Annotated in this window: 48 protein-coding genes and 1 pseudogene; 24 read left to right on the forward strand and 25 right to left on the reverse strand. The window is 46.0% G+C overall.

The genetic code is table 11. The features are described 5' to 3' along the window. Both QUA45_RS08785 and QUA45_RS08790 read left to right on the forward strand, forming a co-directional pair. Positions 1-194: pseudogene (locus tag QUA45_RS08785) on the forward strand (hypothetical protein); the annotation flags it as partial. 52 nt (positions 195-246) lie between these two features. Then, positions 247-987 carry a response regulator transcription factor gene (locus tag QUA45_RS08790; RefSeq protein ID WP_333220312.1) on the forward strand — a complete coding sequence of 247 codons (741 nt, stop codon included), beginning with the start codon at positions 247-249 and terminating at the stop codon, positions 985-987. A gap of 20 nt (positions 988-1,007) precedes the next feature. On the opposite strand, the gene QUA45_RS08795 is transcribed toward QUA45_RS08790, so the two are convergent. Further along, positions 1,008-1,412: a gamma-glutamylcyclotransferase gene (locus tag QUA45_RS08795; RefSeq protein WP_333220314.1), complete on the reverse strand. Its 405-nt coding sequence runs from the start codon at positions 1,410-1,412 to the stop codon at positions 1,008-1,010. Between the two features lie 120 nt (positions 1,413-1,532). Between QUA45_RS08795 and QUA45_RS08800 the strand changes: the two genes are divergently transcribed. Next, complete coding sequence (locus QUA45_RS08800; RefSeq protein WP_333078463.1) at positions 1,533-2,132, forward strand: glyoxalase-like domain protein; 600 nt, start codon at positions 1,533-1,535, stop codon at positions 2,130-2,132. A gap of 131 nt (positions 2,133-2,263) precedes the next feature. Continuing rightward, on the forward strand, positions 2,264-3,130 hold the full coding sequence (locus QUA45_RS08805) for a phytanoyl-CoA dioxygenase family protein (protein WP_333220316.1): 867 nt from the start codon (positions 2,264-2,266) through the stop codon (positions 3,128-3,130). A gap of 110 nt (positions 3,131-3,240) precedes the next feature. Here QUA45_RS08805 and QUA45_RS08810 read toward each other — a convergent pair whose 3' ends face one another. The 4 genes from QUA45_RS08810 to QUA45_RS08825 all read right to left on the reverse strand — a co-directional run bounded on the left by QUA45_RS08810 (position 3,241) and on the right by QUA45_RS08825 (position 6,339). Continuing rightward, complete coding sequence (locus QUA45_RS08810) at positions 3,241-4,512, reverse strand: bifunctional sterol desaturase/short chain dehydrogenase (protein ID WP_333220318.1); 1,272 nt, start codon at positions 4,510-4,512, stop codon at positions 3,241-3,243. A gap of 73 nt (positions 4,513-4,585) precedes the next feature. Further along, positions 4,586-5,152, reverse strand: coding sequence for a restriction endonuclease subunit R (locus QUA45_RS08815; protein ID WP_333220320.1), 567 nt, complete (start codon positions 5,150-5,152; stop codon positions 4,586-4,588). Positions 5,153-5,336: 184 nt separating this feature from the next. Further along, complete coding sequence (locus QUA45_RS08820; protein WP_333099148.1) at positions 5,337-5,654, reverse strand: hypothetical protein; 318 nt, start codon at positions 5,652-5,654, stop codon at positions 5,337-5,339. A 79-nt stretch (positions 5,655-5,733) separates the two neighbouring features. After that, on the reverse strand, positions 5,734-6,339 hold the full coding sequence (locus QUA45_RS08825; RefSeq protein WP_333099149.1) for a polysaccharide deacetylase family protein: 606 nt from the start codon (positions 6,337-6,339) through the stop codon (positions 5,734-5,736). Positions 6,340-6,440: 101 nt separating this feature from the next. Here QUA45_RS08825 and QUA45_RS08830 point away from each other — a divergent pair, with 101 nt between their 5' ends. After that, a complete protein-coding gene (locus QUA45_RS08830) occupies positions 6,441-7,145 on the forward strand; it encodes a Uma2 family endonuclease (RefSeq protein WP_333220321.1) in 705 nt (234 codons plus the stop codon). A 38-nt stretch (positions 7,146-7,183) separates the two neighbouring features. Here the strand turns inward: QUA45_RS08830 and QUA45_RS08835 are convergent, their stop codons facing one another. From QUA45_RS08835 to QUA45_RS08850, 4 genes are all read right to left on the reverse strand, one after another. Next, a complete protein-coding gene (locus QUA45_RS08835; RefSeq protein WP_333220322.1) occupies positions 7,184-8,827 on the reverse strand; it encodes a family 10 glycosylhydrolase in 1,644 nt (547 codons plus the stop codon). A 474-nt stretch (positions 8,828-9,301) separates the two neighbouring features. Then, entirely contained in the window at positions 9,302-9,700 is a 399-nt protein-coding gene (gene psb27, locus QUA45_RS08840; protein WP_333066245.1) for a photosystem II protein Psb27, read from the reverse strand. Between the two features lie 147 nt (positions 9,701-9,847). After that, positions 9,848-11,101, reverse strand: coding sequence for a DNA replication/repair protein RecF (locus QUA45_RS08845; protein WP_333220324.1), 1,254 nt, complete (start codon positions 11,099-11,101; stop codon positions 9,848-9,850). A 314-nt stretch (positions 11,102-11,415) separates the two neighbouring features. Beyond that, complete coding sequence (locus QUA45_RS08850; protein ID WP_333220326.1) at positions 11,416-14,238, reverse strand: cation-transporting P-type ATPase; 2,823 nt, start codon at positions 14,236-14,238, stop codon at positions 11,416-11,418. Between the two features lie 283 nt (positions 14,239-14,521). On the opposite strand from QUA45_RS08850, the gene QUA45_RS08855 reads away from it, so the two are divergent. The 8 genes from QUA45_RS08855 to QUA45_RS08890 all read left to right on the forward strand — a co-directional run bounded on the left by QUA45_RS08855 (position 14,522) and on the right by QUA45_RS08890 (position 20,185). Further along, positions 14,522-14,776, forward strand: a complete 255-nt coding sequence (locus QUA45_RS08855) for a hypothetical protein (protein WP_333099155.1) — start codon at positions 14,522-14,524, stop codon at positions 14,774-14,776. A gap of 150 nt (positions 14,777-14,926) precedes the next feature. After that, positions 14,927-15,283: a hypothetical protein gene (locus tag QUA45_RS08860; protein ID WP_333099156.1), complete on the forward strand. Its 357-nt coding sequence runs from the start codon at positions 14,927-14,929 to the stop codon at positions 15,281-15,283. Between the two features lie 327 nt (positions 15,284-15,610). After that, positions 15,611-16,129 (forward strand): phycocyanin subunit beta, encoded by a 519-nt coding sequence (locus QUA45_RS08865; RefSeq protein WP_332948147.1) that lies wholly within the window; start codon positions 15,611-15,613, stop codon positions 16,127-16,129. Positions 16,130-16,233: 104 nt separating this feature from the next. Then, entirely contained in the window at positions 16,234-16,722 is a 489-nt protein-coding gene (gene cpcA, locus QUA45_RS08870; protein WP_015175793.1) for a phycocyanin subunit alpha, read from the forward strand. Positions 16,723-16,870: 148 nt separating this feature from the next. Beyond that, on the forward strand, positions 16,871-17,686 hold the full coding sequence (locus QUA45_RS08875) for a phycobilisome linker polypeptide (protein ID WP_333099157.1): 816 nt from the start codon (positions 16,871-16,873) through the stop codon (positions 17,684-17,686). A gap of 193 nt (positions 17,687-17,879) precedes the next feature. After that, a complete protein-coding gene (locus QUA45_RS08880; RefSeq protein ID WP_333099158.1) occupies positions 17,880-18,749 on the forward strand; it encodes a phycobilisome linker polypeptide in 870 nt (289 codons plus the stop codon). Positions 18,750-18,850: 101 nt separating this feature from the next. Beyond that, positions 18,851-19,123: a phycobilisome linker polypeptide gene (locus tag QUA45_RS08885; protein WP_333099159.1), complete on the forward strand. Its 273-nt coding sequence runs from the start codon at positions 18,851-18,853 to the stop codon at positions 19,121-19,123. A 222-nt stretch (positions 19,124-19,345) separates the two neighbouring features. After that, positions 19,346-20,185 (forward strand): HEAT repeat domain-containing protein, encoded by an 840-nt coding sequence (locus tag QUA45_RS08890; protein ID WP_333220328.1) that lies wholly within the window; start codon positions 19,346-19,348, stop codon positions 20,183-20,185. Between the two features lie 61 nt (positions 20,186-20,246). On the opposite strand, the gene QUA45_RS08895 is transcribed toward QUA45_RS08890, so the two are convergent. Next, entirely contained in the window at positions 20,247-20,372 is a 126-nt protein-coding gene (locus QUA45_RS08895) for a hypothetical protein (protein WP_333099161.1), read from the reverse strand. A gap of 18 nt (positions 20,373-20,390) precedes the next feature. Here QUA45_RS08895 and QUA45_RS08900 point away from each other — a divergent pair, with 18 nt between their 5' ends. Next, positions 20,391-21,017 (forward strand): HEAT repeat domain-containing protein, encoded by a 627-nt coding sequence (locus QUA45_RS08900; protein ID WP_333099162.1) that lies wholly within the window; start codon positions 20,391-20,393, stop codon positions 21,015-21,017. On the opposite strand, the gene QUA45_RS08905 is transcribed toward QUA45_RS08900, so the two are convergent. Both QUA45_RS08905 and QUA45_RS08910 read right to left on the reverse strand, forming a co-directional pair. After that, on the reverse strand, positions 21,006-21,299 hold the full coding sequence (locus tag QUA45_RS08905) for a DUF2103 domain-containing protein (protein ID WP_190732612.1): 294 nt from the start codon (positions 21,297-21,299) through the stop codon (positions 21,006-21,008). The genes QUA45_RS08900 and QUA45_RS08905 overlap by 12 nt on opposite strands. 100 nt (positions 21,300-21,399) lie before the next feature. After that, positions 21,400-21,867, reverse strand: a complete 468-nt coding sequence (locus tag QUA45_RS08910) for a response regulator transcription factor (RefSeq protein WP_333099163.1) — start codon at positions 21,865-21,867, stop codon at positions 21,400-21,402. A gap of 379 nt (positions 21,868-22,246) precedes the next feature. Between QUA45_RS08910 and QUA45_RS08915 the strand changes: the two genes are divergently transcribed. Both QUA45_RS08915 and QUA45_RS08920 read left to right on the forward strand, forming a co-directional pair. Beyond that, positions 22,247-22,387 (forward strand): hypothetical protein, encoded by a 141-nt coding sequence (locus QUA45_RS08915; protein ID WP_333220330.1) that lies wholly within the window; start codon positions 22,247-22,249, stop codon positions 22,385-22,387. A 33-nt stretch (positions 22,388-22,420) separates the two neighbouring features. Then, positions 22,421-22,747 (forward strand): antibiotic biosynthesis monooxygenase, encoded by a 327-nt coding sequence (locus tag QUA45_RS08920; RefSeq protein ID WP_333099166.1) that lies wholly within the window; start codon positions 22,421-22,423, stop codon positions 22,745-22,747. On the opposite strand, the gene cas6 is transcribed toward QUA45_RS08920, so the two are convergent. Both cas6 and QUA45_RS08930 read right to left on the reverse strand, forming a co-directional pair. Beyond that, positions 22,748-23,629 carry a CRISPR-associated endoribonuclease Cas6 gene (gene cas6, locus QUA45_RS08925; protein ID WP_333220332.1) on the reverse strand — a complete coding sequence of 294 codons (882 nt, stop codon included), beginning with the start codon at positions 23,627-23,629 and terminating at the stop codon, positions 22,748-22,750. It abuts the gene before it with no gap. 191 nt (positions 23,630-23,820) lie between these two features. Beyond that, entirely contained in the window at positions 23,821-24,903 is a 1,083-nt protein-coding gene (locus QUA45_RS08930) for a class I fructose-bisphosphate aldolase (protein WP_333099168.1), read from the reverse strand. A 224-nt stretch (positions 24,904-25,127) separates the two neighbouring features. Here QUA45_RS08930 and QUA45_RS08935 point away from each other — a divergent pair, with 224 nt between their 5' ends. Continuing rightward, positions 25,128-27,764, forward strand: coding sequence for a M1 family metallopeptidase (locus QUA45_RS08935; protein WP_333099169.1), 2,637 nt, complete (start codon positions 25,128-25,130; stop codon positions 27,762-27,764). A 282-nt stretch (positions 27,765-28,046) separates the two neighbouring features. Beyond that, a complete protein-coding gene (locus tag QUA45_RS08940; protein WP_333099170.1) occupies positions 28,047-28,463 on the forward strand; it encodes an NUDIX hydrolase in 417 nt (138 codons plus the stop codon). A 195-nt stretch (positions 28,464-28,658) separates the two neighbouring features. On the opposite strand, the gene QUA45_RS08945 is transcribed toward QUA45_RS08940, so the two are convergent. The 6 genes from QUA45_RS08945 to petC all read right to left on the reverse strand — a co-directional run bounded on the left by QUA45_RS08945 (position 28,659) and on the right by petC (position 33,769). After that, a complete protein-coding gene (locus QUA45_RS08945; protein ID WP_333099171.1) occupies positions 28,659-29,141 on the reverse strand; it encodes a hypothetical protein in 483 nt (160 codons plus the stop codon). 51 nt (positions 29,142-29,192) lie between these two features. Next, positions 29,193-30,245 (reverse strand): FAD-dependent oxidoreductase, encoded by a 1,053-nt coding sequence (locus QUA45_RS08950; protein WP_333220334.1) that lies wholly within the window; start codon positions 30,243-30,245, stop codon positions 29,193-29,195. Positions 30,246-30,566: 321 nt separating this feature from the next. Then, the gene (gene psbQ, locus QUA45_RS08955; RefSeq protein WP_333220335.1) at positions 30,567-31,010 is read right to left on the reverse strand and encodes a photosystem II protein PsbQ; all 444 of its coding nucleotides are present in this window, start codon (positions 31,008-31,010) and stop codon (positions 30,567-30,569) included. 111 nt (positions 31,011-31,121) lie between these two features. Beyond that, entirely contained in the window at positions 31,122-31,973 is an 852-nt protein-coding gene (locus QUA45_RS08960) for an alpha/beta fold hydrolase (protein WP_333220337.1), read from the reverse strand. Between the two features lie 105 nt (positions 31,974-32,078). Next, entirely contained in the window at positions 32,079-33,068 is a 990-nt protein-coding gene (gene petA, locus QUA45_RS08965; RefSeq protein ID WP_333099177.1) for a cytochrome f, read from the reverse strand. A 158-nt stretch (positions 33,069-33,226) separates the two neighbouring features. Beyond that, the gene (gene petC / locus QUA45_RS08970) at positions 33,227-33,769 is read right to left on the reverse strand and encodes a cytochrome b6-f complex iron-sulfur subunit (protein WP_333099179.1); all 543 of its coding nucleotides are present in this window, start codon (positions 33,767-33,769) and stop codon (positions 33,227-33,229) included. 220 nt (positions 33,770-33,989) lie between these two features. On the opposite strand from petC, the gene QUA45_RS08975 reads away from it, so the two are divergent. Both QUA45_RS08975 and QUA45_RS08980 read left to right on the forward strand, forming a co-directional pair. Then, positions 33,990-34,307 (forward strand): DUF3067 family protein, encoded by a 318-nt coding sequence (locus tag QUA45_RS08975; protein ID WP_190661639.1) that lies wholly within the window; start codon positions 33,990-33,992, stop codon positions 34,305-34,307. Between the two features lie 411 nt (positions 34,308-34,718). Continuing rightward, positions 34,719-35,027, forward strand: coding sequence for a carbon dioxide-concentrating mechanism protein CcmK (locus QUA45_RS08980; protein WP_006631236.1), 309 nt, complete (start codon positions 34,719-34,721; stop codon positions 35,025-35,027). Between the two features lie 193 nt (positions 35,028-35,220). Here the strand turns inward: QUA45_RS08980 and QUA45_RS08985 are convergent, their stop codons facing one another. The 4 genes from QUA45_RS08985 to QUA45_RS09000 all read right to left on the reverse strand — a co-directional run bounded on the left by QUA45_RS08985 (position 35,221) and on the right by QUA45_RS09000 (position 41,629). Next, positions 35,221-36,615 carry a calcium-binding protein gene (locus QUA45_RS08985; RefSeq protein WP_333220339.1) on the reverse strand — a complete coding sequence of 465 codons (1,395 nt, stop codon included), beginning with the start codon at positions 36,613-36,615 and terminating at the stop codon, positions 35,221-35,223. Positions 36,616-37,288: 673 nt separating this feature from the next. Beyond that, on the reverse strand, positions 37,289-38,134 hold the full coding sequence (tatC, locus tag QUA45_RS08990) for a twin-arginine translocase subunit TatC (RefSeq protein ID WP_333220341.1): 846 nt from the start codon (positions 38,132-38,134) through the stop codon (positions 37,289-37,291). 199 nt (positions 38,135-38,333) lie between these two features. Beyond that, complete coding sequence (locus QUA45_RS08995; RefSeq protein ID WP_333220343.1) at positions 38,334-39,278, reverse strand: NAD(P)-dependent alcohol dehydrogenase; 945 nt, start codon at positions 39,276-39,278, stop codon at positions 38,334-38,336. A 176-nt stretch (positions 39,279-39,454) separates the two neighbouring features. Continuing rightward, on the reverse strand, positions 39,455-41,629 hold the full coding sequence (locus QUA45_RS09000) for an EAL domain-containing protein (RefSeq protein WP_333220345.1): 2,175 nt from the start codon (positions 41,627-41,629) through the stop codon (positions 39,455-39,457). Between the two features lie 244 nt (positions 41,630-41,873). On the opposite strand from QUA45_RS09000, the gene QUA45_RS09005 reads away from it, so the two are divergent. The 4 genes from QUA45_RS09005 to QUA45_RS09020 all read left to right on the forward strand — a co-directional run bounded on the left by QUA45_RS09005 (position 41,874) and on the right by QUA45_RS09020 (position 49,670). Next, the gene (locus QUA45_RS09005; RefSeq protein WP_333220347.1) at positions 41,874-46,121 is read left to right on the forward strand and encodes a PAS domain S-box protein; all 4,248 of its coding nucleotides are present in this window, start codon (positions 41,874-41,876) and stop codon (positions 46,119-46,121) included. Positions 46,122-46,380: 259 nt separating this feature from the next. After that, entirely contained in the window at positions 46,381-47,139 is a 759-nt protein-coding gene (locus QUA45_RS09010; protein ID WP_333220349.1) for an SDR family oxidoreductase, read from the forward strand. Between the two features lie 136 nt (positions 47,140-47,275). Next, positions 47,276-48,373 carry a DJ-1/PfpI/YhbO family deglycase/protease gene (locus tag QUA45_RS09015; RefSeq protein WP_333220351.1) on the forward strand — a complete coding sequence of 366 codons (1,098 nt, stop codon included), beginning with the start codon at positions 47,276-47,278 and terminating at the stop codon, positions 48,371-48,373. Positions 48,374-48,965: 592 nt separating this feature from the next. Further along, on the forward strand, positions 48,966-49,670 hold the full coding sequence (locus QUA45_RS09020) for a rhomboid family intramembrane serine protease (protein WP_333099188.1): 705 nt from the start codon (positions 48,966-48,968) through the stop codon (positions 49,668-49,670). A 255-nt stretch (positions 49,671-49,925) separates the two neighbouring features. Here QUA45_RS09020 and QUA45_RS09025 read toward each other — a convergent pair. Then, a partial coding sequence (locus QUA45_RS09025; protein ID WP_333220353.1) for an Ig-like domain-containing protein occupies positions 49,926-52,715 on the reverse strand: 2,790 nt, incomplete at its 5' end.

A 52,715-nucleotide genomic window follows, 5' to 3' on the forward strand; every position in this document is an offset into this window, starting at 1 on the left:
TATCTTGCACTTTATTCTCGATCGTGCGAGCGAAACCCAGGCCACGCAATATGCGCTCGATTATTCAGCAAGCCCTATTTAACGAACGTCTAGAAGTCAAAATTTGGGATATGGGAGAGCCTTTTGACCTCCAAGCTAAGTTAATTGAAGAATTGCCAGTTATTTGGAGCGAGCTGGGATTTATGCTTGACTAAAGCTGTACTGTAATTGCCAAGTTTCAACTGACAATAAAAATATTTTTTTGTGATGACTACTGATACTGATCCCAAGATTCTAGTTGTGGATGATGACCCATCCATTCGCACTTTAGTTCATCGTTTTTTAACTCAGAAATATCAAGTAGATTCGGCAGCAGATGGCGAGACGGCTTTAGAATTTTTTGAGAAACTAAAGCCACTGCTAGTAGTCCTCGATTGGAATTTGCCGGATACTACAGGCTATCACCTCTGCCAGGAAATGCAGCGCCGTACTAATGTTTTTGTGATCATGCTAAGCAGCCGCACAGACGAAGCTGATAAACTTAAAGTCCTGTCTGCAGGTGCTGATGATTATATCTGTAAACCCTTTGGTTTGGCAGAGTTGGCAATTCGTATAGAAGTTGTGTTGAGACGGATGAGACCTGTGACTCCATCACGTATTGTATTCGATCAATTCGCGATCGATTCAGCGCGCCGGGAAGCAACCCTCAACGATCGCATTATCAAGTTAACAGCCTTGGAATTTAATATCTTGTATTTTTTGGCAAGTCATTCCGGTCAATCTTGGAGTCGCCAACAGCTAATCGAAAAAATCTGGGGGTGGAACTGCGACGACACAGGAGAAAAGCAAGTTGTTAGCGTACATATCGGTCAGATTCGCAAGAAAATGATTCAAGTTGATGCTACGGGGTCGCAGTTTATTAAAACTATTCGGGGTTACGGTTACAGGTTCGATCCGCCCGTTAGCGAAGCCCTCGAAGAGGATCGCACTGCAATGGCAATTTCCTAAGCTCATCGGCATTAACCACCTTATTTGGTGAAAAACCTATTTTCCCATCTGCCGTGGGGCAGCCAGATGCCTCCTAGGGAACGAACGCGATCGGGTAACATGAAGTATGCCCAAGCCGTCCCTAGAGGTTTGAGGTGTCGATCGAAGATTTCGATTTCCTGTCGCTGATATTCGTTTTGTGTCGGTTCCCGCAGCGGATGATAGTCTTCCAATCGGTCTAAATCGTCCAAAATAGCAGAGCTTGCGAAACAGAGGAGAAAACCGCAGACTGTGCCATCTCCGGCCATCATCGCAGGATAGCCGATCGGCAGGGCAAAAAGTTGACCGCGGGCGATCGCGGGGCAAGCATCCACAACTTTTCCTTCGCAGTAGCGGAGGTAGTTGCACTCCCCCGGTTTGAGTGTGCCGTATACAAAGACTTTCATCGGGTAGGGCTTAACCGCTAGTTTTTGCTAACATAGATGGCTAAGCTAATAGTTTAAGTCTCGCGGGCGATCGCGACTGCAATCTTGATAAATTTCGTTGTTTACCCTTTCTTATAATTCATGACTCTAGCAGTTAGTTTTATTGCTTTTGGACTTCGGCCTTTGTACTTGAGCTCTTTTTTGCCGTCCCTGCCCCTGGACAGCTTGTTTTCGACTCAAGGGATTATGGTGATGCTGCTGGCCGCCTATGCGGGGGCGATGTGGATGTTTCTCACCAGTGCTCCGAAGGTACATACGGTGATGGTATCGGATCTCGGACAAGCGAGGGAGTTCTATGAAGGTATGCTAAACCTGCCAGTAGCAGAAGTGCCGCTGCACTACTACTACAATTACGAGCAAACTTTGGGGACAACTGGTATCGATCCGCTGTATTTGTCGCCGAATGTCGGGAGGGCAACGAGCTCTCAAACCATGGGGAGTCCCGAGGGTTTGTGGTATCAGTTGATGAAAAATACCCAACTGCACATTATTAGCGGCGCTGGTGTAGGAGAAAAAAATCGCCCGCGTCACGTTTGTTTCGATCGCGAATGTTTGGATCAGCTATTGATGAGGGTACAAACTCGCGGAATTAGTTATAAAATTCGCCGCGAAAAGCCCCTGAATTTTTTGGTCAAGGATTACGACGGTCGCGTGATTGAAATGGCTGAGGTTAGTAATTAAGCTGACAGGCAAAAAAAATTAGATATAAAAATCCGGTTTCTCCAAAAAACCGGATTTCTAAAGTTACAAGTTTGCCAATTATTTTTGCTATGACTGCTTCGTCTCTGTTGCAAATTAACTAAATTTTTAATTTGTACCAAACATTGTTTAAAACCGAGAAATTGATTCAAGATGTAAAGCAGATGGGACAGACAAAATTAATCGATCAGTTTAATCAAGATGGATATGTTAAGTTCCGGGGTTTTTTTTCAGAAGCCGAGATGAGAACACTGATCGAGGATATTAAAGAAGCCGATCCGAAGCACATTGACAATAATCTGAATAAAGGAAGCTTAACTTTTCACAGTCAGCTATTCCAATACAGTGAAAAAATCCAAAACTTCATCTCTCAACCCCGACTGGTGGAACTGCTTGCACAATTCATTGGTCCAAATTTCTGGGTGCGGTGGGATCAGGCAGTAGCCAAAGGACCGGGAGCAGAAACCTTTCCTTGGCATCAGGACAATGGCTACAGCAACCTTAAGGATAATCACTACCAACTGTGGATTGCACTTACCAGAATGACCCCCGAAAATGGTGGGCTGTGGTTACAACCGGGCAGTAACAAAAAACGGCTGCCGCACAAATTTGAAGGTAACTATGCTGTGTATGATGGAACTCCTGACAGTCCACTCTTTATTGAAGCAGAAGCGGGGGATCTTGTTTTGTTTTCCTCGCTGACACTTCACAGTACAACACCTAATGTTTCGCAGGAAACCCGCTGGGCTTATGTGATTGAATATATGTCCCTCAATCACGTCGATCCTTCTCTCAAACCACCCTATTTTGTGGTTGCCCGTAACGGTAAGTCCCAGCCAGAGTTTGTTAATCTTCATACAGGTTTCCTGAACCCCTGGAATCATTTGAAATACCTTGGTTATCGCTGGGATCTCAATCAACTGTTGCCAAGCAGGCTGAAACTACTTCTAAAGAAAGCAGAGTTGCTAGGAAAGAAGTAATACCAATTCTCACTGTAAGTTCACTAGGTGAAGCCCGAATGTACTGCGTAAGTCATGCGTACTTCACCTAGAACCCTAGAAGCATTAGGTTGATTTAACGGGATTTGATATTACTTAGTTCTTACTTCAACGTCCGATCGCTCTAATTCTATATCTGCCAAAGAGACTGCTTTCCGGCTGAAAATTTGGAAGTAGAGAGAAACAAAAAACTCTTTGACTGGAAAAACGATAAAAGTCAAAGGATTAATTGTCACGATGATATTGCGCGAATCGGCTTTAGCTTGTTTGACAACTTGCTGTGCTACCCAGTCGGGAGACATGATGCCGATCGGGTTTAAGTTGCTTTTAAACGGCCCTAAAATCAGTTTGCGAACGATGCAGGGTGCGTCTAGCCGGCGCAGGGTGACTAAATCTCCGAGGGCGCGTTTGCTGAGTTCGTACAGGGGACTGACAGCGGGAATTACTTCTGCTTCGGAAGTGTTGATCCAGACTTCTTTGCAAGCAATGTTTTCGTTAGTGCGGACTGTTAAGAAAAAGAGTTCCATCAGCCGCCACGCGGAAAAAGTGTTAATTTCGTAGGAGTTTGCGATCGCCTCTCCTGTTCTTTCTCCGTGTACATTAATCCCGTGATTGATGACGAGAATATCGATTTTTTCTAAAAATAGGGCTAAGTCTGCCTCTTGGCCAGCTTGCCAAGTTATGGTTTTTACAGGTAAACTTTCGCCGTCTACATTCAAAGTAATTTCCTCATTTCCAGAGGTGAGGGCGATCGCTTTTGCACCAGCTTTGTGAAGGTGTTTGAGAAGCGAACGACCTAAAGTTCCCGATGCACCGGTGACGGCTACAGTTTTGCCTTTGAGAGAAAGTGCTGTACCCATAAGTTTATCTATTAAGGTGAAAGTACCGCAATAGTAAGCATTTTGATTGTCGAAGTGGTGCCGCCAGTGATAAGGTTTATTAACTAACCACTTGCCAGGGGGAGTAAGGAAGTGTCCCGGTTGGTGAGTTATGTCGGTTAATTCGTCTGCACCTTTGATGCCGCACCCGCGGGCGATCGCGCTCAACAAAAAGCCTAAAGTATAAATACAACCTGCTGCTGCACCCCAGTGATATTCCGGCAGCCCAAAATAAGCTACAACCCACAGCAACAAGCCTAAAACCATCATCGCTGCAGCTTCGGGTACGTCGTGACGCCAGTGTGCTTGCTTGTAAATTGTCTCGCTAACGGGGGTCAAATTTGGGCGGAAAACGCGGTGATGCCAGGTGTGCAGCTTTTGCAGGGGGGCCCAATAATGGGACACGACGTGATAAAAGTCTCGTATTATTTCTGCCCAGCAGACAGAAGCTATTGCCACACCGCCGACTATCCAGTAATTTACCATGCTCGCACCAGTTTGAAATTTGAGATATTAGATATTGTCTGCTTTGAAAGATAACTCAAAATGCCTTTTATTGCTAGTGGGGAAGTTGACTCAGGCGTTTTAAAATCTGCAAAACCCGGTACAATTCATTGCCGGGATTGCGGATTACAAATTCTGGAGATAAGGCATACTGGGGAGTTTCCCCTCTGACTAACTTCACAAAAGAGAAGTTAGCACCTGTGGAAATCATTCCGAAAGTAGGAGTTTCCGCATTGGGACCTGCGAGCATATATGTCAGGAGTTGGGCTAGTGCTTCGTCAGTTGAAAACGAAAGTTGTTTGGATTCAATTACTGTCACCCACAAGTTTGCTTTCATAATTAGGATATCTATTCTGCCTTCGATGATTCTGCCTTCGTCTTCCTCTTGAATGGCGATAGACTTTTCGGCTTTGACTTGAAAAGGAGACTCATACAGACCGGCAATAAACAAAATGGGGCTGATAATTGTTAGCTTGACTGCATTTTCTAATACAGGCGGGGCGTCTACCAAGTTGAAGTATATGTCTTGGACGCGATCGAGCAATTGTTTTTCTGAGTCTGTTATTTCGGGTAAGTTTTCTTGCCATTCTCGGAAAAATTCGCTGTTGCGAACTCGCTGCAAGCCGAATTTATCGATTAGATAGCGGAGGTTGATGTCTCTTGATAAATAAAAGTTTTTGCATGATGATTAATACAGGGTTTTATGGTTATTAATGAGTTTAGCATAATTGGAATTTTTAACCGCAGATGAACGCAAATGAACGCAAATGAAATTCTCAGTAAGTTAATTTGACCCAGATGTCTGTTCATTGGGATTTTCGATCGGCAATTCGCTGTTTTTGCGTGGCTTGCATTTCCAGCAATTGCGGCACGGTTACAAAACGATATCCCTGCTGTTTGAGTTTGGGAATAATTGCAGATAGTGCCTCGACTGTTTGCTGGCGATTGCCGCCGCCGTCGTGCAACAATACGATCGCCCCCGATGTCGCTTGGGATAGCACGGTAAGGGCGATCGCAGCGGCCGGACGTTGCAAAAAGTCTTTAGGGTCGATCGACCACATAACCACTACATAATTCTTATTTTTAGCGTAAGCTGCCAAACCGTTATTTAAGTACCTACACAAAATTAATTACACATCCGACTTTGTTACTCTTTAGACGTATTAAGTGTTTCAAGTCAACTCAGTCGGCAATTAATTTTGTTTACCTACTTAAGCGGCCGCCGGGCGGGCGAAACAAGAAACTTTTTGCCCCAGTCGATCGATAAATATGAACGCCAGTATTATAAATTTCATCGGATGCTGTTTTTTCGGTAACATTGTGAGAATAGTGATGCCAAGTATGGTTGCCGATCGCATTTCCCGCTTGCACAACTCTTTTCGCAATTTCTGGATACTCCCGCAAATTGGTGCCCAAGCAGAAAAATGTGCCTACAGCTTGATGTTTCTGCAAAATTTCTAATATTTTCAAAGTTTCAGGCGAAGGGCCATCGTCAAATGTCAGGGCGATAACTTTTGAGTTGTTAATACTGGCTTTATAAACAATTTGGCTGCGAAATTGCGCGGGCGGTGCGAAGACTAAAGGTTGTTCGGGAGGTTTGGGAGAGGGAGTTGGGGAGGGAGAATGGGGTGTTTTGAGTTTTCGGGGTTTCAGGAGGTTTGGCGGGGGATTTTCAACGGGTGCGATTTGTTGGGCGAGCGAATGTGAGTTTGCTGTTTGTCGCGTTTCAGAAATAAGGGAAATTAGGGCGATCGATCCGATTAAGAACAAGATTTTTAGCGCCCATTGACTGGCCAATTTGGTACTCATTTGCCACAGCATTTATTTCTGATAATATAACTCTGGCTTACAGGTATGCCTAAAATTAGATAAAATTAAAGATACCGACGCATAACAACAGGAGAAAAGCCATGATTGCTCCCGCAAATCTCAGCTGCATCAGCATCCCTCCTTTGGAAAATGGCGATTTGCTAACCCGTGCCGAATTCGAGCGACGCTATACAGCGATGCCGGGACTCAAAAAAGCAGAATTGATCGAAGGAATTGTTTATATGGCTTCACCCTTACGCTTTGAACCCCACGCCGAACCCCATGCTCGCCTGATGACTTGTCTGGGCTTTTATGCTGCTTTTACCTGTCATACTCGGCTCGGCGATAAGCCCACCGTGCGTCTCGACGTGGATAACGAACCCCAGCCCGATGCTGTACTGCTAATTGATTCCCGACGAGGCGGTGCAACTAGCCTCAGCGATGACGGCTACATCGTAGGCGCGCCCGAATTTGTTGCCGAAATTGCTGCTAGTACCGCTACGATCGATCTGCGAGACAAAAAGCGAGTTTACCGCCGCAGCATGGTGAGAGAATATCTCGTTTGGCAAGTAATTGATCGCCGGCTCGATTGGTTTTCCTTGCAGGAAGAAGAATATATTTCTCTGCTACCCGATGCAGAAGGAATTATCCGCAGCCGAGTTTTTCCGGGCTTGTGGCTGGCTGTTTCAGCACTATTAGACGGGGATATGCCAAGTGCGATCGCAACTCTTCAAGCCGGATTAAACAGTGACGCACATCAAGAGTTTGTCCAACAGTTAGCTGCTTTCCCAAATCCAGTTTTGTAGAGACGCTACAAATCGCATCTCTACAACAACGAATCCCCCTACAACCGGCAAGTTTGCCGCGCCCTTTCATCCTCCAGTTCTTGCCACCCAAAAGCAAAATGACTCACCGCATTAATTTGCGGCGTAGCCGAGCGAATTGCCTGCATTTGAATCTCCAAAGACGGCCGATTTCTGAGAGGTTTTCCCCAATCTCCAGCAATGGCAGGAATAATTTTTGCTCCCGCAGGCGCTAAACTCACTGTCCGCTGCACCTGTGGCACAATGCAGCTTACATCACCGCAATTTCCGTAAGACATGGCGTGGAATTCCACCGCAGCCGGAAAGCTGTCCCAAGGCTGCAATCTCGAATCATATCCCCCTTGATTTATCGCTTGATTTGCAGTGGGAAAAAACACTGCTCCTACAGGAATTCCCATCCTTTGAGCTGGTTGAATAGCTATTCCAAAAAAATCTAAAATCCCTTGGACTGCGTGAGCAACGCTCAGTTTCCAGAGGTCTTTTTGCAGAATGCCAGTATCGGGAAGTGGCGGTATCGGTTTTGGTGTGGCAGTTGCAGCCTTTGGCTTGTTAGCAGCGGGAGTTGTTGAGGCCGATCTTGATGCGGCATTCTCTCTTCTAGAAGGTGGAGTTGCTACTGACATCGCCTGCGGAATTCGGCCCTGCCAAAGAGGTTCTCGCTCAGTTGGATACTGTTTGACTACTGCTTGAACGTCATTAGGATTGATAAATCCCTTAGTCAAATATCGCTGAATTAAATCTCGCCCTTGCTGATTGCTAGCCCGCTGCAAAAGAACTTGCTGCGATGCTGGGCCGTAAATCCACAAGTCTTGAACTTTGGTAGCAACTGAAGCGGGTCCGACGCCGCGTAGATAGCGAATGTAATCGAATAACATTCCTTGCGGCTTGCGCTTGACTATTTGATTTACTAACAAAGTATAGTCTTGCCGTGCTTGTGGGTTGTACGGGTCGATAAAGGCTTGATTGCCCGGAACTTCTCCTAAGTCATCGTTAATTCCTGCGTCTTGAACTACTGTTAAAGTTGTCTGATTTTTACCGTTGATAGCGAGGGTTTGCTGTCTGTCGGGACGCTGAGAATAGGTATACCCAAAGTTCATGGTAAACAACCAGGCATATACTTTTAAACCTCGCTGTTTGCCTTTGGCGATCGCCTTTTCTAACAAGTCGTATTTCTCGTAACCGCGATTTCTCAAAACAGAAGGCCAAGCCGTAGGATTGTCTGCGACTGGTAGCAGCACTTGACCGTCATAAAATGTTTCTATATAGACTTGGTTGTAGCCTTTATTCACAACTTTGTCTAATACTCGATCGAGTTCTCCGGGTCTGACATCGCAGGGATACAAACGCAGCCAAACTGCTTGGGTTTCCGGCCAAGTTTTTTGGCGGCATTCTGCTATTTCCCGCGCGTGTTTGTTCAAAACCGCAAAATATGCTTGCTGAGATTCCCGTTTTCCCGAGAGCGCGGCGCGGCGCAAGTCTTCTTTTTGATTGACCTGTTCTTGGGATAATTGGCAGTAGGCTGATGTTTGGGCAAAAGCTGGTTGATTTCCGATAAACGGCCAAACAAGCTGGCTGATGAAGCTACTGGTTAAAACAGCAGTTACCGCACTTAAAAAGCGTCGCTGGTGTTGAAAATTCGCGATGCGAGTTGGTGCAATTTTCATGGGAGAATGGAATGGGGTTTTCTGGTTTAAATTGGGTGGCGATCGCAAAAATGCGATCGCGCTCAACAAGCAGCTACAAATTTTCTACTTTTTTCGGTTGACTTAGTTATGGCACAAGTCGATCGCACAATGCAAATTCTATCTGGAGGCTATTTAAATTCAATAAGGGCGATCGGGTAAGATAAGACTCCGCGATTAAACCGCTGCTATGTTATACAAACTTTCCTCTGCCTAAGTGTTGGTGCGGAGCCACGCGCCTTCGCGGACTCAAAAATAAAGGGGGTAAAAAGCCCGGATTTGATATCATAATCCAGTTCGATTTTTCAGTATTTTTTACCTAAATGCTGCATAAAAAAGCGCCTGGGTACAGTGGGCGCTAAAAGCAGTTGATATTTCTACTAAAAATTGTTAACACTCAAATATCAAGGATGAAGATGAATTGTTAAAATTTATCCTTGATCCTAAATTTTGAGATTAAGCTCCTCGGTTAAGAGCAGCTTCAATCTGCTGAAATTCTGACTCAAGACGCTTTTTCAATTTTTCAGGAACAGGACGGTTGGGATAGGAACTGTAATGTCCAGCCAAAGAGTTTAAGGCCGTCCGCATTGTCGTGAAAGAGGCCAGCTTGGTAAGAGCGGGATCGCGGCGGTAGGCAGCAAAAAAATCGTTGATACTTGTGCGAGCCTTGGCTTGAGCGGCTGCTTTTTCCGGCGTGCCCTCTGGCAAAGTGAGCGCTGTTCTCAAGCTGTTCACTAATGCTAATGTGTCTTGGCCATAATCTCCACTCAGAGTGGCCGGAACATTGGTACAGCCCGCTACGCCGATGACAACAACTAATACCAGGGCTAACAGACGGGAAATGTAATGCTTCATAAGGGTTAGAAAAATGGAAGCGAAAGCGGCAATCAAAATTAACCTTTATCCTATCTCGAATAGAGCTCATAATGCCAATTTTTCATTTTTTTTGTACCCTTACCATGAAACAGAAAATTTGTCAATCTAAAATCTAAAACCTAAAATCTAAAATCGATTGATTTGTCCAGCAACGACGGAGAGAATTTGGGTTTGTCGCAGCCACTGAGCATCAAAAGCGCCTAGGTGAGTTGTAGTAATCAGAGTTTGAAATCGTTCTTGAATTGTTTCTAAAAGTTGATTTTGGCGGCTCAGATCGAGTTCTGCAAGCACATCGTCGAGCAAGAGTAAAGGTGCTTCGCCGACGACTTCTTCAATAAGCTGCAGTTCGGCTAATTTTAATGCTAATACCAGAGTTCGCTGCTGACCTTGAGATGCGTATTGACGAGCTGGGGTATTGTTAATGGTAAATGTAATGTCGTCGCGGTGGGGACCCACTAAAGTAGTTCCTTGAAACTGTTCCGCGATCGCCCTTTTTTGAATTTTCTCTAAAAATGCTTGTCGCACTCCTTCGAGATTATCTTTAGCGATTAATTCCGCCCCTACTTCAATATTCGCATCGTATTTCACATCTAAAACTTCTGCTGAACCGCTAATTGAACGGTGCCAATTTCGAGCTAAAGGCATCAAACGTTCCAAAATTCGATCGCGCCTGCGGATGACGCGAGCGCCCGCTGTCGCCAACTGTGCGTCCCACAAAGCTAATTCTGAACTGGGAATGGGGGATTGGGCATTGGGCATTGGGCATTGGGCATTGGGCATTGGGAATTCTGCGATATTTTGATCTTCGGGAGTTTCAGATCCGATAAATCGCATCTTGTCAAAACCTTCGGAAAATTCCGCTTTCCTGATTTCTTTAGAACGTTTCAACAGAGCGTTTCTCTGGCGCAAAATTTGGTTGTACTGCTGCAAAATGTGAGCGTAAATCGGTTCTAATTGGATGACTAGGCGATCGATCCAATTGCGCCTTCCTTCGGGCCCGCCGCGCACTAAGTCCAAATCTAAACAAGAAAATTGCACTACATTTAAGACGCTCAAAAAGTCTAAATGGCGGCGCAGCGGTTCACCGTTGATCTTCAGTGTCCGACGCGCCCCAGAGCGAAGAGTTAAAGCTAAGTCAATCGCTCCGGTTTGGCGTTCGAGTGTAGCATCAATTTGCCCTATCGGCTTTGAGTCGAGTATTAAATCGCGATCGCGCCCTACCCTGTGGCTTTTTAAGGTAGAAAGCAACTCTACCGCTTCTAACAAGTTAGATTTTCCTTGCGCGTTATTTCCTACTAAAATAGTTTTGGGAGCGTCAAACGCTACCTTTTGATCGAAGTAGTTCCGAAACTGCCGTAGGTGCAGCGTTTTCAAATACATAATATTAGTAAGTGGTAATCGATAATTGGTAATCGGTAATTGGTAATTGGTAATACAGTCATCGTAGGGCGCACCTTACGGGTTGGTAACCGCGAGCCTTTGCTCTGGCGGTTTTCGCCCAGCGTTACGCTCGCAATGACATTATAACGAAGTAATAAATGTTTAATCGTGAGACAATCTATTTAGTCTTCATAGCCCTGAATTTCGCTGTGAGCCAGGGGTTTCAGCCCCTGGCGGATATTCTTGAAAATAGTACCCAATCGAGCGTTATAGCTAATAATGAAACCTCGCTCAGCCTTCGTCAGCCGTTAACACTATTTTCTAGATTTGTAAAAGCGCAAGAACAGTTTTTCCATTTCGATCCAGACAAACATTAGAGCGCTGAAACCGAAGCAAACTAGCAACTCAAACCCCGTTAAATAATGAGTGCCGAAAAATGCTCTCAGTGGCGGAACATAAATCAGCATCAATTGCAGAATAGTAGTCACAATTACAGCCCCCCACACAAAAACATTAGTGAAGGGATTTAACTCAATAGTTAGCTGAGTGTTAGACCGAATTGCGATCGCGTGACCCATTTGCGCCAAACAAAGAGTTGTAAACACCATTGTTTTCCAAGCCTCGGGATCTCCGACATGGTTAGGGTTGGTCGTATATCCGTAAGCCCAGGACATCATCGCGATCGTCAAAATTGCAAAAATAATCCCGATCCGAATCATGTAAGAACCCAAACCCCGCGCAAAAATACTTTCTCGCGGACTGAAAGGAGGCCTTTTCATTACGTTCGGTTCCCCCGGTTCCACGGCCAAGGCCAAAGCGGGAACGCCGTCTGTTACTAAGTTCATCCACAAAATTTGCAGCGGCGTCAGCGGCACTCCTCCCAAACCCATTAAAGGTGCGGCCGCAATTGTCAAAACTTCGCCGATGTTGCTGCCCAAAATGTACTTAATAAAGCGGCGAATATTGCTATAAACCACTCGCCCTTCTTCAGCGGCGGCCACAATAGTTGCGAAGTTGTCGTCGAGGAGTACCATATCGCTAGCTTCTTTGCTGACATCGGTACCGGTAATCCCCATGGCGATGCCGATATCGGCTTGTTTCAAGGCGGGGGCGTCGTTAACTCCGTCGCCGGTCATCGCGACAAATTTGCCCCAACTTTGCAAAGCTTGGACAATCCGCAATTTGTGTTCGGGGGAAACACGGGCGTAAACGCTAACCTGTTCGACTTGCTGTTTGAGTTCTTCTTGGCTGAGCTTTTCTAATTCTTGACCGGTGAGAACTCGATCGCCCTCTCTAGCAATACCTAAATCGTAGGCGATGGCTTTTGCGGTCAACTGGTGGTCTCCTGTAATCATCACCACCCGAATCCCTGCATTGCGGCACTTCACCACTGCTTCCCGCACTTCCGGGCGCGGGGCGTCCAGCATGCTGACGAGTCCCAGCCAAATCATCTCTTGTTCGCTGGTTTCCTCGGAACCTTCGGGCGGTATGTTTTCCCAGAGTTTGTACGCAAAACCGAGAACTCGCAAACCGCCGCTTGCCATGTTGTTGTTTTCCACTAGGATGCGATCGCGCATTTCCTGGGTTAAAGGTTGTACTCGATCGCCGACTATAATTCCTTTGCAGCGTTCCAAAGTCAACTCTGGAGAACCTTTGGTCAGCATCAAATAATTCGGCTGCTGTCCTTTTTCTGCGGGAAATCCCGAATTTCCCGATCTGCCGGGCACTTCACAAATCACGCTCATCCGCTTGCGTTCCGAAGAAAAAGGAAATTCCGCCGTCCGCGGCAGCAATTGAGACTGTTTTTCCTTATAAATGCCTGCTTTTCCCGCTACACACAGCAGAGCTCCTTCTGTGGGGTCGCCTAAAATCTGCCATTCTTGCTGTTCTTGTTGCAATACTGCGTCGTTGCAAACTGCACAGGCAATTAATAAAGATTCGAGTTCTGGATATTCCTCTAAATTATTAATTTTGGTCGATGTCAGGCGATCGGTAAAATCTCCGATCGGGGCATAGCCGTCGCCTGCGACTGCGACTGTGCAGTCGCCCGTAGACACTATCTGAACAACCATTTTATTTTGAGTCAGAGTACCTGTTTTGTCAGAACAAATGGTAGTTACCGAGCCCAAAGTTTCTACTGCAGGCAGTTTGCGAATCAGGGCGTTTCGCTTCACCATCCGCCTAGTTCCGAGTGCTAAAGTAACTGTCACGACTGCTGCGAGTCCTTCGGGGACCACAGCCACAGCCATGCTCAGAGAAACTTCTAACAAATCTTCCCACCTGCTGGTATCGAACCCGAGGCTGCCGTTTTGGAAGGTAATCATGCCGCCGATGACGACAATTGCGACTAAGGTTAGGGCACCGGAGACTAGAACCTTTCCCAACTGATCCATCCGCTGTTGCAGGGGAGTCGGTTCGTTTTCTACTGACTGAAGCATGGTGGCAATTTTGCCCAGTTCAGTTTGCATTGCGGTGTTGGTGACGATCGCCTTTGCTCGTCCCTGAACAACTTCTGTGCCCTGAAAAATCAGGTTGAGTCGATCGCCCAAGGAAGCATCTTCTGGAAGTTCTAGCTCTGCTTGCTTGGTGACTGCTAGAGCTTCTCCTGTCAAAGCAGATTCTCTGACTTGCAGATTTGATGTTTCGATCAAGCGTGCGTCTGCTGCTATTTTTACCCCAGCCTCCAACAGCATCACGTCTCCGGGTACAAGTTCCTTGGCTGCTATTTCCGAAGTTTTGCCGTCCCGCACGACTCTGACTAGGGGGGAAGCGAGGTTTTTGAGGGCTGCGAGGGCTTTTTCGGCACTTTGCTCTTGGAAATAGCCGAGAATGCCGTTGAGTATGACGATCGCAAAAATGGCGATCGCATCTTTGGGAAAAGTATTCGACCTGATGTCCAAAAAAGCCGAAATCACGGCCACACCCATCAGCATCAACAACATGATGTTGGTGAACTGATCGACAAAAATCGACCACGGACTGCGGCCTCCTGTTTCTTCGAGTTCGTTGGGGCCGTATTGCTGCAAGCGTTCTGACACCTGTTGGCTGCTCAAGCCAGCGTCTTTGTTGCTGCTTAGCTGCTGGAGAGTTTGGTCAATTGCTACGGTGTGCCAAGAAGAGGGAGAATTTGAAGACATAAATTACGATCGATCGTGGGGCATAAAGGTGGTTGCGGCCGGACAGCTACAGCCGATCCATCTGGCTGATTACAGTAAGAGAGTTTTAAGTTTTGAGTTCTGAATAAAAAACTGTTTAACTTGGGACTGGTTTTGGGCGGTTCGATGCCGGGGAAGCAAAAAGCTTTTAACTTCAATGCGTCTGCCTGCTCGATCGCGCCGTTTGTAGGCCTACGGCTGATAGCACCTATCCACCTTACTACTAAAAATTAGCAATTCCTTCGGCTTTTACACAGAAAAGAAGTTGAAAGCAAGAGTGACTTTAGTCGGGGGATGCAAGCGTGCGCTGCAGGTCAAAACCTACCTTAAAACAAACCTAATAAAAGGCGAACATCCTAACTCATCTATCTCGCTGAGTTTTAATGTTAAAAGAAAAATGGCCCTGCCTCGACAGGTCTCGATCGCCTATGTTGGTTTTCTCACCATCAACAATGCTCAGCTTGCCACACCCTTCCCTGCGACTAGCCTGTGGGAAGCAGAACATAGAACAGATAGATGAAGACAGTTTTTTTGCAACCACTGCGACGACAAACAGTATATAGATTCGGGCTCTGGGGTCAAGTTCAATGACTCCCTGGACCCAGCATCCCCGCGTTATGAAAGACCGGGGCCGGTCTTTCAACTTCCAACGGCTGAGTTTTGTCGCTAAATGCTGATATTTCCGGCAAAAGCTGACGCTGTGGCGATCGGGATCGCAATCTTTTGGATTTTGCCCACACCCAATTCTGCTGCCATCCTGACATGGGGCAGAATTTTTGCTTTTTTCCCTATTCCCCCAGCCTTTTTTACCAAAACTTTAATTTACTTAATACTTCTTAACAATTTGGCTTTTCCAGAGAAAGCCAACAAAGGCGATCGGTCCATGAGATGGTTCGGGGCGCTTCAACCGCAACTGCAGGGGCGAAAAAAGCAAACTCTGCTTTTGTTTGTGCAACCCCGCATCTACCGCAGGAAGGAGATTAGCCCGGACTTGCCCAGCCAGACATTTACCTTCTTAGAGAGATAACTTTCTGTAATAATTTGTAATAAACAAAGACGGGCGAGCGTTGTATAAAGATTATCAGAGGGTTGAAACGACAGGCCAAAGTTAACAAAAACACTGATTGACAAGGTTTGTCGCATCTCATAAAAGATGTAAAAAATTCTAAGGTTTCTTAAACGTCCGTTACGATGTAACAATAGTGCAGGTAGCGGAAAGGGAGAACTCGATCGGACCAGCAGATTAGCTGGCATCAAATTTCAACCCTTGCAGGCACTCGTAGCCTGAACAAATTTAACTTAACGGTTTTATACCGCAACCAAACTCAATTAACTCAAGTAGGAGAGTTCTTTCATGTTTGACGCATTTACAAAAGTGGTTTCCCAATCTGACGCTCGGGGCGAATTTCTAGCTCAGGGTCAACTCGATGCTCTCAGCAGCATGGTTTCCGACGCCAACAAGCGGATTGACGCAGTAAACCGCATCACCGGCAACGCATCCAGCATCGTAGCCAATGCAGCTCGCACCCTGTTCGCCGAACAGCCTCAACTGATCGCTCCTGGTGGCAATGCGTACACCAACCGCCGCATGGCAGCTTGCTTGCGCGATATGGAAATCATCTTGCGCTACGTCACCTATGCAACATTTGCAGGCGACGCCAGCGTTTTGGACGACCGCTGCTTGAACGGTCTGCGTGAAACATACCAAGCTCTGGGAGTTCCCGGTGGCTCAGTTGCAGCCGGCGTGCAAAAAATGAAGGAAGCAGCAATTGCGATCGCTAACGACCCCAACGGTGTTACCCGTGGTGATTGCAGCTCGCTAATGTCTGAAATCGGCAGCTACTTCGACCGCGCAGCTAGTGCAGTCGGCTAAAAATAGCCAAGCGAACCTTTCTTGTAAAGAAGCGAGCATCGCATTTTTGCAAACAATCATTTTTGTACACAAAAACAACACAACATTAGGGAGAAACCAGAACAATGAAAACCCCTTTGACTGAAGCAGTAACAGCAGCCGATTCTCAAGGTCGTTTCCTGAGCAGCACTGAACTACAAGTTGCCTTCGGCCGTTTCCGCCAAGCAGCAGCAGGTTTGGAAGCAGCCAAGGCTTTGACCGCCAACTCTCAGCGCTTGATCGACGGTGCAGCTCAAGCTGTGTACAACAAATTTCCGTACACCCAACAAATGCAAGGCCCGAACTACGCTTCTACCCCAACAGGTAAAGCTAAGTGCGCTCGCGACATCGGCTACTACCTCCGCATGGTAACCTACTGCTTAGTTGCAGGCGGCACCGGTCCGATGGACGAGTACCTGATTGCAGGTGTTGACGAAATCAACCGGACATTTGAATTGTCTCCTAGCTGGTACGTTGAAGCCCTCAAGTACATCAAAGGCAACCACGGTCTCAGTGGCGACGCTGCAACTGAAGCGAATTCCTACATCGACTACGCAATCAACGCTCTGAGCTAGATTTGCGTGATGCCCGGGATTGTAAGCTGCTGTTAGCTTAAGTGTTAGCGGTTGTTTACAATTCCGGGCATCTGCGATCCAAGCCTAGTTTTGCAAATACTTTTTTAAGCAGTTTTCAATTTTTACAGCAAAAAAGGAAGAAGCGAAGATGGCGGGACTAGCTGCAGCAGAACGGTTGGGAATAAAAGCATTTGAAGAAGCGGGACGGGTAGAACTGCGCCCCCACTGGACGCAAGAGGATGCGAAAGCAGTAATTCGCGCTGCTTACAGTCAAGTTTTCGGCAACGAGTATTTAATGTCGAGCGAACGACTTACCAGTGCTGAATCTCTGCTGCTGCAAGGGCAGATTTCAGTGAAAGATTTTGTGCGGTCAATTGCACATTCCGAAACCTATCGGAAAAAGTTTTTTTATCCGAACTCGCAAACGCGGTTAATTGAGCTTAATTATAAGCATTTGTTGGGCCGCGCTCCTTACGACGAGTCGGAAATTGCTTTCCACGTTGATTTGTACAATGCAGAAGGCTACGAAGCTGAAATCAATTCTTACATTGACTCAGTTGAGTATCAAGAAAATTTTGGCGAAAGTGTAGTGCCTTACTATCGCGGTTTCGCGACTCAAAGAGGTCAAAAAACCGTCGGTTTTAACCGGATGTTTCAACTGTACCGGGGTTTTGCTTCTAGCGATCGATCGCAAAACCGAACCCAAGCCCGGCTGACTTGGGAAGTAGCGAGAAATATGGCCTCGCCGATATACACGGCCTCCACCGGAAAAGCCCTTGGCGGCACATCCGGCGGTTCTCGCGGTCAACTCTACCGAGTCACCGCAATGCAAGGTTCGGCTAATTTTTCGCCCCAAGTGCGGCGGACTACTACCGAATATCTCGTGCCTTACGAGCAACTTTCGAGCCGCTTGCAGCAAATCAACAAACGTGGCGGCAAAGTGGTAAGTATTACCACAGCTTAAAGTTTGTAAAGACGGTTTTTTTGGAAACGTCTTTAGCAAATTAGGACTAAGGCTAAAAAATTCTTCAATTTTATGTGTATAGGTAAGGTGTGCAGTACACACCCTACTTTGAGGCATATTATCCTTAGTCCTAAAAATTTCAAGTGCAACCAAGCATTAAACTTTTGTCATTAATAATTTAGGAGAAAATCTGGTGGCGATTACAACAGCAGCGTCCAGACTAGGAACATCCGCATTGAGCGATGCGCCGAAGGTAGAATTGCGCCCGAACTACACCAAAGACGACGTTGAAACTGTGATTCGTGCGGTTTACCGTCAGGTGTTGGGCAACGACTATTTAATGAAATCCGAGCGACTTACAAGTTCCGAGTCTTTGCTGCGGGACGGCAGTTTGAGTGTACGAGAATTTGTACGGGCTGTAGCTAAGTCAGAACTGTACAAAACCAAGTTTTTCTACAACAGTTTCCAAACTCGGACGATCGAACTAAACTACAAACACTTGCTCGGTCGCGCTCCCTACGACGAATCTGAAGTAATTGAGCACTTAGATTTGTACCAAACACAAGGCTACGACTCTGATATTGATTCTTACATCGATTCAGTAGAGTATCAAGAAAACTTCGGCGAAAGTATCGTGCCTTACTACCGTGGCTTTAACACCCAGCGCGGTCAAAAAACCGTTGGTTTTACCCGGATGTTCCGCCTGTATCGCGGCTATGCAAACAGCGATACATCTCAACTAGAAGGCAAAAACTCTCGCTTAGCTGTCGAACTCGGCACTAACACCGCTACGGCTGTAGTTGGGCCCTCTGGCGGTAACGAAGGTTGGGCATATCGGCCTTCTGCCAGAAACGTAACTCCCGCCAGCACTTTCGGCGGCGCGGCAGCTTACGGCAAAGAAGGACGGCTGGTGCGCGTGGAAGTTTCGGGAATTCGCACGGGCGGCTATCCCAGCGTGCGCCGCAGCAGCAAGGCTTTCATCGTACCTGTTGAGGAGTTGTCCTCGCAAATGCAGAAATTTCAACGCCTGGGCGCGAAAATCGCCAGCATTACTCCAATTTAGTCAGTTGGCAGTTGGCAGTTGGCAGTTGGCAGTTACTAGCTTTTAGTCAACAGTCAACAGTCAACAGTCAACATTCAGAATTACCAATTACCAAGAAGCTTATGCTAGGTCAAATTGTAGCTGGAAAAAGTGGCAATACAGCTTCGGCTGGTCGCTGCTTTCGGTATGAAGTTGTGGGCTTGCGCCAAAGCGATGAAACAGATAATGTGGATTACTCGATTCGATCGAGCGCGAGTACATTTATCACCGTGCCTTACAATCGGATGAATCAAGAAATGCAGCGGATTACTCGCATGGGCGGGAAAATTGTCAGCATTCATCCTTTAAACGCGGGTGCAGAATCATCGCATGAATCATCGCACGATCACCAATAGTTTGGTTGCAGGGGCGATGAAAATCGCTCCGACAAAAGCTAGAAGCGGCGATGAAAATCGCTGCTAGACAAACAAAGTCCACTCCAAGCGGACTAAGAGTTAATGTAACCCGCCCAGGCGGGTTTTGTCTGTTTAGTAGCGATTTGAATCGGCGAGTTTCCCTAACCCTTGCACGTTGTGTCTGGGTAGCAGCGATTTCAATAGCCGAATAACTAATAACTAATGACTATGGATTATTACGAATCCGACTCACCGCCGGCGGGTGTAGCTGAGGGCGAGTCTTTAACTGTTGAACAGGCGATCGCAAATTTACACTCCCAAGATTACAGTCTCCGGTATTATGCTGCTTGGTGGGTGGGCAGATTTCGAGTCAAGGAACCGGCAGCTATTGCAGCTTTAATTGCCGCATTGGAAGAAGAGTCAGAACAAACAAAAATCGGCGACTATTCCTTGTTACGAAATGCGGCGCGGGCTCTGGGTAAACTGGGTGACAAACAAGCCTTACCGGCCCTAATTCGTTGTTTGGAATGCGCTGATTATTACGTGCGAGAAGCGGCTGCTCAAGCTTTAGAAATGCTGGGCGATCGCGATTCTATTGGGCCGCTAATGAAGCTATTAAATGGGGGCGTAGTTGTTGCTGTGCGAGTGCCAGGAAAATCGCACCTCGTGCAACCTTACGACTCGGTAATTGAAGCTTTGGGAACGCTGCAAGCGACAGAAGCAATACCGCTAATTTCACCTTTTTTAGAACATTCTGTCGAGCGGGTGCAGTACGCTGCGGCGCGGGCGATGTATCAGTTAACTGGAGAGCGGGTTTACGGAGAGCGGTTGGTAAGTGCTTTGAATGGGAATAATTTGCAGTTGAGGCGATCGGCTTTGATGGACTTGGGGGCGATCGGCTATTTGCCGGGAGCGCAAGCTATTTCTGAAACTTTAGCAGAAAATAGCCTGAAATTGATTGCGCTCAAAGGAGTTTTGGAGCATCACCTCAATCAACAAGAATCTCTATCTTTGTCAGATGAAGCTATCCAAGTTATGGATTTAATGGATAGTTTACTTTAAAAAAATTAGTTCACAACTAAAATAGGATTGCTGTAGCGATTCTCACTTGTCTGCCGTACATTCAGAAGACAGCACATTTCAGGACACAGCGCCGTGCTGTTTCCCTACCTATTTTGATGAGAATGTTGGGTGAGGTGGCAAAAAGTTCGATCGCGCGATCGACCCAACCTACAATTAAAATGGTCACGGTAAAGCTTACAAATAAATGGCATTAGAATTAATTCAGGCTGTCGAACAAGCAGATTCTTCCGAAGGCTTGTTAAACTCCGTCAAAGCACTGGCGGCAGCTTCCTCAAAACAAGCAATTCCTACCTTAATTACAGTGCTCGGTTACAACAACCCAGGCGCCGCTGTTGCCGCCGTGGATGGGCTGATTCAACTCGGAGAAGCTGCGGTACTGCCGCTTTTAGAACAGCTTGACGGCTACAATTACGGGGCGAGAGCTTGGGCTGTTCGGGCTTTGGCGGGAATTGGCGACCCCAGGGGTTTGGAGATTTTGCTCGATGCAGCGGCGAATGACTTTGCTTTGAGCGTGCGGCGGGCGGCGGCTAGGGGTTTGGGGACGATTTGTTGGGAATTGATGCCGGCAGAAGAAATTGCCGATGCTCAACTTCGCGCTGTGAAAACGCTACTGCAAGCGTCCCGCGATCCAGAATGGGTGGTGCGCTACGCAGCAGCGGGGGGTTTGCAAGCTTTGGCGGGTGCTGCGACTGTTAAACCGGATTGGTTAGCGGAAGTTTCGGCCAGACTTGAGGAAATCACCCAAAGCGATGAAACTACTTCAGTTAGGGCTCGGGCTTTGCTTGCTAAGAAAATATTGTCACTTGGCTAGGGTTTGGGCGATCGTCTCTTCCAAGTCCCCTTGACTGAGAGTGGTTAATATAAAGACTTCTTGTACGGTTTTGCCCTGTCTGGCGATGATTTTAAATCCCCCGCGGATGGGTACTGACACTCTTAATGTCATGCGGGGGATGTGTCCTTTAACTTTGTTGATGACGCCCGGAGTGACAGTTTGAATGCCGATTTTTAGGGTGAGGCGCTCTAAAATTGGTATCAAACCGGGAAGGTGGGTAGAGTGATTCCAAACAAGGCGGCCTTTGGGTTGTGCGTTCATAAATATTTAACCAAATTCAACATACCCAGTCTAAGCCACCCCTGGGTGGAACCAATTTGAAATTCCCTCAACTTGTGTATCAATAACGTTACTGTGAGTGTCATTGCCAGCAAACCGAGGCAATCTCAAACCGAGATTTTTGATTCCTGGCGCGCAAGCTAAGATTTGATGCCGCAAAATTGTCCTGTACTTTTTGATGTTGTGGGTTGGCAACTGTCGGTTTTTCAAGTTGAGTGGCGATCGCCGCGAGCATTTCTGCGACGCTGCAAGGTTTCTTGAGATAGCCGTCTGCTTTAAGTTCCAGGACTTTTTCCATTTCGGAGGCTGTCATAAAAATAAACGGAATGCTGGCGGTTGCAGGGTGCGATCGCACGGCTGCGAATACTTCAAAACCGTCGAGTTCCGGCATCATGACATCAGACAAAATTAAATCAGGAATTTGGGCAGCTAACTGGATACCAACTTTTCCATTTTCGGCGCCGACAGCTTCAAAACCGCGCGATTCCAGAAGTTCTAATACCGTTTCTCTGATTAAGTTATCGTCTTCAATTACTAATATTTTTTTCATTTGTTTAAGCTGGCTATTTACTTTATTTGTATGGCTCTGTTATTATTGTTACAGGTGAGTTTTAAATAATTCAATAGGGTTATTGCAAAAAACCGCTTTGGACTGGCAACTTTTTACGGCTTTGTGGATGGTCGCAGTTATATACAATACATGAGTTATCAGCAGCTTTACCTTGTGTACTAGCGGTAGAATTCGCTCCGGGGTACCTAGGATTGTAAAGATCTAAAATCAGCGATTCAACAGTTTATTTAATAAAAATTCCAGACGCCTGAATCAAAAAAATTCTATTAGACCTCTTGCAAAAGTTCTTTTAATAAAATTTTGGAACGGGCATCTTGCCCGTTCCACAAGAAAAAATGTTTTTTGGAGAACGGGCAAGATGCTCGTTCTAGTTATTTTTGACAGAGGTCTATTTGAGAGGCGATCGCAGTTACGTGTAATTAATAAATCCGCCGACGATCTAAGCGCGAAACTCCAACCTGTGCAGTTCACAAATTTCTGGCGATCGGGTAAAATATAACTTGCTGTATCGCTATTAAGTGAGGAAAAAGATATGTCAGAATTTCTAGACTTTCTCAGACATCAGTTTGCCTACGTTGCCCTTGGCGAATTTAAACCGGGAAAATTTGAAGCTGCAGAACAACTTTTTGAAAAAGCCGTTGCAACTTATGCCACAGGTTTTAAGGGAGCCTACCTGCTGCAATTGCCCAATACAGACAAAGGTATTGCCATCATTTTTTGGGAAAGCGTAGAAGATATGGCAGCCAATCAAAGCGAAGCTTATCAGGAAATATTGAAGCAGATGACGCCTTTGTTTGCGAAAATACCAGACACTAATGTTTATGAAATCGTCAGTGAAATTCAGCCCAAAAGTGAATGATTAAAAATTTTGCAACCTGCGCGTCATTCCCATACCCATCGGCGTTTTTCGCCCGACTCCGCTGTAAAGCGCAAAATCTGCTAAAGTGTTAATTTGCTTGATAGTAGCAGGAGCTATATCTCCCATAACTCGGTAACTAATATCGCCGACGCAGCCAATAAATTTACTGCGAGAATCAGTACAAACTTCGGTTCGGATATCGAAGAAACTGGGAAAAATAGCTTCTGTGAAAGTAGGTTCGATCGCAATACTGCTGTACTTGTTCCAGCGATTCGCTAAACTGCCAAAAATACTTTCTCTAGTCGGCATAGCACTATCGTATACACCTTGCCGAAAATTAGTAGGAGTGCAAAAAGTAAAAGCAATTTGGCGCTCAGTTTCCGAAGCTCTATCGAACAATTCGGCGTAAGTACAAAAGTTTACCCAAGGCTGGTTTGATTGCGGTTCGCTCAAAATATTAGTAATGTATATATTTGTCGGGCCGAGATGCCAAGGGCGCTCGAAATTAAGTTGCTGCCAAAGTTGAGTTAGGCGATCGCACAAATCGTCATCCAGCAGAGTAATTCGCCACCAAATCGGCGTATTTTCCTGAATTGCTTGCTTGTGTTCCCACTGTACAGTCTGCGGAATTGTGCGGGAAGCCGGAGGCAAAACTCTCTTTTGTGGCTGTGGCGTACTGCTTTTATAAGCCTCTTTTCTGCTTACTTGAAAAGGGCTTAAAGTGAAAGCTTTTTCATGAGATTGGTCGTGCAAGTAAGCGCTCAAATCGCTGTCTACAGCACTCACCAAGTTGAGAAATAAAGCGTGGAGGTGCCGTCCCGTTAAAAACTGGGATGGAATTGGTGCAACTGGCAGCAGGTTTAAAACAAGGCTGTGGGGCATTTTTAAATTGTTTACTGTGTCTTTAGAAATGTTCAGCTAGTATTAAGATTACACCTAAGTTGCAACTTATATTAACCAATCTCAAGAAGGTAAGGTGCGCAGTGCGCACCTTACGTTTAGGAAGATTTGTGCGCAGTGCGCACCCTACGTTTAGGTTGTGATATAGAGGCAAATCTCTGTGCGGTAAATTTTTAGGCGATCGAGATTTCTGGCGACAAATAAACGTCTTGGATAGCGTTGAACAATTTTACGCCTTCTTCAAAAGGACGCTGAAAAGTTTTGCGGCCGGAAATTAAGCCACAGCCGCCAGCGCGCTTGTTGATTACCGCCGTGCGAATTGCTTCTGCAAAATCGCTTTTCCCGGAAGCACCGCCGGAGTTAATTAAACCCATCCTTCCCGCATAACAGTTGAGCACTTGATAGCGAGTTAGATCGATCGGGTGATCCGTTGTCAAATCCGAATAAACGCGCTTGTCGGTTTTGCCGTAACTATTGCCACTTGCTTTAGCAACTGCTCCATAGCCGTTGTTGCATTCTGGCAATTTCTGCTTGATAATGTCAGCTTGAATTGTCACTCCCAAGTGATTTGCTTGCCCGGTTAAATCGGCTGCCACATGATAATCTTTGTCTTGTTTAAAGATATCGTTGCGGAGATAGCACCACAAAATTGTCGCCATTCCGTATTCGTGAGCGTGAGCAAAAGCTTGACTGACTTCTTGGATTTGTCGCGTCGATTCCGGAGAACCAAAATAAATTGTTGCTCCCACTGCAACTGCTCCCAAATTCCAAGCTTGCTCGACGGTCGCAAACATTATTTGATCGAATTGATTGGGATAAGTCAGCAACTCGTTGTGATTGAGCTTGACAATAAAAGGGATTTTATGCGCGTATTTGCGAGATACACTTCCCAAAACTCCCAGCGTTGTCGCGACCGCATTGCAGCCAGCCGAAATTGCTAATTTAATGATATTTTCGCTGTCAAAATAGATGGGATTCGGTGCAAAAGAAGCGGCCGCCGAGTGTTCGATTCCTTGGTCTACTGGCAGGATGGATAAATAGCCGGTATTTGCCAAGCGTCCGCTAGAATAGAGTTGCTGAAGCGATCGCAAAACTTGAGGAGATCGATCTGTTTGAGCAAAAATGCGATCGACCCAATCCGGGCCCGGCAGGTGCAACAAATCTTTAGAAACTTTTGCTTGATGGGTGAGCAAGTCTTCGGCTTCGTCGCCAAGCCAAGACTCGATGGAATTGGGAACTGATAGTGTAGCTGTCATACAGATTTCCCTCTGAATTTCAATTACAGGCTGATGATTGCAGACATTAACCTTGCTGATATTGTAGCGAAAAAATCATATTTTCCATCCCCTCAACCCTAGAACCAGTTTTTAACAAGTTAACGACAACAGCAGCTAGGACGCGCTACTCTATAATAAGCTGGCAGTTCAGCCGGATCTGCGCTGCCAGCGATCGCCGATCGACTCACAACTTTGCCATCACAATGTCACACACTTACTTTGATTCTGAAAACGGTCACAAATCCTTCGAGATGCCCGGTGCCCGGCCCCACTACAACCCCGATCGCCCCGGCCAAGTAGAGCACATTTTCCTCGACTTAGTGCTGAATATTCCCAAACAAAGCTTTCGTGGCACTTGCAGCATCCGCATCAATCCAGTCCGCAGCGGTATTGACAAATTAACCTTAGATGCTGTAAACCTGAATATTAAATCAGTAAAAGTCGGCGAAATTGAGCAAAATTTCGACAGCGATGGCGAAGTGCTGCAAATTCAACTACACGAACCAACCGAAGCTTACCAACCAATTACAATTGCGATCGAATACTCCGTCGAAAAACCCCAGCGCGGTCTCTATTTTGTCGGTCCGGACAAACACTATCCAGACAAACCAACACAAGTTTGGACTCAAGGCGAAGATGAAGATTCCCGCTTCTGGTTTCCCTGTTTCGACTATCCTGGACAACTCGCTACTTCGGAAATTCGAGTGCAAGTTCCGAGACAACTATTTGCTATTTCCAACGGCGAATTAATTAGTACAAAAAACGAAGGCGACGATAAAATTTATCACTGGTCCCAAACCCAGGTACACCCGACATATTTAATGACCTTAGCAGTCGGAGATTTTGCCGAAATTAAAGACGAATGGAACGGCAAAGCAGTTAATTATTACGTGGAAAGAAGTCGCGAAGCAGACGCTAAGCGCAGCATGGGCAAAACGCCTCAAATGATTGAATTCTTCTCTCAAGCATTTGGCTATCCTTACCCTTTTCCCAAATACGCTCAAGTCTGCGTCGATGATTTCATCTTCGGCGGTATGGAAAATACTTCGACAACTTTGCTGACAGATAGGTGCTTGTTAGATGAACGTGCCGCCCTCGACAATCGAGGTACTGAAAGCTTAGTCGCCCACGAACTCGCTCACCAGTGGTTCGGCGATTTAGTAGTAATTAAACATTGGTCTCATGCTTGGCTAAAAGAAGGCATGGCTTCTTATTCCGAGGTGCTGTGGACTGACAAAGAATACGGCAAAGAAGACGCGGCTTACTATATGTTAAATGAAGCCCGCAATTATTTAGCTGAAGATAGTTCCCGCTACCGCCGCCCGATCGTTACTCACGTTTACCGCGAAGCCATTGAATTGTACGATCGCCATTTGTACGAAAAAGGCGCTTGCGTTTATCACATGATTCGCGCCGAGTTGGGCGACGAATTATTTTACAAAGCAATTCATACTTTTGTGCGGGATAACGCTCACAAAACTGTAGAAACCATCGATCTGCTCAGGGCGATAGAAAAGGCTACTGGTCGCAATCTCATGTTTTTGTTTGACCAGTACGTTTATCGTGGCGGTCATCCAGATTATAAAGTTGTTTATTCCTGGGATGGCGACAGCAAATTAGCAAAAGTGACTGTCACCCAAACTCAGGTAAAAGACAGCAAAAATGGCAACGGCAACAGCAAAGATGTATTCGATTTGAAAATCCCGATCGGCTTCGGTTACAAGCCAGAAAAAGAAGCAGACCATGACAGTTGGGCACGTTCAAACCCCAACCTAAAAACTTTCACAGTCCGAGTGCATGAGCGCGAGCAAAGCTTCTATTTTCCCCTTGAACAGAAGCCAGCATTTATCAGTTTTGATGTAGGCAATAAATACTTAAAAACTGTTGCGTTAGAGTATGGAGTTGCAGAACTAAAAGCTCAGTTGCAATTCGATCCAGACCCGGTTTCCCGGATTTATGCGGCCCACGCTTTGGCGAAAAAGGGAGGGCTGGAAGCGGTGAAAACGCTGTCAGAAGTTCTCAAAAAAGAGCCGTTCTGGGCAGTACGGGCCGAAGTTGCCGGTCAGTTAGCTGAAATTAAACTCGACCAAGTTTTTGAAGGTTTAGTAAGTGGTTTAAAAGATAAAGATGCTCGTGTTCGTCGCGCTGTGGTGAATGCGCTGGGTAAAATCCAAACTCACGAAACTTATAAAGCGCTGAGGTCGATCGTCGAAAAAGGCGACGACAGCTATTACGTAGAAGCAGCAGCAGCGAGTGCTATGGGCGCCATTGCAGGGGCTAACCCGGACGAAAAACCGACCGACGAACAGGTACTGAAAGAGTTAAAATTGGTGCTAAAAGAGCGTCAGGGCTGGAATGAGGTAGTGCGATCGGGTGCGATCGCAGGTTTGGCGCACATGAAAACTTCTGAAGATGCGCTGAATCTAATTTTGAAATACACCGCCGCAGGTACTCCGCAAGCTTTGCGCTTGGCTGCAATTCGATCTTTGGGCACAATTTCGACTGGTCAAACCAAAGTCAATTTAGAACGGATTTTGCAGCGATTGGCAGAATTATCTAAAGAGACGTTTTTCTTGACTCAAGTTTCTGTAGTAGCGGGCCTAGGACAAATGCAAACTCGCAAAGCAATTCGCATTTTGCGTTCTTTAGCTGACCAAACCCCCGATGGCCGCGTCCGCCGCATGGCTGATGAAGCTGTGCAAAGAGTGCAGAAAAATGCTGGTTCTGATGCAGCGGTAAAGCAGTTGCGGGAGGAATTAGACCAGGTGAAAAAGGAGAATCAAGATTTGAGGAGTCGGATGGAAAATTTGGAGGCTAAGGCGAAGAAAGATTCGGTGTAAAATCCTCCCAACGCAGATAAAGGCAGATATTGGCGATCGGCTTTTATCTGCTTGTCGGTAGAGGATGACGCCTAGTTATTATAATAATATTATTATTGTTCAGCGGGAGTGCATTTAAATTTGCTACTTTCCACAAACTCTAAAAGCCAAATATCTCTATTCCTCACTTTGTTCTTCTCTAAAATAGGGACTCATCTAGGATCGGGATGCAATGTTTATTTTTTAGTGTAAACAGTTAATGAGGTTGCAGCAGCTTTTGCACCCAGACATATTGCATAAATAATGAGTATAAAAACCGCTTTACTGATTGAGCAATCGGGGGTAATTCCCTATCGCATTCAAGACGGACAAATTGAAGTAATGGTGATTACTTCTTCGGCTAGCAAGCGCTGGGTGATTCCTAAAGGATTAATTGAACCTGACATGACTCCCCAAGATTCCGCCGCCAAGGAAGCTTGGGAAGAAGCAGGTTTGTTGGGTAAAGTGTTCCCGGATTTGCTGGGAACTTACGAGTATCAAAAGTCCGGCTATATTTGTCAGGTAGGAGTATTTTTAATGAAAGTGCAAGCAGTTCTGGAAATTTGGCCGGAAGCTAGCAAGAGAAAGCGGCAGTGGGTAAGTATTCCTAAAGCAATTAAGCGGGTTAACGAACCGGAACTCAAACTCATTCTTGCGGATTTGCCAAATCGGTTCTGGTGATTCAGTCATGGATGCAGAACCTAATGATCTAATGTGCGCTGAGGCGAATCTTAGCGCCATAATTCGTGCGTCAAACCACTTTTTACTCTTAGTATAAACTTGTAGGGTGCGTCCGTCAGCTAAATGATTGGAAAATCGAGCTATGATTACTGGCGCATCCTACAAACTTATGATATCAGTGTAAAAAGTTTCCCCTTAAGCGTTAGCTGAGAGGAAAGGAATGCTTTCGGCTAAGTTATCCTTAATTTCTATTCCCTGTTGTCTCGCCCAAAACAGGCTCAAAAAGTGAATTTGTCGCAAGCCGACAACTAAATTTAAACCGGGTACAAAAATCCACCAAACGGTTAGCGGTTCTTTGATTCCTTCTTGGCGGTACAATTCATTAACTGTCTTGTAAAGTTTGAACTGCACGATGTAAATCCAAGCAATACCTAGCAAGGAAAACCAACCAAACCATCCGGGAACGTCAGGGTCGAATATCCGCAAAGCTTGGGGGACGGCTACTCCTAAAACAAAGGGAAGCAAGCAAAGGGTTCCTGACCAACCGCTGCCGTTATAGCGACGCAATTCTTCTTGAATAATCCATTTGTACCATCCGTAATATAGCAGCAAGCTGACTCCAGCCAGCAAAATTACTCGCCACAAAGAGCGGGGTTTACCTAAAGGTTTGTCGGACATATTTAGATGTAAGATATTAATGGCTGTCTTGATTGTATTAACATTTGTTAATTATTGCAAAATCATTTCTCGAATCGATCGCGCTGTTGCAGGGGCCAGCAGAACACCGTTGCGATAGTGGCCGCTGGCGATGAGAACGCGATCGTTACCGGGAAGCGTCTCGATAATTGGGGCCGGCCGCCCTTCCGGCCGCGGGCGCAATCCCGACCATTTCCTGATGATTTCAGCTTCTGCTAAGGCCGGACAAAGTGATCTCGCCCTCGCCATCACTTCCCCCAACATATCAGCATTCGCCTGAATTTCCCCGCCATTTTCGGAAAACTCGACCGTCGCCCCCACCCAAAATTCCTGATTTCCCAAAGGCACAATGTGAACGTCATCGCAAGTAATTACTGGCGTAAAATCAGGGTTTCCTAAAGGCTTGGCCGATCGCAAATGCAGCGCTTGTCCCAACACCGGGCGAATGTCAACCAACTGATTTAAAGATGCAGTCACAGCAGCAGAACCCAAACCAGCCGCCACAATTAGCCGATCGAACTTTAAACTAGCAGCAATCTCCGCTGCTTCAACGGGCACGCCAAACTCAAAAATCACCCCATTTCGTTCAGCAGCATCAATCAAAGCCAAAGTTAGCGCCGTCGGATCGACTTGCCTGTCTTGAGGCGAATAAATCGCAGCAATAATCTTATCATTTAAATAGAGATGAGGGCAGAGCTCGCGCACTCGTTCCACATCCCAAAGTTCCAATTGCCAACCTTGAGAACGGCGAGTTGCTATCAAATTTTCCCACTTAATTAAATCCTCTCCCTCGGAACAAAGCATTAAAATTCCTTGTTTGTTAAAAGGAATTTTTCGCCCCGTAACTGCTTCCAATTCTGGAATCAAAGTTTCGTAGCGCTGAAGGCTGGCTTCCCTCAACTGCCAATTTCTGCCCTTAGTTTTGTGGCTGATAACTCCCATCAAAACACCGAGTGCAGCGCCAGTAGAACCTTGGGCCGGCGGCTGTTTGTCGAACACAGTAACTTTCAGTTCGGGAAATTGACTTAGTTCAAAGGCGATCGACGCTCCAATAATACCGCAACCAATAATTGCAACACGAACCATTAAATTTTAGATTTTAGATTTTAGATTTTAGATTTGATATAAGTTTTTTGTAGGGTTCTGAGCGCAAAGCGTGTCTAATTAACAGTAAAATCCTCTGTTTTTATGGTTTGTCTCGAAGTCTCGATCCCCCTAAATCCCCCTTACAAAGGGGACTTTGAATGCTCTGCCCCCCTTTTTTAAGGTGGAGTTTGAATACTCTTGTCCCCCCCTTAATAAGGGGGGCTAGGGGGCATCTAGACTCGACTACAAGCGATATTTATTATGGGTTTCAGTCTTAATTTGACACCCATCAACTGCCAAGCCTACAAACCCCTAAAGCTATTAAGCTTTAGGAATTAGCTGCAAGAAGGTATCGAAATCATTGACAGCTTTTTGATAGCTGGCCGTGACTTTTGCATAGTCAAGCTCTTTAGCAGCAAGATCGATGTTAACCAACTCGGTAAACAAACTCTTAGTTAAATCAACCGCTTGTTGTTGAGAACTAGGCAACAAACTCGCAGAGACGGTTTTCATGGTGTTTCGCAAGTCGCCTAGAGGCCCGTGAATGTAAGTTCTGGTATCAACCCAATTTTGTTTTTGAATTAAGGTTCCCAGTTTATCCATGCGCGATCGCAACTCTGTCAGGGTAGGAACATAGCGCTGAATTTGCTGAGTCTGGGCTGCTGTGTAAGTCGTTGGAACTTTTGCTTCGACACTGCTGCAACTAACCAGAAATGCCATCAAAAACGCCATCATCAAGGCAAAAATTGAACGGGGACGAGTCATATCGATTTTAGATTTTAGATTTTAGATTTCTCGTTCTCAGGCTCTGCCTGGGAATGCAGCTCGGTGAGGAGCTGGTTCACTGACCTAGCACCGAGAGTTATGTACAAAATATTATTTTACCTCCTGGCGGCGCAGAAAAGTGATCACAGCATTGCCAACTTTTTCGGACCAATGTTCTTGAGGATAATGCCCCGCTTGTTCCAGTATGACTAACTCTGCATTTTGCAGGGAACCGACTAGCTTTTGAACTGGTTCAACACTCAGCCAAGGATCTGTCAAACCCCAGACAAATAAAGTTGGTCGAGTCCATCCTTTCAAGCCGGATTCAATTTCGGCCATTGACTGCGGCAATTGAATATTGCGGACTGTATTCATCAGCGATCGACCTGCATCCGAACTCTTCAAAAACGGGCTGCGGTAAACATCTAAATCCTTGTCTGATATTGTCTGGCGGCTGCCACCTTCGAGAGTTCTGTCAACCAAAAGCGGGTCTTGCGTCATCATGTCGCCAATAAAAGGCAGCCCCAACTGCTGCATTTTCCAAGGCAATTTGATATCTGCTGAAACTGGTGTATTTATGATGGCTAGACGATCAATTTTATCGGGATTGCGTAAAGCGTATTGAATGCCGGCTGAAGCTAAAAATCCTTGGACAACGAGGGAAAATCGGTCTAATTCTATAGCTTGAATAAAGCCAGCGAGGGCGTCAACAAAAGCATCGGGAGTGTAAGCAAAGTCGCGCTTGTCTGGTTTTGTCGATCGCCCGTAGCCCACCCAATCTGGGGCGATCGATCTAAATCCCTGTGCAGCCAAATCCGGCATCATTACAGTCCAGGTAAAACTCTGGGATGGCAAACCGTGCAGCAGTAGTACGGGCGGTTTACCAGTTTCGTTAACCGGATTTGTTTCCCGATAAAACCATTTCAGCGGGCCTACTTCAACTATCTTCTCATCAATTAACATTATTTTACTGGTTATTTATCAAAGAATAAGGCGGGGAATACCCGCCCTACTTACCTAATAGTTGGGTGTGCATATAACACCTTACCCAACTAATTACAGCCGCGTTTAGAAATTCATTTCAGCAGCTTGAACTTTTTCGACCTGTTTCTTCTTGAGAACCAGCATGATTTGAGCCAGCATGGTTATAGCCACGAAAGCCATCAATCCTTTAACTCGACCTGCACTTTGCAGCACAATCTCCACGTCTTTTTGACCGAAGCCACCCACATTAGGATTGTTCGTCAAAAGTTCGCCTGCTGCAACTGTTTGTCCTTCGGAAACAATCAGTTCTGGGCCTGCAGGAATCGTATCAACAACCGCTGCACCTTCGGCAGGTTGAATAGTCACTTGATAACCGCCATCTTCAGGTTGAGCAATCTTAGAAATGGTGCCAGCTACCGAAGCATTGTAAACAGTATTATTGCTCTTTTCGCCAGTAGGATAAACCTGACCGCGGCCGCGGTTGCCACCAACATAAATTTGGTATTTGCCGTAGTGAACGGACTTGTCAGTTTCTGGATTCGGCGACAAAACTGGGAATACCAATTCTTTATACTGTTCTCCCGGTACTGGACCCACTAAAACAATATTTTCTTGGGTTTCGCTGTAAGGTTGGAAGTAAAGATCGCCGACTTTTTCCTTCATTTCTTCGGGAATTCTGTCAGCGGGAGCAATTTTGAAACCCTCGGGCAACATCACTACAGCGCCTACATTCAAGCCGCTTTTGCTGCCGTCGCCGCCAACTTGTTGAACGTTAGTATCGTAGGGAACTTTGACAATAGCTTCAAACACCGTATCTGGCAAAACAGATTGCGGTACTTCAACTTCAGTCGGTTTTGCACCGAGGTGACAGTTAGCGCAAACAATCCGGCCTGTTGCTTCGCGGGGAGTAGCGGGGGCAGTTTGCTGAGCCCAGAAAGGGTAAGCAAATGCTGCTTGGGGAAGTGCGATGTCGCTGGTGAGGAAAAATGCTGTGGCTGCGATCGCAATTAAGGCTGTTTTCGCGATCGTCCTGGCACTGCGGCGAAATATCGCAGATAAATTAGTTTGTGGCATTAGAGTATTCAATCTCAAAGGTCAGACAATTTTGGATTTTGGATTTTGGATTTTGGATTTTGGATTTTGGATTTTGAGACTGCTTTAGGGATGCAATTATCTGTGGTTTTCACCATTCACCCCCTATCTAAAATCTCAAATCAAAAATCCAAAATAGTTTAAGACCACCAAGGTGCTTCGCCGGTGCGGAAATCTGTTTCTTTCCAAGGTGTCAAAGCGATCTTGTCATCTGCGACAGTGGCGTGGGCCAGGGCCAGAGACAAAGGCGCTGGGCCGCGTACCACTTTGCCCTCATTGTTGTATTGAGAACCGTGGCAAGGACAGATAAACTTGTTTTCGCTAACATTCCAAGGCACGACGCAACCCAAGTGAGTGCAGACTGCATTGATGCCGTAGTCGGCGAGAGATTGGTCTTCTTTCACCACAAGATAAGTGGGGTCGCCTTTGAGACCTTGGGCTAAGGTGCGATCGCCCGCCGGGTGCGAAGCCAAATATTCGCTAACGATGATGTCGTTACCCAAAGCATCTTTAGCTGTCACTCCGCCACCAACTGCCCCACTCGCCGGAGGAACAAAATATTGGACAACGGGATAGAGTGCGCCCAGTGCCACACCTGTGACTGTACCGAACGTCAGCAAATTCATAAATTGGCGACGCCCCATATCGGGAACATCGGGATTTCCAGCAGAAGATTGAGCCATGACCTGCCTTTACGGTTTTAAGTTACGTTTGTTTGTTAGCTGTTAGCTGTTAGCGAACCTGTACGTGCAGACAACTGGGATAATTGCCGTTAATCTGCTCGCACAAATTTTAGGCCGCGAAAATTCCTTTTAAGAATGCGCCTTCCAGCCTTTATTAGAGTATTATTACATTTTTTGAACTTTGTCTTTTATTGTTTAATGGATTAACTCAGGAGCAACCATGACGGGCAAGGATTTACACCAGCTACTGCTAGAAAAATGGGGAAAGTCTTACGATATCAGATTGCGGCGAACGCGGGGCAAGATTTTTGTGCAAGTTATGTGGAAATATCTAGAACAGGCATCTTTTCCGATGACGGAGGCTGATTATTTCGAGCATTTGGATGCAGTGGCCAATTACCTCAACGGCTGGGGGAGCACAGAACAGGTGAGAGAATATATCGTAACTACTCGCGATCGCCCCCGTTTGGGCAAAGCTGTCAGCGTTCCTCTAGATTTGGGTGAAAGAGCCTCGGAGTGGTTGCTAGACGAGTTTTGATTCACTCAGTCGATTTTAGATTTTAGATTTTAGATTTTAGATTGACTCCACAGCCGGGCTCTGGGGGAGTTCCCTAAAGTTTTGTGTCGCGCTGCGGCTGGATTAGTTGATCCCAAAGTCCCGAAAATCGATCGGCGAGCTTGTCATACGACTTGCCGCTGGTGAGAAACTAAGCTGTGGCGCATCTAATTTGCACAGGTGTTTTGATTCAAAGTCTTGTGTGGCGGGCTTTGCTGCGCGTCGCCAACTGGGGGATTTAAATGCCGCAACAGTTTCTGGGGCTTTTTAGGGGCTTTTAAAATTTTGGGCGATCGTCCTTCATTCTTACCAAAATCATCGGAACCAATTTCTGTCAACAATTTCACATACAATGAGTGTCAGATATCTTGTGAAATTTAGGAGAATGTTGTAATGGGTGTTGCACTGGGAATGGTTGAAGTCTTAGGATTTCCCGCTGCAGTAGAAGTTGCGGACTCAATGGTGAAAGCAGCCCGTGTTACTTTAGTTCGCTATGAGAAAATAACCCGCGCCTACTGGACAATTATAGTGCGAGGAGACGTTTCTGAAGTGCAAGCAGCCGTTGCTGCTGGAATTGAATCAGTTAAAAAGGTCGATGGTGGAAAGTTGCTATCCTATCACATAATTGCTCGTCCTCACGAGAATCTGGATTACGTTTTGCCGATCGGCTATACTCCCGAAGTCGAACAGTTCCGAATGTAGTCAAAGTTTTGACAAAACTTTGGTGTTGAATTTTAAGTTTTAGTAATTATAGAGGCGCGGGCGATCGCGTCTCTATATTTTTTTCCTGGGAGTCGATATATTTTTGTGCTGTGTTTATCTGCGGTATATTTTGCCGAAGCAGCAGGCAGAATAACTTGGAATTCTTAACCGCAGATAAACGCAGATAATACAATCACCCAGTAATCAAATCACTGGCGGTAATAGTAATCTGAACTCCCTTCAGAATTCCGATGATTTGGCCATTCTGACGAATCTCGGTATCTGAACCATTCAACTGAGAAGTTATGTCTGTAAACGGAGCGCGAGAACGTACCAAAAGTTTATCTTCACCTTGTTTGAAATCAGCAACAGTATCTACTCCTGAACTCCTCCAAAGCCTAAACTTGTCCGCTCCCCTGCCACCAACCAGATAGTCATTGCCGCTGAAGCCAAACAACAAGTCGTCGCCGGCCCCGCCAATCAACGTTTCGCTGCCGTCTCCACCAAGCAGAGTATCGTTATACCTAGAACCTATTGCTACTTCGATGCCGGAGAGCGAGTCTATGCCGCCCTGCCCGTCGGAAGCCCGACCTAACCCAGATCCGTCGCCGACTGCCCCCAACTGTAGATAGACGCCAGTTCCTCCAACACTGTAAGATACTGTGTCGGTGCCATCGCCGCCATTGAGCAAGTCATTGCCGGCACGACCCGACAAAGAGTCATTACCGCCCTTGCCCAAGAGCGTTTCATTGTCGCTCCCGCCAACTAGGGTGTCGTCTCCGTTAGAACCGATAACAACTTCAATGCCCGAAAGCGAGTCTACAAAGTCTGATAATTGAGAACTGGAACGTAGCCCCCCAGTAACGATAGTAAAGCGCCCAGTAGCCCTGCCTAACCCAGAACCGTCGCCGACTTCGCCTAACTGAAGATTGATACCAGTTCTTATGTCCTCATCGCTGTAAGATACTGTGTCGATGCCATCGCCGCCATTGAGCAAGTCATTGCCGTTACCCCACAAAGAGTCATTACCGCGTCCGCCCAAGAGCGTTTCATTATTGTACCTCTTGCCAAGTAAGGTGTCGTTGAAGTTAGAACCGATAACGACTTCAATGCCCGAAAGCGAGTCTACACCGCCCAATCCATCGGTAGTCCTGGCAAACTCATAATAGTACCCTTGACCGTACCATTTGCGGAGATCGTCTAACTGAAGATTGATACCAGTGCTCGCATCGCTGTAAGATACTGTGTCGATGCCATCGTCGCCATTGAGCGAGTCATTGCCAGTCTCGCCCTGGAGCCAGTCATTGTCACTCCCGCCCTGGAGCAGGTCATCGTCACTCCCGCCCCAGAGCGAGTCATTGCCAGTCTCGCCCTGGAGTTCGTCATCGTCACTCCCGCCCCGGAGCAGGTCATTGCCATTGTTGCCCCGGAGCAGGTCCTTGCCACTCCCGCCCAAGAGCAAGTCATTGCCACTCAGGCCCCAGAGCCAGTCATTGCCAGCTTCGCCAGAGATGGTGTCATCGCTATCAGTGCTAGCGGGAGGGTCGATGAAGAAGTCAGGGCCCGAAGTGCCAGTTGTTGTTGCCATATATTTAATTTCCTATTGAGATTAAGAAACTGAAACCGTCAAAAAGGTAAAAATTTACAGTGTGAATTTTTCAAGTGAACTTACTAAAAAATCCACCCAAAAAATCAACAAGTTTCCTATCTTAGGCAGCCAGGAAACTCAAAAGATATAGCTAGACTTCAGCGAGCCAGGTTGACTCTCTTGCTGAAGTTTTACGTTCTTGTCCAGTAATTTCACTGTGTTGGTATGTTATCTCTAACTCGAATACTAAGGATCAGCTCGTGTCAAATCTTCATGAAAACCTTAAAAACCCACTTATTAAAATAACTTATGATTCCCAGCCAGATCGCCTAAAAAATAGTGTGAATTAAGACTCAAAACCTTGACCCCAGACACCTAACACTAAACTTTACTAATGTGAATTTTATATTTTATATTAAATACTAATCAAGCCGACACTAAATCAGCAAAGATTATCAGATAAAACAATCAACTTACTCAAATAGCTGAGAAACTTAGCTTTACACAATTTTCATAAACTTACTTAAGTAAATAGGGAATTTGCCCTCAAAATAGCTGAAGCAATAATGTTTTTAAGATAAGTTGACAACAATCCCAATCTCGGATAAAAATAGCAGACAATCTTAAAATTCAGATGTTCGGTAACTTTACAATTGTCTGCTATTCTTAATTCTCATCGCCCTAAAAGCTTCACCAAACCAACCCCGCCAAAATACAAGCTCAGCACCGCACCTCCTAAAAGACTTTGCGTTAAAGGGTCAGTAGAAGGCGTTAAAACCGCTCCCAAAACTGCCGCTCCCAAGACTACATACCGCCAGCCGAAGAGCATTTGGTTTGAAGAAACTATGCCCAAAACGCCGAGCAATACTTGGACGATCGGGATTTGAAAAGCTAAGCCCGTGCTGAACATTAACAGCAGCACAAATTTAAAGTATTTGTCGATCGACCACAACTGCTCTACAACATCCGCTCCATAGGTAACAAAGAAGTTGAGCGCCGCCGGAATCAGAGCGATGTAAGCAAATACTAAACCGCCCAAAAATAGGAAACTCGAACCGAAAAACACCGGCCCCAGCAACCTGCGTTCTTTGCGAGTCAATCCGGGGAGAACAAACAGCGCTATCTGGTAAAAAATAAACGGACTGGCAAGGAGCAAACCGCTGTATCCGGCTACTTCGATAGAAACAAAGAAATACTCGCCAGGAGCTAGTTGCAGAAACTTGACGGGCCCGGCCGGTACTTCTAGCAGTTGCACGATGGGTTTAACTGTGAAAAAGCAACCGATTACAGCGATGACTACTGCAATTAGCGAGTAAAACAGTCGCTGACGCAATTCTTCTAAATGCTCGAACAAAGACATCTCAACTTCATCGGGAAGTTCGTCGAGAAATTCGTTTTCTAGGTTGCGGGAACCCATCGCACCGCCTGCGATTGGTGCAATGCTGTTTTCCTGGCTAATTGCTTCGAGGCTGTTGTCGGAACCTTGTTCGGATGTCTCCAAGTTTGAGGGAGCAGTCATAGGAAATGGGTAATTGGTAAGGGGTAATTGGGAAGAGGGAAGGGGTAATTGAAAATTCGTAATTGGTAATTGAGAAGAGTTATTTCATAATTGCTCCGACTTCCTTCTTCATTCTTCATTCTTCATTCTGACTTCAGCAGCAGAAGGAACGATCGATAATTAATCCGTGTAGCGGTGTCAAAATCCGTGTCGTGCCTTATTATTCAATCCCGATCGCAATTTTGCCGATCGCGCGACCCGTTTCGCTGTAAGCGTGAGCTGCTGCTACTTCTTGTAAGCTGTAAGTGCGATCGACAATCGGCTCAACTTTATCGGATTCTATTAACTCCCGCAAAGCCCCTAAATCGCTGGTGTTGGCATTGGCGACAATTAATTTAGCTTTTTTACCCGATATAAACCAGCTTGTTAACATCGGTGCGAGGTTGTCTAAACTCGGCAAAGTCGAGATATAAACTCCCTCTGGTTGCAGCACTTTTTCGCAGTCAGCAAATGTTCTTGTCCCGACAGCATCTAAAATTATATCATATTTATCTGTTTGTTGAGTAAAGTCAACTTCCGCGTAATCCAGAACAAAATCCGCTCCCAAACTCTTGACCAATTCTCTATTTTTTGCACTGCAAACTCCCGTTACTTCCGCGTTCATTGCTTTGGCAAATTGCACGGCAAAAGTGCCGACTCCGCCGGAAGCGCCGTTAATCAATACTTTGTTTCCTGCTTGGATTTGACCCAAATCCCTGAGCGATTGCAAAGCAGTTAAACCTGCGATCGGTACTGCTGCTGCTTCTGCATGAGTGATGTTTTTCGGTTTAATTGCTGCATCCGATTCTGGCGCGGCCGCGTATTCGGCGCAAGCACCCCCATTGATGGGATTTAAGAAAGTATAAACTTCATCTCCCGGTTGAAATTTGGTGACTTCCCGGCCGACTTCCACGACAACTCCAGAGATGTCAGAACCGACTATTCGAGGAAAGTTATATCCTGTTAATAGTTGCAGGTGTCCTTGCCGGATTTTCCAGTCTACGGGATTGACGCTGCTAGCGCGAACTCGCACTAACAATTCGTTGGATTTGGCGATCGTCTTGGACAATTCTCGGTACTGCAATTCCTCGACTGAACCGTAGCGATCGAACGCAACTGCTTTCATGGCAAATTTTCCGGTTTATTTCCAATAGAACACTCAATCCTTTACAATTACAGCACATTCGATCTAAATGTGACACAGTAAATTGAGCCAGCCTTGTAGCAGCGGGCGATCGACTCTTGGAGGCCTCCAGACAGGACGCAGGCGTGAGGCAATGGGTTCGCAGGCCAGTGCGATGGCTAGCGATTAAAATTAATAGGGACGGGGCGGGCGATCCCATAACCCTGAGCATAATCTACTCCAATCTCTCGCAATTTTTCTAAGATAGTCTCGTCTTCAACAAACTCAGCTATAGTTTCAAGATTCATCGCATGGGCAATACGATTAAACCCTTCAACCAGCGCTTGAGAAATCAAATTATGACTAATATTCTTGACAAAAGCGCCATCTATTTTTAGATAATCAACGGGTAAATTTATCAGATATGCAAAGGAACTCAACCCACTGCCAAAATCATCTAAAGCAAAGCAACAGCCAATCTTTTTGAGTTCGCTCATGAAATATCTGGCTTGTTCAAAATTGGCGATAGCTGCAGTTTCCGTGATTTCAAAACCAATGGTCTGTGGGGGGACTTGGTAGCGAGAAAATTGTTCGATTAAAAACCTCAGAAACTGATTGTTACTAATGCTAGCCCCAGAAAGATTGATCGTATACAACCCTTGACTGAGAGCATCTTTTTCCGGCAATTTGTGATAGTTAGAGAAAAATTTTTCGATGACCCAACAATCTATTTCTGTTATCAACCCGTAACGCTCGGCAGCGGGAATAAACTGAGCTGGAGATACTATTTTGCCATTTTCGTCCAGCATTCTAATCAAAATCTCATAATGCTCTACTAATGGTTTAGAGGTAATAGAGACAATCTTTTGGTAGTAGAGACAAAAACGATTGGTTTCCAGGGATCGGCTGATTTGGGAAATCAACTGCCTCTCACCACGTTGTTTAATTAGTTCGCTATCATCTAGACTATAAATATGAACACAGTTGCGGCCTCTGGCTTTGGCGGCATAACAAGCTGCATCAGCCGCTCCCAAAAGCTCCCTCAAATCTTGGCTTGTTTGGTCAATAGCAACAACTCCAATGCTGACTCCGATGATAAAGGTTTTGCCATTCCAAATAAACCGAAACTGATGTACTAGGTCTTTGAGGTTTTCCGCAATCTGAGTTGCTTGAGATAGCGAACATTGAGTGAGCAAAATACCAAATTCATCACCTCCCAAGCGAGCCAGCATATCATGAGCACGGACTCCCTGTTGAATAAGTGCGGTGATTTGGCGCAGTAGTTCATCGCCAGCAATATGACCTACGGTATCGTTAACGACTTTAAACTGATCTAAATCTAAATAACAGAGAGCGTGCTGGTGATTGCTATCTTTAACAGAGGCGAGCGCCTCAACTAGGTGCTGCTCAAATCTTCGACGGTTGATTAACCCAGTTAGGGCATCGTGACTGGCTTCCCAAGAGAGTTGACGGGTGAGATAGCGCGATTCAGTAACATCATGAAAGACGATGACTGCCCCGATAATTTGACCTTGGCGGTCTCGAATCGGTGCTGCCGAGTCAGCAATGGGATACTCTGTTCCATCATGGGCAATCAAAATAGTATTGTTAGCTAAGCCCACAATTTGCTCCTCTAATAGAGCCTTGTCTATAGGATTCTCTACTGGCTCTCGCGTTACTTGATCGACAATTAGGAAGACTGTAGAGAAAGGAACTCCTTTAACCTCATGAGTCTTCAAGCCTGTCAGTCGCTCAGCTATAGGATTGAAATATCTCACATTACCTTGGGCATCTGTAGTAATGACCCCATCGCCAATTGATTGCAGTGTCACTTGAGCCAATTCTTTTTCGGCAAATAGAGACTCTTCGAGACGTTGCCGTTCTTCAATTTCTTTCAACAGACGTATATTCTGCTTTTGGAGTCTTTGTTGCAGCCTTCCGATAGTTAGGTGGGTTTCGACACGAGCTAATACTTCTTCTACTTGAAATGGCTTAGCAATATAATCTACCCCCCCTGCAGCCAGCCCTTGCACCTTATTAAAAGTTTCATTGAGCGCACTCAAAAAAATAATTGGAATGTCGGCTGTGCGAGGGTCAGATTTTAATTGTTTACAAACTTCATAACCATCAATATCTGGCAATTTAATGTCGAGTAAAATTAGCTCTGTCGATGGCGATTGGGCGGCTCGAAGAGCCATTGCCCCTGTTATAGCACTGCGAACTTTATAACCCTCTTCCCTCAAAGTATCCCTGAGCAGACGCAAATTATCAGGCAGATCGTCAACAATTAAAATATTGCCTCGGTAGTTTGTAGCTCGATCGCTAACCCTATCGCTAGTTCTATCGACAATCATACTCATTTCCCTAGTTTCCTGCTAGAGGAATATAAACATATGCACAAATAGTATAGTTTAATTATTCGGTTAAAAAAGTCACTTTACCCACAAAGAAGTCCTGCGATCCCCGAGATATGGGGCTGGCAAGGGGGCGCAACCATACAAAATCTGAATAGTTCGGTTAGAGGCAGCCCCCCGTGGTTACTCTTCTTCGCTTCGCCTAACATCAGAAGAAGAGTGTTTCAACCCAAGCAGCCGATTTATGAACAAGCGCATTTCTCACATGGCAAGTCTACTCGTCTTTGCGAGCGGATGTCTAGTGCTGCTGGGTTGGCAATTTGACATCTCCCTACTCAAAAGTGGTTTTCCCGGTATGACTTCGACCATGAAAGCAAACACGGCAATTTGCTTTTTGCTGGCTGGAGTGTCTTTGAGATTGTTGCAGTACCGAAGAACCCGACTGCACGATCGCATCGCTCAAGGGATGGCAGGATTGATAATCATCATGGGTCTGCTGACCCTGAGCCAGTATATTTTTGGTTGGAAGCTGGGTATTGATGAGTGGCTTTTCCCAGATTTCGTGTCTTCAGCGACTGCTTATCCGGGAAGAATGGGAGTAAATACCGCCCTAAATTTTGTGCTGATGGGAGTAGGATTGTTACTGTTAGGGCAAAATTCCCAACGACACACTTGGTTGGCTCAGATTTTTAGTAGTGTTGCAGCTTTAATTTCTTTACTAGCTTTATTTGGACACCTATTCAATGTCGATATTCTTGAACGGTTGGTCACAATTACGACGGCTCAACCCGTAAACACGATCGTCACCTTTTTCATCCTCTATGGAGGAATTTTATGGCTCCGCCCCAAAGAAGGATTAATGCAAGTAGTAACCAGTCCCCTAGTTGGCGGAGTCATGGTTCGGTGGTTGCTGCCTTGGGCGACAATCTTTCCAGTCACACTGAACTGGTTGACTCTTCAGGGACAAAATTTAGGCTGGTATAACGTTAATTTTGCCTATACATTGCGTTCAACTGTTATGGTTGTCACGTTCTCAATTCTCATCTTGGGGACGGCTCGCTTTTTGAACCAGATAGATTATAAGCGCCAACAAGCCAAAAAAGAAATTAAAAAACTTAACGAAACTTTAGAGTTTCTTGTAGCTGAACGAACAGATGCTTTACAAAAATCGCAGGCTCGTTTTGCGGGAATTCTAGAAATCGCCAATGATGCAATTATTTCAGTCGATCGCACTCAACGCATTACCCTGTTTAATCAAGGGGCAGAAAAGATGTTTGGCTATAAAATTGAGGATATTTTAGGGGAACCACTGAATTTACTGCTGCCAGAACAGTTTAGAGATGCACATCAGCAGCATATCAAACAATTTGCACACTCTTCTACCAGAGCGCGAAGGATGGGAGAACGAGGCGAGATTTTGGGTCGTCGTCGAGATGGAACGCATTTTTCGGCTGAAGCCTCTATTTCTAGGCTGGAAATGGGAGACGAAACGGTATTTACTGTTATTCTGCGGGATATTAGCGATCGCAAGCAAGTAGAAGCATCGCTGGCTCACATGGCAGCGATTGTGGAATACTCTGGTGACGCAGTTATTAGCAAGTCATTAGACGGCATCATTTTAAGCTGGAACAATGCAGCAGAAAAAATCTTTGGCTACAAGGCTGAAGAAATCATAGGACAATCTATCCTCATTCTAATTCCATCCAATCTTAGCCACGAAGAACAAAAAATCCTAGAAACGATTCGACAAGGAGAAACGATTGAAAACTATGAAACCGTGCGTGTCCGCAAAGATGGACAGCTTATCCACATATCTTGTACCATATCGCCTCTGAAGGACGCAAAAGGCATAATTATTGGGTGTTCTGTAATTAAACGCGACATCACAGAGCGCAAACGAGCTGAAATAAATCGCAAACAAATAGAGATGGCTTTACGAAACAGTGAAGAGCAGTTTCGCCATGCGTTTGAAGATGCCTCTATCGGGATGGCGATCGTTTCACTTGATGGGCACTGGATTAAAGTCAATCCTGCCTTATGTCAGATTCTTGGCTACTCCTCAGAAGAGTTATTAGCGTTAACTTTCCAAGACATTACCCATCCTGACGATTTAGACGGGGATCTTAGTTATGCACATCAACTATTAGCAGGAACCATTTCCACCTACAAAATGGAAAAACGGTATTTCCATAAACAAGGACATATTATTTGGATTATTCTTAATGGATCGTTAGTACAAGATGAACAGGGTAACCCACTACATTTTATTTCTCAAATCCAAGAAATTACTGCTCGAAAAGCAGCTCAAGAAACACTAGAACTTCAAAGCGTTATCATGAATAACATGGCAGGAGGAGTGTGTTTAATTAAAGCCTCTGACCTCATTATCGTCTACACTAATCCTACCTTTGACGCTATGTTTCGCTACACAGAGGGCGAACTCGCAGGTCAACCCCTTGGTGTCTTGAATTATGTCAATACAAATTTTACACCAGACGTAACCGTTCTAGATATCGTCACTCAAATTGAACTGACCGGGGAAGCGAAATATGAAGTCCACAATAAAAAGAAAGATGGAAGTCTCTTTTGGTGCAGAGTTCATACATCCAGGTTTGAGCATCCTGAATACGGAACTGTATATGTTGCGGTTCAGGAGGACGCAACAGAGCTAAAACTGGCTGAGCAAGCCTTGCAAGCTACCACAAATCGCCTCAACTTTCTTCTCAACTACAGCCCCGCGGTCATTTTTAGCAGTAAACCTGCTGGCGATTATGGAGCAACGTTCATCAGCGAAAATATCAAAGATATATTGGGCTACGAAAGCAGAGAGTTTTTAGAAGATTCTAAATTTTGGGTGAATCACTTACACCCCGATGATGTAGAACCAGTGCTTAATGGCTTAGCAAATGTATTCGTTAATGATTTTTATTTCCACGAATACCGCTTTCGTCGCTCCGATGGGGTTTATCGCTGGATCCTGGGTCAGCTTAGGCTAATTCGAGATCCTTCAGGTACACCAGTAGAAATCTTGGGATATTTAATTGACATTAGCGATCGCAAACAAGCTGAGTTGGAATTTCAGCAGGCAAATGAAGCAAACCAAGCGAAGACTGTCTTCCTCGCCAATATGAGCCACGAACTCCGCACCCCCCTCAACTCAATTTTGGGATTCACACAATTGATGAGCTATGAGAGCAATCTGACCCCTTCTCTTCAAGAACGTTTACAGATTGTCAATCGTAGCGGTAGACATTTATTGGATTTGATTAACGATATTTTAGATTTATCCAAAATAGAGAGCGGACGGATGACACTCAATCTTTCCGACTTGGATTTGACAAATTTGCTGGCTTCTATTGAAGAAATTTTCCAAGTTAAAGTTCAATCTAAAGAATTGCAACTAATTTTCGATATAGCTCCCAACATTCCTAGATTCGTGCATAGCGACGAGAAAAAAATCTATCAAGTCTTGGTCAACCTGCTCGGTAATGCGATTAAGTTTACCAACCAAGGAAGCGTCACCCTACGAGTAAGAACAACACAAAGTGACAAAACATCCTGCCACCTATGTTTTGAAGTTGAGGATACAGGCGTGGGAATTGCGCCCACAGAAATTGATACCCTCTTTAAGGTATTTGTGCAAGCCCAAGCTGGGAATAATTTGAATCAAGGCAGTGGGCTGGGTTTAGCCATCAGTCAAAAACTCGTCAAACTCATGGGCGGTCAAATTCGGGTTAAAAGCACTTTGCACCGAGGTAGCACTTTTTCTTTTGAGATGCCTGTACAGTTACCTCAAGCAGAGTCCTTACCCCCAGAATTAATTAATCAAAGAGTAATTGGTTTAGCTGCCGGACAACGGACTTACCGCATTCTTATTGTTGAAGATTTAGAAGAAAATCGTCGCTTGTTAGTCGAGATCTTGACCTCGGTTGGTTTTGAGGTGAGAGAAGCAAAACAGGGAGTGGAGGCACTCTCACTGTGGGAAAGCTGGCGGCCGCACCTGATTCTGATGGATCTACGAATGCCGATCGTCGATGGCTACACTGCTATTAAATATATTAGACAATGCCCTAAGAGCCAAGAAACTGTCATTATCGCTTTAACTGCCAGTGTTTTTGAAGAAGAGCGAGAGAAAGTTCTTAGGGCTGGCTGTAACGATTTTATAAGCAAGCCATTTCAGCAGAGAGACATCTTTGACAAAATCGCTAAATATTTGGGAGTGCAATATATCTACGCAGTCGTAGAACAAACTCACAATAAACTATTGGTTGAAACGCTGTCTGTAGAAGATATATCTGTGATGTCCCCTCAGTGGTTAGAACAAATGTATCACGCAGCTTACTATCTCGATACCGAAGTTATGAACGAATTAATTGTACAAATCCCCGACTATCAAGCAGGTTTGTCTAACGCACTAACGGATTATATCAATAATTTCAATTCTGACAAAATTATGGAGTTGATTCGACCTTTGCTGCCGAATCCACTGTAGTTATAGAGTTTAAGGGCAAAGAAACTATAGTGCCTTCTGCAGTGGCTCTATTTCCAATAGAAACCCACATGGAAAAGGATTTGAAAGTTTTTGGAGATGTGTGTTGCAGATATCTATCAGCTTGAGCCAATAGCATACAGATTAGATGGAATGTGCTGTATCATATAGCAATTATATTTTTGGCGTGAAGGGGATTGATTTTTTTTTATTAACCGCAGAGGGCGCAAAATCCGCAGAGAAAGAGAAAAGAGAGACAGAAATGATTGATTTAACAGGAAAGGTAATATTAGTAACTGGTGGCTCGAAAGGGATTGGTGCAGTGACCGTGCGGACTCTGGTTAATGCTGGGGCTGAGGTAATTTTGCATTACTTTCGCAGTCAGAAAGAAGCTGAAGCGATCGCAGCAAGTGTTGGGCGCGATCGCTGTTATTTATTGGCCGCCGATTTGATGGTAGAAAATGCGGCCTCGATGTTGTGGCGAGATGCTTTAAAATGGCGGGGTCATATTGATATTTTAGTTAATAATGCGGGGATTATGCAGTCAGCAGGTATCGAGGACAAATTCGATATTTGGTCGTCAGCTTGGCAGCAAACTCTACAAGTAAATTTAGTGGCAGTTGCCGACTTGTGCCGGGAATCTATTCTGCATTTTCAAACTCGCAGGGTCGGTACAATTATTAATATAGCAAGTCGCGCTGCTTTTCGCGGCGATGACCCTAATTATCTGCACTACGCCGCTTCTAAAGGTGCTATTGTTGCTTTAACTCGCAGTATTGCTAGAGGGTTTGCGGCTGATAATATTTTGGCGTTTACAGTTGCACCGGGATTTGTCAGTACAGAAATGTCTAATCAGTTTATTAAGGAGTTCGGTGAAGCTGATATTATTCGCGATATCCCGATCGGCAAAATCGCTCCTCCTCAAGAGGTTGCCAATGTTATCGCGTTTTTAGCGTCGGGTTTAGCTGCACACGCTACCGGGACTACGATCGATATTAATGGAGCCTCTTACGTGCATTGAGACAGTTCTGTAAAATACCTCTCAAGGCTCACGCTGATATCTTTTAAAACCAACTAATTTATCACTTTAGCAAGACGCTAAAAGCCTCATAAATGACTTAATCTTATATGAAAAGACAATCTGAGGAAAGTTGATTATGACAACAGATAACGGCACCAACACCAAACGAGTTGCCATACTCATCGAAAATGGAGTGGAAGATTCGGAATTTCTAGTTCCTTACAACGCCTTAAAACAAGCAAACTTTGACGTAGTTGTCCTCGGTTCGCGGACAAACGAAAAGTATGCAGGGAAACAAGGAAAAGTTGCTCAGCAGGCTGACGGAACTACCACTGAAGCAGTACCCGCAGAATTCGATGCAGTGATAATTCCCGGCGGTATGGCTCCCGATATGATGCGGACTAATCCCAATACAGTACGTTTTGTACGAGAAGCATTTGAGCAAGGAAAAATCGTCGCTGCTGTTTGCCACGGTCCGCAAGTTTTAATTGAAGCCGACTTGCTCAAAGGCAAAAATGCGACTGGTTTCTTGGCAATAAAAACAGACATGATTAATGCCGGAGCTAACTACATTAACGAAGCTTTAGTAGTTGACGGCAACTTGATTACTTCCCGCCAACCGGGAGATTTAGCAATATTTACTACCGCAATTATGGCTCGCCTCGGTTACGGCGGAAAAGCAGTCGGTTTGCCAGAAGAAACTGACACAAATGCAGAATGGTGGAAATTAGCTAATGGTTGGGGAGGCTCGACACAAGGGGACATTGTTAAAGGTTTGAATACCGCCCTCGCAGGGGAACGCTATGCTTGCGAAGCGTTTGAACATTATGCGGAAAAAACCCAAGATACCGATTTGCGATCGCTCTTGAGAGAAATGATTAAAAACAAACAGAACCACATCCTCGCTCTCGAAAAACGCCTCAACGATTTCGGTGAAACACCCTCAATTCCTGCCCAAATTGCTGACAAATACGCTAAATTAAAAGCTTCGATGCAAGGAACCGATGAAACGTTCTTACTGCGGAGCACTCTAGGTGACTTGCAAACCGGTGTTGTCGATATCAACAACCTGCGGGTGAAGTTCACAGATCCCGTATCAACTGCAATTTTGACCGAGATAGAATCGGATTTGTCCAAGTGTGAGCAAGTCGTTGCTAAACTCTACCGCGCCCGTGCAGTTTCCCAGGAAATTAAGTCGCCTAAACCTTCCACTAGCCCTGCTGTAAAAATGTAATAAGCAAGGGGATAAATAAGTTTGGAGTTTTTTTGAGGGGGGAAAACCTGTACCAACCAATATCACAACTACAAACTCGATCGGCAACCCTACAATATACCCCTTTGCGGTAAAATAAAACCCAACACTAAAAAGCAGATATTCAACTAACTGCAAGGTGGAGGGTTTTATTTTTGTTTCAGCGGGACACGGGGGTTTGAAGGAAGCTTGTGGCACCCGTATTCATCCGTGCATCAATAAAAAATATAGTATCCGATAACCAGCCCCCGGATATAGCTGTTCTCCAGCGTGGGGTGAAGTCTGCCCAATGCCCAATAGTACCTCATGTTACTGATAAAGGCTATATATCCGTCAAGTCGCTTTCTTCAATTCTTCAATTCTTCAATTCTTCAATTCTTCAATTCTAAAATCTAAAATCGATTAACCAGTCCCCGGATACATCCGTCAAGTCACTTCCTTCAAATCTTTAATCTAAAATCTTTAATCTAAAATCTAAAATCGATTGACTTGTTCCCTCTTCCTTTAGACAGGAGACACCTGGGCAATAAATGCGCTACTGTGTTGCCAATATTTTGATGAGGAAAAAAAGGCTGTGGTTCCCTTACGCGATGAAAATCCCATTACTATCACTCCCTACGTCACCTACGGGCTGGTTGCCGCAAACATATTAGTATTTTTGTACGAACTCAGTTTGGGCGATCGAGAATTAACCCAATTCTTCTACTCTTGGGCCGTAATTCCTTGCCAGTTAAGCAATATGTGTGGTGTTGCTCTGCCAGTTTCGCCATTTCCCGAATGGACGACACTGATTAGCTCCCAATTCCTGCACGCAGGCTTTCTCCACATTGCCGGAAATATGTTATTTCTGTGGATTTTTGGCAACAACGTAGAAGATCGTTTAGGACACGTCAAATTTATAATATTTTACCTTACTTGCGGCGTTTTAGCATCACTAACTCAGTGGTTTTTTTCCTCAGCATCTGCCATTCCGTCCCTGGGTGCTAGCGGCGCGATCGCAGGCGTGATGGGAGCTTACATTCTCAGATATCCCCAAGCCAAAGTTCTGACACTGCTACCCTTGGGAATTTTTATTACCACCGTCAGAGTCCCCGCTTTCTTCTTTCTAGGATTTTGGTTTGCACAGCAAGCATTGAGCGGCCTGGCTTCCTTGAATGCCCCGGCAAGTGTCGGCATGGAATCCGGGGGAGTCGCCTACTGGGCCCACGCCGGTGGCTTTGTTTTCGGCGCTATTCTTGGGCCTTTGTTGGGACTTTTTTCTGAGGAAAATCAGATTTAATTTTTTACGGCAGATGAACGCAAATTAAAGCAGATAAACGCCGATTTTGTTGGCAGTTTATCTGCTTTAATTTGCAGTTTCAAACCTCGGATTTTTCTCAAAGTTCGGTGCTATTGTCTGGCACTTGTGGGGATTGTTTTATAAATATAATCAGGTTTACTTTTTCCCCCAGATAAACACAAATTAACGCAGATAAACTGCCACTAAAATCGGCGTTTATCTGCGTTAATCTGCGGTTTCAAACCTCTTATCTTCCTAGATAAACGTCAAGTCAAATTCCGAAAGAGCAGAAACCCCAGTTACACCATTTAACTTCGCCAAAATGCGAGAATCGCTGCCGGTGAGGTTATTGCCATTGCCGTCATAAATGATGTAAGTATTGCCGCCGGAATCGTAGGCAAACAAGAAAGCACTTCCTCCCAAAATATTTGCAGAAACAGTTGTCTGCACATTCAGCAGAACTTGACTGCCATTGCTGAGATTGGGGAATCCGGGGGCAAAATTAAACTGATCGGCGATCGGCACACCGAGACCGTTAAAATCAGTAATCACATCGTATCCGCCCGCTGCGATCGCAGCATCAATCGCAGCCGAAGAAGCCGCATCAAAGGCAGGCCCACCTTGTGCAGGGCTAGTATAGCGGAATTGATTGCTGCCGCCACCCCCCGTCATGGTATCTGCGCCGAGACCCCCTACGAGCACGTCGTTATCCAAATCGCCGTTAATCGTATCGTTGCCACCTTGACCGTCAATAGTATCGCTGCCCGCCAAACCGTTCAAATTGTCCGGCAAGGAACCCCCAACCAAATTGTTAGGCCCGCTATCAGCCGGCAAGATTTGGACGGTGATAGTACCTGTTCCCGGAATTGTCCCGAATCCGTCGCTGACGCTGTAGGTGAAAGCAGTTGTACCCGCTACGTTGCCGGGGATGAATTGCACTTGAGAGACAAGATTTACAGCTATCCCCAGTTGCGGCGTGCTGACATTAATAATGCTGAGCGTCCCTTTTTGCGGGCTGGAATCGTTCGCCAGTACGTCGATAAAAGTGGGCAGCAAATTATTCGTATTGGTAAATACGATGCCGTCATCAACAACTATTGGCGGCAGGAGAGTTGGAACAGTTACGGAGGTATCGAAAGAATTGATGTTAATTGCGACTGACGCTGCTGCCGTGCCGCCTTGGTCGTCAGCTACGCTGTAGCTGAAAGAACCCGCTTGCCCGATCACATTTGTTCCAGGTTGAAATTTCAGCCCGAGTAAATCCTGAACAGTTAACTTTTGGTTCACCGTGAGGGGGCTCGTACCCGTAATTACCTGACCAAAAGTAGGATTGGGAAGTCCGACTACGGCGATCGACAGTGGATCGCCCTCGGGGTCGCTGGGCGCCGAAATGCTCAGAGACAGAGGCAAATTCTGCAAACCAGTCACCGTCTTGCCAGCTTCCACGATCGGCGGCTGGTTAGGAGTCGGAGATGTAAAACTCGGCGGAGTCGGCCCGCCACCCAAAGGCGGAGGAGTTGGGGGCGCCGCAGTTGGAGTCGGGACGATCGAAGGGCTCGGACTCGGAGTTGTCCCGCCGGCAGTCGGAGTCGGACTCGGACTCGGACTCGGAACCTGTGTCGGTAATGTCCCCGTTGGGGGAGTTGGACTCGGTGCCGGAGTTGGATTCGGAGTTGTCCCCGGTGATGGTGCCGGAGTTGGATTCGGAGTTGTCCCCGGACTTGGACTCGGTGCCGGAGTTGGATTCGGAGTTGTCCCCGGACTTGGACTCGGTGCCGGAGTTGGATTCGGAGTTGTCCCCGGTGATGGTGCCGGAGTTGGATTCGGAGTTGTCCCCGGTGATGGTGCCGGAGTTGTCCCCGGTGATGGTGTCGGAGAAGCACTTGTCCCCGGTGATGGTGCCGGAGAAGCACTTGTCCCCTCAATGGTGAAGGGATTGTCGTTTACGCGCGGTATTTGAGCTGTAGTGAACCGAGATTCATCTAGCGAGTTCGATCGAACATCGATCAACACCGCCAAAAATTCCCCAGTTTGCCTGTCCCTAATAATCGTGTTGCTAGAATTCGAGCCTTGACCTTGGAAAATTTCTAACTCTGTAAAGTTCAAACCTCCAGCTAGACCGATCGAATCTCCCGGATTAAAATCTCTAATTACATCAGCATCGCCGATTTCGCGGCCCCCAGTAGTGAGAAACCCGTTGCCACCAGGCGACGTGCCCACCCTACCGAGAACAAAGATATCCGATCCCTCGCCTCCTGTCAGAGTATCCGATCCGCGATCGCCCGAAAGAATATCATCCCCAGCATCTCCAGAAAAAGAATCATTGCCGTCGCCCCCGAAGAGCAGGTCATCACCCTCGCCGCCATCACCAGTATCGTTACCAACACCGCCAGTGATGACATCCCCGCCCTCGGCGCCTAACAAAATATCATTGCCCCCAGCACCTATGAGGCAGTCGTTGCCCGTGTCGCCAAAAACACTGTCATTGCCCTTGTCGCCAAAAATCAGGTCGTCCTCGCCACCTCCGCGCAGACAGTCATTGCCTTTACCGCCGTACAGCGTGTCGTTGCCTTCAGAACCCAAGACAAGATCGTTGCCCTGGTCGCCAAAAGCTACGTCATCGCCTTGGTCGCCAGAAACCAAGTCATCGCCTTTGCCGCCCCGCGCCGTGTCATTGCCGCGCCCGCCCTCAACGATATCTTTACCAGCGCCGCCGTTGAGAGAATCGTTACCGTCATCGCCCCTGAGTAGATCGTCTCCGTCCCGACTCAGAAGCGTGTCGTCGCCGGCACCCCCGGAAATCGTGTCATTGAACAAGCTGCCGATTAAATAGTTACTGCCGTCATTTGCGACAACTAAGCCATCGACAAAAAGTGGCTCTGGGGGAGGCGTGGGAACTGTCACAGGTGGCCGCGGCACCGGGGTGATCGAAATGTCCGGGCCCGTCCCCGTCATCGTTGTCGAAGTCCCCGTCATCGTTGTCGAAGTCCCGGTTCCCGTCATCGTTGTCGAAGTCCCGGTTCCCGTCATCGTTGTCGAAGTCCC

Origin of the sequence: Microcoleus sp. Pol12A5, assembly GCF_036701435.1 — a bacterium.
Taxonomy (GTDB): domain Bacteria; phylum Cyanobacteriota; class Cyanobacteriia; order Cyanobacteriales; family Microcoleaceae; genus Microcoleus.

Coding starts and splice junctions, on each gene's coding strand:
- QUA45_RS08875 (WP_333099157.1), top strand. CDS start 16,871: ATGGCGGGACTAGCTGCAGCAGAACGGTTGGGAATAAAAGCATTTGAA.
- QUA45_RS08860 (WP_333099156.1), top strand. CDS start 14,927: ATGCTGATATTTCCGGCAAAAGCTGACGCTGTGGCGATCGGGATCGCA.
- QUA45_RS08890 (WP_333220328.1), top strand. CDS start 19,346: ATGACTATGGATTATTACGAATCCGACTCACCGCCGGCGGGTGTAGCT.
- QUA45_RS09005 (WP_333220347.1), top strand. CDS start 41,874: ATGAACAAGCGCATTTCTCACATGGCAAGTCTACTCGTCTTTGCGAGC.
- QUA45_RS08810 (WP_333220318.1), bottom strand. CDS start 4,512: ATGGTAAATTACTGGATAGTCGGCGGTGTGGCAATAGCTTCTGTCTGC.
- QUA45_RS08825 (WP_333099149.1), bottom strand. CDS start 6,339: ATGAGTACCAAATTGGCCAGTCAATGGGCGCTAAAAATCTTGTTCTTA.
- QUA45_RS08960 (WP_333220337.1), bottom strand. CDS start 31,973: ATGTTAATTGATGAGAAGATAGTTGAAGTAGGCCCGCTGAAATGGTTT.
- QUA45_RS08790 (WP_333220312.1), top strand. CDS start 247: ATGACTACTGATACTGATCCCAAGATTCTAGTTGTGGATGATGACCCA.
- QUA45_RS08945 (WP_333099171.1), bottom strand. CDS start 29,141: ATGTCCGACAAACCTTTAGGTAAACCCCGCTCTTTGTGGCGAGTAATT.
- QUA45_RS08830 (WP_333220321.1), top strand. CDS start 6,441: ATGATTGCTCCCGCAAATCTCAGCTGCATCAGCATCCCTCCTTTGGAA.
- QUA45_RS08950 (WP_333220334.1), bottom strand. CDS start 30,245: ATGGTTCGTGTTGCAATTATTGGTTGCGGTATTATTGGAGCGTCGATC.
- QUA45_RS08900 (WP_333099162.1), top strand. CDS start 20,391: ATGGCATTAGAATTAATTCAGGCTGTCGAACAAGCAGATTCTTCCGAA.
- QUA45_RS09000 (WP_333220345.1), bottom strand. CDS start 41,629: ATGATTGTCGATAGAACTAGCGATAGGGTTAGCGATCGAGCTACAAAC.
- cas6 (WP_333220332.1), bottom strand. CDS start 23,629: ATGCCCCACAGCCTTGTTTTAAACCTGCTGCCAGTTGCACCAATTCCA.
- cpcA (WP_015175793.1), top strand. CDS start 16,234: ATGAAAACCCCTTTGACTGAAGCAGTAACAGCAGCCGATTCTCAAGGT.
- QUA45_RS08915 (WP_333220330.1), top strand. CDS start 22,247: ATGCTCGTTCTAGTTATTTTTGACAGAGGTCTATTTGAGAGGCGATCG.
- QUA45_RS08975 (WP_190661639.1), top strand. CDS start 33,990: ATGACGGGCAAGGATTTACACCAGCTACTGCTAGAAAAATGGGGAAAG.
- QUA45_RS08940 (WP_333099170.1), top strand. CDS start 28,047: ATGAGTATAAAAACCGCTTTACTGATTGAGCAATCGGGGGTAATTCCC.
- QUA45_RS08795 (WP_333220314.1), bottom strand. CDS start 1,412: ATGAAAGTCTTTGTATACGGCACACTCAAACCGGGGGAGTGCAACTAC.
- QUA45_RS08930 (WP_333099168.1), bottom strand. CDS start 24,903: ATGACAGCTACACTATCAGTTCCCAATTCCATCGAGTCTTGGCTTGGC.
- QUA45_RS08865 (WP_332948147.1), top strand. CDS start 15,611: ATGTTTGACGCATTTACAAAAGTGGTTTCCCAATCTGACGCTCGGGGC.
- QUA45_RS08910 (WP_333099163.1), bottom strand. CDS start 21,867: ATGAAAAAAATATTAGTAATTGAAGACGATAACTTAATCAGAGAAACG.
- petA (WP_333099177.1), bottom strand. CDS start 33,068: ATGCCACAAACTAATTTATCTGCGATATTTCGCCGCAGTGCCAGGACG.
- QUA45_RS09015 (WP_333220351.1), top strand. CDS start 47,276: ATGACAACAGATAACGGCACCAACACCAAACGAGTTGCCATACTCATC.
- tatC (WP_333220341.1), bottom strand. CDS start 38,134: ATGACTGCTCCCTCAAACTTGGAGACATCCGAACAAGGTTCCGACAAC.
- QUA45_RS08935 (WP_333099169.1), top strand. CDS start 25,128: ATGTCACACACTTACTTTGATTCTGAAAACGGTCACAAATCCTTCGAG.
- QUA45_RS08980 (WP_006631236.1), top strand. CDS start 34,719: ATGGGTGTTGCACTGGGAATGGTTGAAGTCTTAGGATTTCCCGCTGCA.
- QUA45_RS08985 (WP_333220339.1), bottom strand. CDS start 36,615: ATGGCAACAACAACTGGCACTTCGGGCCCTGACTTCTTCATCGACCCT.
- QUA45_RS08850 (WP_333220326.1), bottom strand. CDS start 14,238: ATGTCTTCAAATTCTCCCTCTTCTTGGCACACCGTAGCAATTGACCAA.
- QUA45_RS08800 (WP_333078463.1), top strand. CDS start 1,533: ATGACTCTAGCAGTTAGTTTTATTGCTTTTGGACTTCGGCCTTTGTAC.
- QUA45_RS08995 (WP_333220343.1), bottom strand. CDS start 39,278: ATGAAAGCAGTTGCGTTCGATCGCTACGGTTCAGTCGAGGAATTGCAG.
- QUA45_RS08845 (WP_333220324.1), bottom strand. CDS start 11,101: ATGTATTTGAAAACGCTGCACCTACGGCAGTTTCGGAACTACTTCGAT.
- QUA45_RS08835 (WP_333220322.1), bottom strand. CDS start 8,827: ATGAAAATTGCACCAACTCGCATCGCGAATTTTCAACACCAGCGACGC.
- QUA45_RS08920 (WP_333099166.1), top strand. CDS start 22,421: ATGTCAGAATTTCTAGACTTTCTCAGACATCAGTTTGCCTACGTTGCC.
- QUA45_RS08885 (WP_333099159.1), top strand. CDS start 18,851: ATGCTAGGTCAAATTGTAGCTGGAAAAAGTGGCAATACAGCTTCGGCT.
- QUA45_RS09010 (WP_333220349.1), top strand. CDS start 46,381: ATGATTGATTTAACAGGAAAGGTAATATTAGTAACTGGTGGCTCGAAA.
- petC (WP_333099179.1), bottom strand. CDS start 33,769: ATGGCTCAATCTTCTGCTGGAAATCCCGATGTTCCCGATATGGGGCGT.
- psbQ (WP_333220335.1), bottom strand. CDS start 31,010: ATGACTCGTCCCCGTTCAATTTTTGCCTTGATGATGGCGTTTTTGATG.
- psb27 (WP_333066245.1), bottom strand. CDS start 9,700: ATGAAGCATTACATTTCCCGTCTGTTAGCCCTGGTATTAGTTGTTGTC.
- QUA45_RS08905 (WP_190732612.1), bottom strand. CDS start 21,299: ATGAACGCACAACCCAAAGGCCGCCTTGTTTGGAATCACTCTACCCAC.